This is a genomic window from Arenibacter lacus, from assembly GCF_008711145.1.
In the GTDB taxonomy this organism is placed as follows: domain Bacteria; phylum Bacteroidota; class Bacteroidia; order Flavobacteriales; family Flavobacteriaceae; genus Arenibacter; species Arenibacter amylolyticus.
This window is the reverse complement of sequence record NZ_VVIN01000003.1, coordinates 57,672-115,342: the sequence shown is the minus strand read 5'-3', so window position 1 is coordinate 115,342 and position 57,671 is coordinate 57,672. Positions and strand designations below refer to the sequence as shown.

Below are 57,671 nucleotides of genomic sequence, written 5' to 3'. Positions count from 1 at the left end.
ATGCAGAAGAATGAAGGCCACCTCATCCACAATATGAATCTTACCTGGGATGAAATTGCCTATATTCAGGTAGGCGATAATCCTGGCCGAAAAGAGCCTACCACTGGGGAAATCAATTATAAAAATGTCTTTAAATACTTATATGATAAAGGATTTAAAGGAGTGGTTGGTATGGAACACGGCAACTCCAGACCCAACAAGGAAGGGGACCTAGCCGTAATCAATGCGTATAAAGAGGTAGACAACTTCTTATAAACCTGCAACCATACTGTTAACTAAGGTTTTTTAGAAAGGACTCCCTGAATGGCGATAATATGCTAGCAGCTGTGCCACATGAAGCGACGAAGAAAACAAAGGACATGGAATACAGCAATTGTATTCCATGTCCTTTGTTATCACACTATATGAGATTGTTTTTAAATGCTCCTAGGAGGGACTGTCCATACCGTTCAGGTGAGCTTGCCCGAACTTGTCTAGGCGGGCTTGCCCGAACTGAATAGGCGGGCTTGCCCTGAGGTAATTGACTTTAGGAGCCCTAAAAAGTTAAGTCCCTATTTTAATAATACGCCAAAACGTACGACCCAATTAATGCAAAGTAGTTATGAATTACCAGCATGGTTTTTCCTTGCGTTAGGTAGTTCCCCCGAAACCCATTCACAAGAAAAATTCCAATACCGACGGGTTAGTCGTGATTATCAATCCTACTAAACATTGGCGGTAGTGTAGAAACTACAACCTGTTCAAAATTCAATGAACAGACCCCGAATTGGATCGCACTTTATTTGGCTGTATTAAGTCTTATTTAAATAGTTAAATTCCGTAGCTTATTTACGTTTTTCTATAGCTGAATGCCCCAGAAACCACCCTTATCTTTTCCAGTCCTCCTCATTCGTTCTAAGTTCAGCCAAATCCGCCGGACTCTCCATTTCACTATGTGTGGCAATCTGTTCCTCCGAACTCATAGTTTCCTCGTCCGCTGCAACGGCAATAAATAGTGCTAACAGCAATCCAATAAAAAAAAACACACATTTTCTCATCAACCTAAAATTTTAAATACCTAGGTTACACATTAAAGATTTAAAGGGGATTGGGGAACATCAAATTTATAGGAAACATCCAGTTAAAATCTAACATATTGTATAGTTGGTATAGTATCCTGTATGAATGGTAAGAGCGTTTAAAAAACTCCCGAAATGCCTATGATGGCTATACTAATAGAGATCGGCAATGTATTAGAATCCTTCCCAATCTTACCCCTTTTCTTGCCATTTACACTCGAAACAAATCCATTGATACAAAACTTGCTTATCAAGTAGACAATGGATTATAATTTAACTATCTTACCTTGGTTATGTTAGAAGCGGTATTAGTAGACGACGAAATTAAAGCACTCCAAAGTCTTTCTTGGGAGCTCACCAATTTCAGCAATGATATTAAGGTGATAGCCTCCTTTACAGATCCTTTTGAGGCACTGGAGTATTTACAGCATTATACTCCAGACTGCTTGTTTTTGGATATTGAGATGCCCACTATGGACGGATTTCAATTTATCCAAAAACTTCAAAACAGGGATTTCCCTGTGGTCATTACCACCGCCTACAACCAATACGCCATTAAGGCCCTTAAACACGAGGCAATAGACTACTTACTAAAGCCTATTGATACGGACGATTTAAACTTGACCATAGCCAAGATCAGAAAGTTTAACGACAAAAATGATACCTATTCCAAATTGGAAAAAGTATTGTTGAAATTTAATTCAGATTCGCAGCACAGGAAAATAACCATCAACACAGATGGGAAATTATTATTTTTAGAAAGCGATGAAATTCTCTACGCAGAATCAGATGGGAATTACAGCACCCTATTTTTAAGTGACGGCCAGAAAATTCTGTTGACAAAAAAACTGAAAGAGGTAAATGAACTTTTGCCGAAGGATACTTTTTTTAGGATTCACAATTCGTTCATCATCAATATGCACAAGATAAAAGAATTCATAAAAACCGACGGCTATGTTATTCTTCAATCCAATCACAAAATTCCAGTATCAAGACAAAAAAAGTCGGATTTTCTGGATTTAATTTAGTTTAACCACAAAAATCCAATTTTTTGAAGTTGGCCATTTCCCATAAATACGCACCGTTAACTATTAAGTCACGCTTATTTTGGGCACTGCTTGTGTGTTTAACTCCTCTTACATCCTTCTCCCAAGAGGTGCCAGAATCCTTTAAAAAACGTAGCGATAGCCTAATCCAAGCAGCACCAACCACCTACCAACAGTTAGATAAGGTACTGAGACCCTATAGGACCGACACCATTTACATGCGCTATTTCAGTAAGGCCGCTGCCCATAAGCAATATTATGATGGTGAAGCCTACGCCCTTAATCAATTGGGACGAAAATACAGGGAAATTGCCCTTTTCCCCAAGGCCATTGCCCTCCACACACAAGCCCTGCAGGCGGCAGTAAAGGCAGATAACTTGGAGTTTAGGGTCTACAGCCTAAACATGCTGGGGGTAATTTACCGGAAAAGCGATGCCATAAAAATTGCCCTAGATTACCACCAAGAGGCCTTGGACCTGGCATACACTGCTCAAAATCCCTCCATGGGCATTAAAAGAAGCATCAATGTTTCCTTAAACAGCATTGGCAATCTTTACCAAACCTTAAGACAGTACGATATAGCCATCGCGCAGTACAAAAAATCCATGGCCCTAGAAAGGGAGCTAAACAATAAGTTGGGCTTGGCTATAAACTATCAAAACATTGGGGATTGCCTAGAAGAACAAGGGCAACTAGCAGACGCCCTTCACCACTATAGAACCTCCTTGGAATACAATAACGAAATTAACAATGATAAGGGATTAATTATTTGCAAAAACAGCATCGCCCAAGTATATATAAAACAAAACAAACCCGAGGACGCCCTTTCCATTCTAGAGCCCAATCTATTGGCAGCGGAGGAAATTGGAAATAGGTTTATTGCCACCTCCATCAACCTTAATATAGGATGGGCACTTTTAAAACTTAAGCAGTACGCAAAAGCCCAGGAATACCTTAACAAAGGTCTGGAAATGGCCCAAACCCATCACCTACCCAGCTTTATCTCCAAGGCTTTTACCCTATTATCGGAATTAGCCACCCATAAAGCAAATTATAAAGATGCCCTGGTATATTATCAAAAGGCAGAAAGCCTAAATGTTGCCATCAATAGTGAGGTGAACCGTAAATATATTTACGATCTCATCATAAAGTATGAAACGGAGAAAAAGAATAATGAAATATTGAATTTAGCGAGCGAAAATCTCGAAATAAACCACCGACTAAGGAGAAACAAAAACATGCTCCTCATAGGTTCCTTGGGAATGGCCCTATTCACCTTTCTTTTATACATCCTTTACCGCCAGAAGGAACTGAAAAGTGAAAAAAAGATCCTTACCCTGGAGCAAAGCATGCTACGCAGCCAGATGAATCCTCACTTTTTGTTCAACTCCCTAAACTCCATCAAGTTATATATTATTAACAACGAGAAGAAAAATGCCGTTCACTACCTAAATAAGTTTTCCAAATTGGTGCGTAAAATCCTAGAAGCCTCTTCGGTAAAGGAAATCTCACTTTTTGATGAGCTAGAGACCATAGAGCTCTATATGAACATTGAAAACATCCGTTTTTCCAATGAAATAAATTTCTCCATCACCATAGAAGACCCCATCGACCCGCATACCGTGAAAATTCCATCTTTAATATTGCAACCCTTTCTGGAAAATGCGATATGGCACGGGCTCTCTACCAAAGAAGGCGAAAAAAACATAGATCTAAGAGTAAGTAGGGAAGACAACCACTACATACAAATAACCATTACAGATAACGGCGTAGGTCGTAAAGCTTCCGAAAGACTAAAGAAAAATAAGGTTCTGAAAGGAAAATCCGTGGGAATAGACATTACCAAAGAGCGCTTGGCAAACTTTTCCAAAGATTTTGAACACAATTTTCAGGTAGAAATCATAGATCTATACAACGCCAACAAGGAGGCCTTGGGCACCCAAGTAGTGCTCCACATCCCTACGACTTAGTATGCTCCTTGGCTACTTCCTCCAATTCTGCATACCATTTTTCGCCAAATTTCCTGATTAGCCCGTCCTTTACAAACTTGTAAATGGGCACTTGCAATTCGCTTCCCAATGAACAGGCCGCATCACAAATTTCCCATCTGTGGTAGTTTATGGCCGTAATTTCGGAATATTCCATTACCCGTATGGGGTATAAATGGCAAGAAACCGGCTTTTTAAACTTCGTTGCACCTTCTTCATACGCCTTTTCAATACCACATTTTGCAGTACCGTTTTCCGTAAATATAGCATAGGCACACTCACTTCCATTTACCAACGGAGTCTCCCAGTCCCCATCCTCTCCCTTAATAAAGGCACCTTGCTTTTCAATTTCGGCGATCCCTTCGGGTCTTAGAAATGGTTTAATATCCTGATAGATATCTACCAGCACTTCGGTCTCCCCCTCCTCCAAGGGCGCCCCCGCTTCTCCATCAACACAGCAGGCTCCCTTGCAAGCTGCAAGATTGCACACAAAATCATTCTCTATGATCTCTTCCGATACTATTGTTTTCCCCAGTTGGAACATACCTCAAAATTAAACCACAAATATACCCCTTTACATGGATAATTTCGTTTGAATTAAACGTAGATTTGCAGCTGCAAACCAAAAAGGGTTTTGTACAACAATTAGCATGCTGTTTTAAATGAGCTTACATTTTAATTTTAGGGAAATCCTTACAGCCAGTATGGTCCTTTTTGCGGTTATAGATATCGTAGGAAGCATACCTATTATTATCAACTTACGAAATAAGGTAGGTCATATACAATCTGGAAAAGCCAGTTTGGTCTCTGCCCTGATTATGATTGCCTTTTTATTTGTGGGTGAAGAAATTTTGAAATTAATTGGCATTGACATCAATTCCTTTGCCGTAGCAGGTTCCTTTGTAATTTTCTTTTTGGCCCTGGAGATGGTTTTGGGAATCACCCTCTATAGAGACGATCACCCAGAAAGCGCCTCCATTGTCCCCATTGCCTTCCCCTTAATCGCTGGGGCTGGAACGGTTACCACCTTACTATCGCTGCGGGCGGAATACTATGTAGAGAATATCATTGTAGCCATTATAATAAATGTTATTTTTGTTTACATTGTATTAAGATCCTCTCAAAGAATAGAGAGGATATTAGGTAAAAATGGACTTAATGTTATCCGTAAAATATTTGGTGTGATTTTATTGGCCATCGCCGTAAAGCTCTTTACAGCAAACATTAACCAATTATTTTAGGGAGCGTTAGAAAATTGATCTGATGAACAAAATATTATTAGGAGTACTTATCGTATTGGGCTTGGCCCTTATTATCTTTAATATAACCATGGTAGATTTTGACGCACCTTTGGAAGGTGACAGCATAATTGCCTTGATCGGTATTGTGGCATCGCTATGCGCCATCGCATTATTGGTTATTTATTCGATCTCCAAAAAGATTGAAAAGAAAATGAAGGAGTAACACACTCCTTCGTTTTAGAGTCCGAGGCAGCACAGCCGGTAAGCACTACTACTGAGGCTTTTTTTTATACCATAGGAACCAATTTATTCCTTATTCTACCTCTAGGTTTTTTTCCGTAAGAACCGTGGTGTTTTGACCGCTCCCATCGCTGTTTGCCCCATCCAGCTCCAGCACCTTAAGCACCATATCATCGGTACCGCTGAGTATTTTGGCATGGGCATTCGCATCGAAAAGCTGAGCTGCCAAGGCGGCCTTTAAGTATGTTTTAATACTTTCCTCGTGGGCATAAAAGTCTATATTGATGCTTTTGGAAAAATAGGTGACAAAATTTTCAAAGAAGATATCGTCTACCACATACTCTTCTATAAAGGATTCTTTATTGAAGCGATCAAAATATTCCCGGTGTTCATCGAGATAGGTAAATACGAAAAACGGGATAAACTGGAAATTCATACTGGCAATCGCCTCCGACTCATTGGAGCCAATGGGCACAAAAACATCTGGAATTATTCCCCCGCCACCATAAACCACTTTCCCCTTTGGGGTTTTAAACTTTAGGGAATCGGCCACCTTAATACTATCTACGGAAAGCAACTCACCGTTATGGTAGCGGTCCATAAATTTTTGGTAGTAATCCCGATTTCCATTTTCGTAGGATTTCTGTATAGAACGCCCAGTAGGGGTGTAGTATCTGGATACTGTTAATCGTACGACCGACCCATCACCCAGATCCATTTCGCGCTGTACCAGTCCTTTGCCAAACGACCGGCGACCTACTATGGTCCCAATATCATTATCCTGTAGGGAACCTGCAATAATTTCACTCGCCGATGCAGACTTCTCATTAATCAGCACATAGACCGGTTTATTTTTAAAATGCCCCTTACCAGTAGCAAATACACTGTCTATTTTCCCCCTTTTGTTCTTGGTAAATAAAATCAGCTTGCCTTCGGACAAAAATTCATCAGCCATTTTCTCGGCAATCCCTAAATAACCACCCGGATTATCCCTGAGGTCTAGGGTTAGTTTTTTAGCTCCCATGGCCTCCAGTTGGCGCAGGGCTTTCTTAAACTCTCTATAGGTAGACTCTGCAAATCTATTTACTTTTAAATACCCCATATCTGGAGTAAGCATAAAATAAGACTCAACGCTTTTAATGGGTACCACGTCTCGCTCTACAACTACCTTAAAGAGTTTATCCTCTTTTTTTCTATACACTTGTAATTCTACCGGACTCCCCTTTTTCCCTTTCAGTTTTTTTACCACCTCGTCATTAGGGACTCCCAAACCAAACAAGGTATCCCCATCGGCCATAAGGATGCGGTCTCCCTGCTGAATACCTTTTAGATAACTAGGACCATCCTCTACCGGTCGGATTACCGAAATAGTATCTTTGTACATATAAAAATTAACCCCGATCCCCACAAAATCGCCCTTCATATTCTCGGAAACCTTCGTCATATCCCTTTTGGGAATATAAACGGAATGCGGATCCAATTTTTCAAGGATATTATTGACGGTTACATCTACAATACTATCGGTATTTACCTCGTCTACATACTCATAATCTATAAAGTCTATCAGCCTATTGAGCTTGTCTTTATTGGAGTTTTTGGTAAAAAGCTTTTTAGAAGAATCATTAAAGTGCAGTTTTCCACCAATAAAAATACCAATGGCCAATGCCAAGGCAATGATGGTGGGCCATATAAAGGTATTTCTGCGCTTCATTTCTTAAAATCTTATAGGGTATTTACGATTTCTGGCATCTGAATAAGCTCTACCCCCGCCTTTTTCAAAAACTGTATACCAGCATCATCTTTGTACGCCTTTTGATATACTACACGTTTTATGCCAGATTGGTGAATTAATTTACTGCATTCCTTACATGGCGAGAGGGTAATATACAGGGTGGCCCCTTCGCAAGATTGCGTAGAGGCGGCTACTTTAGAAATAGCATTTGCCTCGGCGTGCAATACATACCATTTGGTATATCCTTCTTCGTCCTCACAAATATTCTCAAATCCGGTAGGGGTGCCGTTATAACCATCCGAGATGATCATCCTATCCTTTACAATTATTGCCCCCACCTGTTTTCGCTCGCAATAGGAGAGTTTCCCCCACTCGCTCGCCATACGCAAATACGCTCTATCGTATTTTTCTTGCTTGCGTTCCTTCATTGTACTTATATCCACTTAAATTATCTTCCTTATAACCAAGACTCCTGCAGACTACTTCAATTTATTTTGCAGTTGCCATGAACCCATAAAGGAAAAGTTGATTTACTGGGTGGAAAATCCTTCCCACACTCAAAATTAATGCATTTTATGAATTAATGGTTTTAATTACCGTTAAGGTTTATAAAATTCCTGTCAACCGAAGATAGTAGCATCCATAGACACTGGATCAATTACCTCCATACTGAAGAATATTTGATTAAAAAGAACCTGTTTAAACTTTATTGTTTTCTGAAACACTTCTACTAACAACAAAAGGTAATTCTTCGCTAAAAATGCCACGTTCAGGCCGGGAAAACTGGAAATACCTAAGTGCTCCCAAACCCTATAAAGGATCTAATCCAAACTGGGGAAACTACGCATCCTCCTTCGCTCCAAAAAATCAAATCAGGGCTTAAAACTCCATCCTTTTATTGACTGAAAATCGCGTTTTCACCTTTTTATAGGCACCACTACGGGGATCCCCAATTGGGTAATTTACTCATAACCAGCCCCTCTAAATTTATTATTTATAATTATTCTAAATAATTTTAAAATAAAAAACAGCCGCTTTATATTTGCCACCTAATTTAAATTAAGTCTAAATAAAATGTACAATAAATCATTGCTCCTACTCGCCGCATTTTGCCTTCAATGGGGATTTGCGCAAGAAGGAAAAATAAGCGGAAAAGTATTAAACTCGGACCAGGATGCTATTTCCTATGCCTCGGTAATATTGGAGCCGGCTTCCATTGGAACGGCAGCAGATGAAAACGGGAATTTTTCCATAAACCATCTAAATCCAGGGCAGCACACCCTTAAAATAAGCTCTGTTGGCTATCAACCACTATTAAAAACAATAACCCTTGGAGAAAACGAAACCGTGGAACTAGTAGTTAGTCTCAGGGACGGCATGGAATTAGACCAGGTAGAAGTATTTGGGAACCGCTATGAGCATCCAGACAAAATAGAGGCCCTTACCAGACTACCCCTAGCCCCATACGAACAAATACAAAGTATCTCTATAATCTCCCAAAAACTGATAGAACAACAAGGGAATCTCACCATCTCCGATGCTACCAAAAACGTTCCAGGGGTATATACCTTTGCAACCTACGGCAACAAAAGGGAAAGCATGTCCTCTAGAGGTTTTAGAGGGATCCCCATACTTAAAAATGGGGTTCGGGTACATTCCGATTTTAGAGGGGTAGGGATTTTAACCGATATGCAAGGTGTAGACAATATTCAGGTGCTAAAAGGCGCTACTGCCATCACCCAGGGTGTTGCCACCGATTTGGGAAGCCCTGGAGGGGTTATCAACATCGTAACCAAAACCCCTATATATCAGTTTGGAGGTAATACTTCCTTACGCTTAGGCAGCTTTGGACAAGCAAGAACCACCTTTGATGTTTACGGCCCCTTAAACGAGAAGAAGGATCTAGCCTTTAGAATAAACGGGGCCCTTGAGCGCTCCGATAGCTTTAGAAAAGGTGTGGGCTCGGAAAGATTCTACATCAACCCATCCCTAGAATGGCGTATAGACGACAACACCACCCTTAGCATGGAAATGGATTATATGGATGATAGCAGAACCCCGGATGTAGGTACGGTAAACTTAAATGAAAATGATATCAATGCCATTTACAATATGCCATACCACCGGTTTCTGGGGTATAAGAACGACAAATCCATCACTCAAAACTCTACCTACGCCCTTAGATTTAAGCGCAACCTCAGCGAAAAACTAAGCCTACAGGCCGCCTATTACAAATCCAGTTTGGATCTGGATGATAAGGGAGCAAGTTTGGGCAATGTGGTAGCCGATGACAACGGAACCCCCCAATACGAATTGCGAAAAAGGGGATATTCCGTTTCAACCAGAAAAGACAACAACAGCGTTTTACAATTTGATCTGGTGGGAAACAAATTAAAGACTGGAGGCATTAGCCACACTTTTCAGGTCGGATTTGATTACAGGACCACTTCCTTTAATACGTTTAACCAAAGCGTTGCAACCGTAGATACCATCAATGTATTTACAGGGATAAGCAATACTTTGCCAGGGGCGTTGGCTTTCGGAGCCGCCAATGAAGCTGGGTCTTCCTCTAGATCTATTGGATTTGTTGCCCAGGATGTTATCACCTTAAACTCCTGGTTAAAAACATTTTTAGGGGTACGCTATAGTACCACACAAAGCAGTACTGCAACTGAAACTACCAATAGCAATGCCTTTAATCCGCTATTTGGACTTGTTTTACAACCCGTAAACAACCTGAATGTTTTTGCCTCCTATACCAATAGCTCCTACCCAAGAACCGCAACCCGTTTAGACGCGGAAGGAAAGGAATTAGGAAATGAGCGTTTTGACCAATTGGAAGCGGGTATAAAAACGAATTGGTTGGATAACAGACTAAGATTCAATTTCACCTTCTTTAAAATTAACAACAAGAATATTAACCTTGCCGTTTACGATGAAAACTGGGTTGCCACAGGTTTCTATGAAAAAGGCGGGAACGACGAGCGAAAAGGGATAGAAGTAGAACTTACCGGAAGGATCCTAGATAGGCTAGAGGTTATTACAGGCTACTCGTATATCGATGCACAGTACAAAGAACACAATGCCTATGTTTTTGGTTCTTCTCCGCTAAACACTCCTAAACACACCTTTAACGCTTATGCCAATTATGGTTTTAAAGGAAGGTTAAACGGCCTATTTCTAGGTGCGGGAGCCTACTATACCGGGGAAAGACCTATTAACGATTGGAGCTCGGGAGCCATCACCCATGAAGGGATAGTTCCTAACCAAAAACCTTTTGATGTAGCGGCCTATACTATGGTAAATGCCCAGGTATCGTATCAATTGGACCAACATTGGAACTTTAGGTTCCTAGTGAACAATGTATTGGATGAAATTGGGTACAATGCCTACCGCACCAGGTACATCAACCAAACCGATCCTAGAAATTTTGCAGGGGTAATTACGTATTCCTTCTAAGCGATCAACCAATTGTTTATTATTTACTAGAGGTGCGAGGTGTTACCCCGCAACTTTTTCCCTAAAATGGTGTTTCAATGACAAAAAAGAAATCGGCCAACCTAAGAAAGTTTATCAACGACATTCATTTGTGGTTAGGCCTTTTCAGCGGGATTATTCTATTTATTATTTGCGCTACAGGAACCATCCTTACCTATGAAAAGGAAATTAAAGCCCTTTTTGCACAAGACCCCCAAGTGAAGGCCATTGGCAAAAAACATTCCTTGGATGAGTTGGTGGTGATTTTAAAGGCCCACACCAAGGGGCTGGTCAGCAGGGTTAGTATTGAAGAACACCCAGAGGCCCCCTATGCATTTGTTGTTAAAAAAGATCCTAAGGAAAAAAGGGGAAGCACCTATTTTATGGATCCCTATACCGGAGAAATTTTACATAACAAACAAAATCCGGCAGATGGCTTTATGCTGACCATATTTAAAATGCACCGTTGGCTGCTTTTGGATATTCCCTATGGAAGACCTATCGTTGGAATTGCTACCATCATTTTTATTATCCTAAGCATTAGCGGTCTAATACTATGGTTTCCTAAAAGACTAAGGTGGAAAAATTTAAAAACGGGGTTCAAAATAAAAACCTCCGCCAATTGGAAACGTATTAACCACGATCTTCACAATACCCTAGGATTTTACGCCTGTGCTTTTTTATTGATCATGGGCATTACCGGCCTATGCTGGTCTTTTGAAGGTTACCGCGAAGGCTTGGGCAAGCTGCTTGGCACCCCCATTTTTGGGAGGAACAATAGTAAGTTACAGCACCATCACCCTAAGAAAGAAGTCCCTGCCATCAATTATGAAGATGCCCTCATCCTGCTAAATGAGAAACTGCCCTACAACGGAAAAGTCACTATGTATTTTCCAACCGAAAAAACCCCCTATTACACCCTTAGCAAATACGATGAAACTAGCTGGATGCCCTCCGCCTCAGATACCTATCTGATAGATCGCTATGGGAACACCCTTCAGGAAGATCTTTTCAGCAACAAACCGTTTAATGTTAAGCTTGCCAGCCTGATTAAACCCTTGCATACGGGAGAGATCTTTGGAGGCTTCTCCAAGTTCATCTACTTTTTGGCTTGTCTTATCGGTACCAGCCTGCCCATTACAGGGACACTCATTTGGTTTAATAAGTTAAAAAAGAAAAAGGGTTCAAAAAGGTGCTAGACCCTAAATCAGAAATTAAGAATTGTACTAAAACGCCATTGTAATGGTAAAAACAAAAGGCAATAGCGAGGATTTACCGGATACTACTATGAATTGCTACCCAACTTAGTTGGACAGGAGATTCAAAAAAAAATGGTATTGATTTTAGCCCCCTTAAATGTATAAGCTACTTCAACTGCAAGCCTAGCCTACCAAATAATTGCACCTCATATTCAACCAGGAACGCTTCTACCTACACCCCTTATGCAATCCCAAACCATAAGGGATTTAAGGGGCAGGTACCTACTACAAGCCTCTTTCCTGCTGAATGGTCTCGTAAGCCTTCTGAACTTCCTTAAACTTCTCTTCGGCTCCTTTTTTAATGGCTTCGTTTTGGGTATTTACCCTATCTGGGTGGTATTTTTTAGCCATGGCTCTATAGGCTTTTTTAACCTCCTCGTCCGTGGCCGATTTATTTATCTCTAGAATTTTATAGGCGGTATCGGCCGATTTTATAAACATGGCCTTAATACTTTCAAAATCGCCCATACTCACTCTAAAATACCCGGCAATTTCCCTGATTTTATCAATTTCGGCCTGCCGAACCGTTCCATCTGCTTGGGCAATTCCAAAAAGGAAATGCAATAATTGCAATCGCACCTCATACCGGGTACGCTGATTTAAAAACGTACAGATTTTTTCTGCCGAAACCTCCCTCTTCTTAACCACCTCGTTAAAGGTCCTAAAAATGGCATTGGCCTTGTCTTTTCCATAGGCACCAACAAAGTACTGACGCACATAATCCATTTCGCGCTGACTCACCACTCCGTCTGCTTTAATCACTATAGAGCAGAGCGACAATAGGTGAAGCTCAAAATCTTCCGGACTTACAGATTGCCTAGTGAAGTCTTGAAATACGGATCGCCCCCCCGAACTGCCCTTATTATTAACGCCGTCTATAAAACTACCAATAAAATATCCTAATATGGCTCCGGGAAACCTAAACAAATAAAACCCCAATATGGCGGCAATCCATTTTATCATCTTCACGTAAATTTGGGCAAAGATATAATTTTACCATAGAACGGAAGGTTTAATGAAAAGTTAAGGTATTCTAATGGAGTGCACTAAAATGGTTATCTTTGAGGCACTTATTAATAATCATACAAAAATAACATATATGTATCCTGCAGAATTAGTAAAACCGATGAGAGAAGACTTAGCATCAGCTGGGTTTGAAGAACTATATACCGCGGAGGCAGTGGAAAAGGCCATCAATAAAGAGGGAACCATTTTAGTGGTGGTAAACTCCGTATGTGGTTGTGCCGCAGCTAATGCCAGACCGGCCGCAAAAATGAGCCTTCAAAATGCAAAAAAACCTACCCAATTGGCTACGGTATTTGCTGGAGTAGACAAGGAAGCAGTAGATGCTGCTAGGAATCTAATGGTTCCCTTCCCCCCATCTTCTCCAAGTATGGCTTTGTTTAAAGATGGAGAGTTAGTCCATATGATAGAGCGCCATCATATTGAAGGTAGACCTGCAGAAGTTATCGCAGAGAACCTAATGGAGGCTTACAATGAATTTTGCTAACCCCATGGCTCTAAAATAAGCACTCAGAAAAATTTAATTCAAAAACCGCTTTGTAATAGGGCGGTTTTTTATTTTTGTAAGATGCAAAAAATAATCGCATACCCCCTATCCCTACTATACCTGATCCTATTTGGAGCAACCCTGCTCCTGTTTCACCCTATACAATGGATCTGTTTTAATTGGTTTGGCTATGAGGCCCATCGAAAAAGTGTGGCCCTTCTAAACCTTTGCCTAATACGTTGCACCCATGTACTGGGCACCACCTACTCCTTTAACAATCCCCAAACCATCCCCACGGATAGACCCACTATTTTGGTTTTAAATCACCAGAGTATGCACGACATATCCCCCATTGTTTGGTTTATGAGAAAGCATCACCCCAAATTTGTCAGTAAGATAGAACTGGGAAAAGGCATTCCCAGTGTATCCTATAACTTAAGACATGGAGGTTCTGTACTAATCAATAGAAAAGATAGCAGGCAATCCCTTGCCCAAATTGCCAAACTGGGCAAATACATAGAAAAGCACAAGCGGGCTGCCGTCATATTCCCCGAGGGTACCCGAAGTAAAACTGGCGAACCTAAGAAATTTCATACCACTGGTCTAAAAGTGCTTATCAAAAAAGCACCCTCTGCCTTAATAGTACCCATTAGTATTAACAACTCCTGGAAGATGTTGAAATACGGCAAATTCCCCTACGGTCTTGGGAACCACCTGCGCTTTGAGGTACACCCACCCATGGAAATTACGGATAATATAGACGAACTTCTCGCGGAAGTAGAGCAGACCATTACCCAACATATAAAAAACTAATAATGACCCGTACAGAAATTGTTGAGGAAACCATCAACTTTGTTAAGGAAGCGATGCAGGGAGCCGAAGGCGGACACGACTGGTTTCATATTCAGCGTGTTTTTAAAAATTCCCTCCTAATCGCCAAGGATGAGAAAGTGGATGTTTTGGTCGTGAGTCTGGCGGCTTTGTTGCACGATATTGCCGATTCAAAATTCCATGAGGGGGACGAATCCATTGGTCCCAAGATGGCGAAGGCATTTCTACAAACCTTACCCCTAAAGGAAGAGACCATTGAGCATGTTATAAAAATTGTAGAAAACGCTTCCTTTTCCGCTAGCCTAAATCCCAACCAGGTTTTTACCTCCAAGGAATTGGAGGTGGTACAGGATGCAGACCGTTTAGATGCCATTGGCGCCATTGGCATTGCCCGTGCATTTAATTATGGCGGATTTAAAAACAGGGAAATGTATAATCCTGAAATTGCCCCCAACCTAAAAATGACCAAGGCGGAATATAAAAAATCCAACGCCCCGACCATCAATCATTTTTACGAAAAATTACTGCTCTTAAAGGAAAAGATGAATACGGACACCGGAAAACGATTGGCTGAAGAGCGACATCAGTTTATGCTTCAATATTTGGAGCAGTTTTATAAGGAATGGAACGGCAAGGCATAAGCCAATCAACCACCTTACTTCCTATTTATTAGAGTTTCTAGGCTATTTTTTTTGTATCTTATACTGTATTTACCCTAAAACGGACATGAGATGCAACGAAGAAAGTTTATGAAAAACGTAGCGGCCACCTCAGCCGCATTTACCATTGTCCCCAGTTTTGTTTTGGGGAAACAACACATTCCCCCAAGCGATACCCTTTACATGGCCGCTTTTGGAGTAGGCGGTAGGGGAGTAGAAGTACTAAAGGGACTCCATAACACCAATAAAGTAAAGTTTGTTGCCCTCTGTGATGTAGATGATAGATTGGCTGCTGATTCCTATAAAAAATACCCCAAGGCGAAACGATTTAAGGATTTTAGAAAGGTTTACGACACGCAGCTCAGTCAAGTAGATGCCATTATGGTGGCTACGCCAGACCATATGCACGCCCGCATTGCCTTGCCTTTTATGAAGGCTAAAAAGCATGCCTATATAGAAAAGCCACTTACCCATAATATAAAGGAAGCACGACTCTTAACACGGGTGGCTAAAGAGAATTCCCTGGTGACCCAAATGGGAAATCAAGGTGCCTCCAGCGATGGAAGCAGGGAAGCCAGGGAATGGGTAGATGCCGGGGTTATAGGGAAGGTAACCCAGGTAGACTGTTGGACCAACCGCCCTGTTTGGCCCCAGGGAATCCCCGCACCCACGGAAAAGCATAAAATTCCAAAAGGTGTGGATTGGGATCTTTGGCTAGGGGTGGCCGCCATGCGTCCCTATAATCATGCCTATTTACCTTTTAAATGGCGCGGTTGGTGGGATTTTGGTACAGGAGCCCTAGGGGATATGGGATGCCACATTATGGAAACTCCCTTTAGTGTGTTGGAGCTGGGCTACCCTACAGAGGCCGAAGCCAGTTGTACCACCAATTGGGTGGACGATTTTGTGGAGGCCGATTATAGCGCTTCCTGCCCCTCATCTTCCATAGTGCGACTCAAATTTAACACCCAAAAGCATGGGGAGCTTAGGTTAAACTGGTATGATGGCGGACTCTTGCCCGACCTGCCCGACAGCTTAAAAGACGGGGAACCCATTGGCGATGCCGGAGGTGGCTCCATTTTTTATGCAACCCGTGGCATTTTAATATGCGACACCTATTCTAGAAATGCCCGAATACTCCCCTCTAGCACAATGAAGATATTTCAACCGCCAAAACCCTATTTAAACAGAATAACGAACGGTATAAACGGACACCAGCGCAATTTTGTGGAGGCCTGTCTGAACGGCACCCCAACCTCTTCCGATTTTAATCGTGCCGGCCCCCTTACCGAGGCTGTCCTTATGGGCAACCTGGCCATTAGGGCCTTTCAATACAAAAACTATAAACCTGGTAAAAAAGCGGGCGATTGGGATCCGTTTGACTATCCCGGCCGAAGAAAAATACATTGGGACGGAGAAAATATGCGGGTAACCAACTTCGAAAAAGCCAATGATTGGGTACAGGGCAGTTACCGGGAGGGTTGGGAGCTGACATAAAATAGCCTATTTTCGTACTCCTAATTAAGCATCCACAACAATATGCAGCCAGAAGCGTATTTAAGCAATCTGATAGGGCCCTATATGCTTGGAGTCCTTGTGAGTTTGGCGATTGGACTAATCCTAGGGTTAGAGCGGGAGTACGACAAACTGAAGGGCGTTACAGGCTTTGCCGGTATTAGGACCTTTCCCCTTGTTACCATTCTGGGATTTACCTTGGGAAATTTAACGGATTCCTTTTCCCATTGGTTGCCCATTGTAGGATTTGGAACATTGATTCTATTTCTAGGTATTGGCCAAATCATAAAATCTAGGATGGAAATTAGCTTGGGGGTCACTACCAACCTTGCTTTGATTGTTGCCTTTGTATTGGGCTTAATGGTTTCTGAGGAATGGTATAGAGACTCCGTGGCTACAGCTGTTATTTTGGTAACCCTGCTCTCCCTAAAGACCACTTTTAGATCCATTATTAAAAACATTACGCATCAGGAGCTTTTTGCTTTTATAAAGTTTGTTATTCTGGCTCTTTTGATATTGCCCTTCTTACCCAACAGGGATTATGGAGCCAATAATTTGTTGAATCCGTTCGAAATCGGGTCCATTGTAGTAATTGTATCCTTCCTAAATTTTATAGGCTACTTTCTGGTAAAATTTGTGGGATCTAGGAAAGGGATTTTATTGACCGCTATTTTAGGCGGACTCATTTCCAGTACGGCAGTGACATGGAATTATGCTGCCAAGAGTAAGTCTAACCCAGAATTATCCAGGGAATACAGTGCGGGCATCATCATTGCATCGGCTATTATGTTTCCACGTTTGGCCCTGCTAGCAACCATCTTTAATTCGGATATGTTACACTATTTGGCAATCCCCCTTACCCTATTAACCTTAATCTGCCTTATTCCTAGCGTACTGTTGATAAAAAAAGGTTCGGGCAAGGCCGCTACCGAAATAGATTTGGGCAACCCCCTCAATATTGTGAATGCACTTGGATTTGCGGTGATGTATGTGATAATCCTTTATGCCGTACACTTTGGGAATGCTTACTTTGGTGAAAGCGGATTGTATTATTCTGCCCTCATCGCAGGTTTGGCAGATACCACCGCCATCACTATTAGCATGGCCAACTTTGGCTTGGAGGCTGCTTACCTTAAACTATCCTCCCTCGTTATTATTGCCGCTACCCTTAGTAACACCTTGGTAAAACTAGGGATTGCCTATTCTAGGGGATCTAGGGCCACAGGAAAGTGGGTGGGGTATATTTTTGGTGCCGTTATCTTGGTGGGTACCCTTTATATAGCACTTCTAGGGTAATAGATTGCCATCTACACCCCTAAATACTAGGGGCCATGGAATTAAAATTTTCCATAAAAAAATCTCCTTCCCATGATCATGGAAAGGAGATGGATATGTTACGTACCGCAGGGCAAGTTCATGACCCAGCAGATGTGGAAACTGCCCGTTTGCATTTCTACACCCACCTCAACGGGCAGGTAAGCTTGCAAGCCTTAATTCCCACTTATTTGAAGAGTAACAGGAATTATAATTAATTACACTCTCCGTCTACACTACAGCTACCATCGGATTTTACCTCCAAGGCCTCCTCTTGCTGATTTTCATATGCCTTCTCCAAGGCTTCCAAAAATACTTCGGAAGGTTGCGCTCCAGAAATCCCAAACTTATTGTTTACCACAAAATAAGGGACGCCGCCAATTCCCAAGTTGCGGGCCTCCATTTGGTCTTGCCTTACCTCATAAGTAAAATCATCCGATTCTAACATGGCACGTACTTCCGCTCCATCCAATCCCTTAGATTTGGCAAGGCTTACCAAGTAGCCTATATCGTCTATGTTTTCCCCTTTTACCAAATGTGCCTCCAAAAGGGCCTCCTTTAAATTATCTACCTCAATTTTACCCTTAGCAAAATGCAAGAGTCGGTGCGCTTTCAAGGAATTTGCAGGTACGGACTGGGCAAGATCAAAGTTAATACCTACCGCTTTAGCCATTTGTACTGCCCCGTTAAACATTTGCATTGCCTGCTCTCGCTCTACACCCTTGGATTCACAGAAATGATCAATGGCACTAATATCTGTACGGGTCTGCATAGTGGGATCCAATTCAAAACTCTTCCACTCTAGCTTCACTTTATCCTTATACTTAAATTTATCCAGCGCCGATTCAAAATTCCTTTTTCCAATATAACAAAAGGGACACCGTATGTCCGACCAAATACTTATTTCCATATGCTTACTTTATTAAATTTATAAACCAATTGGTATGTTTGGTGCTAACACCTATGTACCAAACAATAGGTTCGTTTAAACGGTAAAACCTTACAAAGATTCCCTCGAAAATGTGGTACATCGCTTGGACCAAGCAAAGGGCTATCCAATGAATCCCAACCCAGCCCCTACTCCGTTTGGGAAACCAGGAGTTTTGAAGCAACAGCCTGACTAAGTACTACGTTCTTGTGCTTGCCATAAGATACGGTGACACTTCGATCGAATGCCTCAATTTGATTTATGGTAATTTCCAGGCCCAAACTTATTTCCTTCTTGTTTAAAAACATTAAAAATTCCTTACCGCTGCTTCGCAAGGCATTCAAGACCACCGTTTGGCCTTCTTCCATTTGGGAAAGCATTTGATAATTATTATCTAAAAAATTTCCTTCCCTATCCGGAATAGGAGAGCCATGGGGATCCTTGGTGGGAAAATCCAACAACTCATCCATCCTATCAAAGAAGGCGTCCGACTTTAAATGCTCTATCTGTTCGGCTATCTGATGTACTTCTTCCCAACCAAACCCCATAATTTCGGTAAGGAACATCTCGGACAAACGGTGCTTTCTAATAACCTTGGCAGCCTCCCTCTCCCCATCTTCGGTAAGGGTTATGGGCTTGTACCTTACATAGGTTACCCAACCCTGCTTCTCCATTTTCTTGATCATTTCGTTCACCGTAGGCTTACTAACCTCCAAGCGCTGCCCCAATTCCGTTAAGGAAATCTCAGGATTTTTTAAGTGTAGGTGGTACAGGGCCTTTAAATAATTCTCCGTTGTTTGTGAAGGCATTTCAATAGTTTACCGTAAAGATAGAAATATTTAAAATTAATTCTTGTTAGGTGCTCCTAACTTTATATATTTGCATGTCTAACTAAATTATAGGTCAATGCTAAAATCCAGTTTTAAAGTCTTAAGCGTGATCCTAATAGGATTGATCGTGCTTTCATGTGAAGACATTCTTCCCTCAGCACCCATGGAATCCGAGTTGTTGGATGGCCCCATGGAAGGATTAACCCATGCGCAAAGCGCACAATTTATTCGCGGCGATGTTGCTTTTAACGACGAGCTTTTCCATTCCGGAAATGGACTTGGCCCCCTATTCGTAGCCACTAGCTGTGTTAGTTGCCATGCGGGGGATGGGAAGGGCCTGCCTTCTACCTCCCTAACTCGTTTTGGACAAATAGACGCTACCGGCAATAAGTTTTTACATTTGGGCGGACCCCAATTACAAAATCGTGCCCTACCTGGTTACACGCCAGAAACTATACCAGAAGGAGCCACCTTTTCTGTGCTAACACCGCCAGCGGTTACCGGACTTGGATTTCTTCAATATGTAACGGACGAAGACCTCCTTGCGCTAGCCGACCCCGATGATCTGGACGACGATGGTATTTCCGGGGTGCCCAATTGGGATTACATCAGGGATTTTACCATCCCCCGTCCCGATGCCATCACCAGGGACGGAAAGTATATTCACCGTTTTGGAAAAAAAGCTTCGGTATACGATCTCTTAGAGCAAACCGTTGACGCCTACAACCAAGACATGGGAATCAACTCGATCTTTGACCCCATTGACACTTTTTCTGGTTTATCCATAGATCCAGAAATTTCCCAACAAACCATTAGAGACGTCGTTTTTTACCTAGAGACCTTAAAAGCACCCATTCCCAGAGATCAGGATGATCCACAGGTGCAGCAGGGGAAAGCAATTTTCTCACAAATACAGTGTGCCTCTTGCCATTTACCGGAAATGAAAACAGGATACTCCCCCATAGAGGCATTGTCCCATAAAACCTTCCACCCCTATACCGATTTATTACTACATGATATGGGACCAGAACTGGACGATGGTTACACCGAAGGAAGTGCACTTACCTCAGAATGGCGTACTGCCCCTTTATGGGGGTTGGGACTATCCAAGAATTCTCAAGGGGGACATTACTTTTTAATGCACGACGGCAGGGCCAGAAGTATAGAAGAGGCCATTCTACTCCATGGGGGAGAGGCTGAGAACAGTAAAAATCTTTACGTTGGCCTGGACCAATCTGAAAAAGAAGACCTAATTAAATTTTTGGAAAGCTTATGACAATGCATAGAAAGGATTTTATAAAAACCTGCGGACTAGCTTGCTTAGGGGCTACTTCTGTAGGTATGTTATTGCAAAGCTGCGTGGCTACCAAAAACATTACAGCTCCCATAGATGGAGATCAATTAGTGATTTCTAAGGCCGACTTTGCAAAAAATAAGGGCCATTACAATTATATAGTGGTTAGCAATACCAGACTACAATACCCTATTGCTCTATTTCGCTTCTCAGAGGAGAATTATACCGCCCTGTACCTCCAATGTACCCACCAAGGGAATGAGTTAAATGCCTATGGAGACAAACTGGTTTGTTCTGCCCACGGGAGTGAATTTGACAATAAGGGCAAGGTGACCAATGGTCCTGCCACGGAAGCACTGAGATCCTTTCCTGTAAAGGTTTTACAGGAAAATATCCATGTATCCTTAAGCGCGGCATAAACAAGATCGAGATAAAACATACCATAAAATTGACCGGTCCCACGAATTCTTCAAAGGATTTCGTTAAAGTAGGAACCACCATAAATCGCAACAGATGAAACAATTAATTACCCTATTACTTTTATTAATAGCAGGGATGGCCCAGGCCCAAATAGATACCACTCTTTTACAAATCAATAAAACGGACAGCACCCAACAGGGATTGAATATGGATGCCGTTTACGATAGGCCTTTTCTAAACTTAGGTAAATTGCCCGTCTCCGTGGGCGGGTATATGGAAGCCAACTGGCAATATATGGGTACCGAAGGCATTACGGAAGGACACGAATTTCAAATGAGGAGAATGACCCTCTTTGTGTCGTCTACCATCGGGAAAAAATTAAAATTTATGAGTGAGATCGAATTTGAGGAAGGCGGAAACCATATTGCGATTGAATTCGCTTCCTTGGATGTAGAATTCCACCCCTTGTTCAATCTCCGCGGAGGAATCATTATGAATCCGATTGGGGCTTTTAACCAAAATCACGACGGCCCCAAATGGGAGTTTACCGATAGGCCCATTTCCGCTACCCAAATGCTTCCTTCTACCTGGAGCAATGCTGGTTTTGGACTCTTTGGTAAAACCTATAAAGGGGATTGGATGTTAGGCTATGAAGCCTACCTAAGCGGAGGGTTTGACCATACTATTATAGACAACGACCAAAACAGGACCTATTTGCCCGCCTCCAAAGCCAATTTTGCTAGATTTGAAGAAAGTGCTAGCGGTACCCCCTTAACCACAGGGAAAGTGGCAGTACGTCACAATAATTTTGGAGAGCTAGGTTTGTCCTATATGGGCGGTATTTACAACACCTTTGAAGACGATGGAGCAGCAGTAGACGAAAAGAGAAGACTTCAGGTGTTCGCCATAGATTATAACCACACCCTTCCCAAATGGAACACTTTTATCACCGGCGAATGGGCATGGATAAACGTAGATATTCCTAACAACTATACCCAGTTCTACGGGAACAAACAGCAGGGAGGGTTTGTAGACGTAGTACAACCATTGATCAGTAAAAAAATGTTGGGGTGGGAAAAGGCATCCCTCAACTTGGCCTGTAGATTGGAATATGTGGATTGGAATGTAGGCACCTTCCAAGAAACCGGCTATACTATTGGGGACCACTTGTGGAGCGTAATGCCCGCCATTAGCTTTAGACCTTCCCAACAAACCGTATTCCGCCTTAATTATCGCATACAGCAGCAAGTTGATGTACATAATAACCCTGCAGAAAAAACAGCAGGAATTAGTTTGGGACTTTCCACTTATTTCTAGGTAGACCTTAGAAAGAAAGTCCTTAAAACCTGGACATGGGATCCTAATTCCCATGATTTTAATGAATCGGTATTAGCTGCTACAAATTAAGAGGTTAGACATCCTTCCTTTTTAAGGCTATCTTTGGGCAGAGGGAAGAATAGCTACCCGTAACTGAGAAATATTCCCTACAGTATAAAAAACCAATTAGGAGCCCATGAAAATTTTAATTATAGAGGACGACCATACCCTTAGCCAGAATATAGGCGAGGCCCTGAAAGCAGAGTCCATGGTGGTCCAAGTGGTCTATGACGGACTCTTGGCAGAACGCATGCTTAAGAAGGAATCCTTTGATTGCGTGGTGATGGATATAAACCTCCCTGGACGCAACGGCTTTGACCTATGCAGTAGGTTTCGGAAGTACAATACCCAAACCCCGGTTCTAATGCTCACCGCCTTTAGCGAACTGGAAGATAAGGTACAAGGTTTTGATTGTGGTGCCGATGATTACCTCACCAAACCCTTTTTTATGCGGGAATTGGTCCTAAGAATTCAGTCCCTAGTAAAACGCAGTGGAAATAATGACGCCCAACAACACAGTACCGTCTTAACTGCAGGCGATATTACCTTGAACACTGCACAGAAAAAGGTCTTTAGGCTAGGGACGGAAATTTCCCTGACTCCCAGGGAATACCAAATTCTCTATCGCTTAATGGAAAATGCAGGGGAGGTTGTTTCCAAATCGGACCTCATTGAAAGAATATGGGGAAGCTCCTTTCAGGCTAACACCAATACCATAGAGGTATATATGAATTTTTTAAGAAACAAGCTAGATAAGCCATTTGGGAAAAACACTATAAAAACCAGAATTGGCTATGGCTATTATGTGGATGTAAATGAAAATTAAGAATCAGATACACATCTATATTTCCGCCACTGTAATAACACTTACAGTCCTTTTCTCTGTTATAATATACGTGCTCTTTGCAGAGCATAGAGAAGAGGAATTTCAACAGCGACAAAACGAAAAAATCCACTATACCCTAGGGCTCATTGCCGAATACAAAGAACTCAGTGAAAGTTTGGCAACCATCATGGACCGGCATAGCATACACGATTTCTTTGATGAGAAAATGCTTATCTATGATCGCAACAAACAACTGATTTTTAGAAGTATCGATGATCTCCCCATCCACAATGCCCAAAATATCCTAAACTCCCTTTCCCCCGCCAACCAATGGATAGAGACCAAAGAGGACGATTATGACCTGATTGGGATATATGTAGAAAGGGAAGACGCCACCTTTTACGCCATCAGCAAGGCCTATGACGCCTTTGGCTATACCAAGCTAAATTTCCTGCAAAATATACTGATCATTATTTCCTTGGCCATTACCGTTATTGTGCTACTCATTAGTCATTACTTATCGGCCAAAATTTCTAAACCCATTACCAGTTTGGCCGAAAAACTGAGCGACATCGACTTTAACGAGCAAAAATTTAAGGGGATCTCAGTGGCCACCAATTCCTATGAAATAAACTACCTCACCGGAAAATTTAATGCACTGGTCAATAGAACCAAGGATGTTTTTTCATTTCAAAAACACGCTGTACAGCATATTTCCCACGAGCTTAAAACCCCCATTGCCATTTTGGTATCGGAATTGGAAAGAGCCAAGGCACAGGACAATCTTTCCCAAAAAAACAAGATTATTGAAAGTCAGATCTTAAATGCCAACTCCTTGGCCGATATCATTACGGTATTGTTGGAGGTTTCCAAAATTGAATCGGGGCGGGCCTTGGCCGTTACGCCCTTGCGCGTAGATGAGATAATATTTACCGCCATTGAGGAATTGGGCATTCTCTACCCCAAGTTTCGCTTCGAAATTGAGTTTCAACCAGAAGTATTTAAGGAATCGCAGTTAGAGCTTAAGGCCAACGAATTATTGCTAAAGCAGGCTTTTCTTAATGTGATGAATAATTGCATTGCCTATAGTTCGGAGCCCCTTGCCAAAATCCGTTTTATTTTTAGCGATCCCCTCTACCTCAAAATAGCCTTTATCAATAGTGGCAATCCCATTAAAAAGGAGGAGGAGAAATACCTCTTCCATCATTTCTTCAAGGGGACCAATAGTCAAGACCCCACAGGATTTGGTCTTGGCTTGGTATTAACCCATAAAATTGTGCAATTACACCATGGGGATATCACCTATTCTAACCCCTCCCCTAACAAAAACATTTTTGAATTAAGCTTCCCCTTAAGCTAAAATTTATCCATTTTAAGGTCTTTTTAAGGTAGTCCTGGCCAGCTTTGTTGCTCATTTAAGATGCAGCCCCTATGACTATTGGTACCCGTATATTTTATTGTATACTTCTTTTCCTATTTTATAATGCAAGTGAGGCCCAGGAACTCCTATCCCTAAACAGGGAAGAGGCTGAGGCCATTTTTTTGGAACAAAACCTGTCCCTGATGGCAGAAAAACTGGAAATTCCCAAAGCGGAAGCCTTGGTGCTCCAGGCCAAGGTTTGGCCCAACCCCTCCCTATCCATAGAGGAGGTAAACCTCTGGGCCACCCAGAGCCAGAGGGAACCGCACGGCGAAGAGCTGCCTCCATTGTTTGGGAATAAGGGTCGCTATCAACAGTTTAGCGTGGGATTGGAACAACTTATTTTAACTGCCGGGAAACGAAAAAAGCTACTGGCTTTAGAACAGGTAGGAGCAGATAAGGCCCAGCAGTACTTTGAAGATCTATTGCGAAGTCTAAAAATTGAATTCCGCCATCAGCTTACCCAAATGCAATATCTGCAACTAAATCTGCAGGTGTACCAGCAGCAACTCCAAGCCCTTAATTATTTGGTTGAATCGTATAAAAATCAAGTGAAACAGGGACATATTGCAAAAGGGGAATACATCCGCTTAAAGGCCTTGGAGATGGAGTTTAACAAGGAAAGTAATGATCTTAAACGCGAACTGCACGGGGTAGAAAAAGAATTAAAGCTACTTATGAGGCTCCCTGCCACTACTCAATTGACCATAACCGAGGCAGGATTTAAACCCCCTTTGCACCAGAACGGCCTTAGTCCCCTCTCCCAGCTGCTAAAACTGGCCGCGAGCTCCCGTCCAGATCTAAAACTGGCCCAGCTTAACCAAGAGGAATACCACCGCCTTTATACTTATGAACGGGCAAAGCGCGTACCCGATGTTACTTTAAAAGCGGGTTATGACCGTGGCGGTAGCATCCTTTACAATTTTATAGGCTTTGGTCTAGAAATAGACTTACCCATTTTTGATAGGAATAAGGGAAATATACAAGCCGCCGCTTTGGGAAGGGAGCAATCCCAAATAATGTTGGACCAGAAATCCCTTGCCGTGGAAAATGAGATTGCCCTTGCTTATCAAAATCTTGAAGACGCCCTAAGCTTTCTACAGGGCATTGATCCGGAGTACGAAACCACCTTGGAACAGTTACTGGAGAACTACAACAAGAACTTCGCCGCGAAGCATATTGGCCTCTTGGAGTATATAGATTTTTTGGATGCCTATCTAGAAAATAAAAAGATCATTCTTGAAGCCGGCAAGGAATTACTCCTAAGAAAAGAGGAATTGAATTATGCCGTTGGACAAGACATTATTAAATAACCTGAAACAATACACATGAACAATAACACATTATTCCCATCCATCTTCATCTGTTTAATTGCTGGGCTACTACTCGGTAGCTGTGCAGAAACGGTGCCACCTCCAAAACCAAGTAAGGATGCTTCCTACTGCATGGATGATAATTTTAAGAACAAAATTGCTATTACGAGCCCTATTAGAAAAATGGTTACGGAAGACATACACCTTACGGGGGCCGTAGAACCCAATCCCGATAAGGTGGTTCATTTTATGAGCTTGGTAGATGGTATTATCTCCAAAACCTATTTTTCTTTGGGTGATGAGGTGAAGAAAGGCCAGATATTGGCCGAAATGCAAAGTGTAGATCTTTCCAAACTCTATGCCCAGTCACAGACCATTGACTCACAGATACAGGTGGCCGAAGAAGCTTTAAAGGCCACCCAATCCATGTATGACGACGGAATTTCTTCCCAAAAGAATTTATTACGGGTACAGAGCGATCTCGCTATTTTAAAAGCCGAGAAAGAAAAAATAAATGCCAATCTACGATTGTACAGTGCCAGTCCAGAAAAAGGGGTCTTCAAAATAAAAGCACCGCATTCTGGCATCATCACGGCCAAGGCAATTGCCACTGGCACCCCTATTACGGCCGGAGGGGAAACCCTTTTCACTATCTCCGATCTAAATGAAGTATGGGTCACCATTAACGTGTACGCCACTAATGTGCAGGACATTACCCCTGGGATGCCGGTAAGTATTCAATCGCTTTCCTATCCGGACGAAACCTTTGAAGGAAGCATTGCTGCCATCTCCCAAGTATTGGATGCGGAGGCCAAAGTCTTAAAAGCGCGGGTGGTACTGCCTAATTCGGATTTAAAGTTAAAACCTGGCATGTTGGTAGATGTTTTCGCCCTTAAAGAAAGTAACAGGGAAGCCCTGAGTATCCCTACCGATACTATGGTCTTTGACAACAATCAGAACTACGTGGTTGTCTATAAGGACGATTGCAATCTAGAAATTAGAAAAATATCCATCCTCACCAGGAGCAATGGAAACACCTTTATTGCTAAGGGCCTGGAAGAAGGGGAAAACATTATAACCCGGAATCAGCTTCTAATCCACGAACAAATCAAAAATTTCCAGAACTAATTCACCTTGAAAGGAGCATAACCGAAAATTGGTCGCCAGCCCGAAAGATTCATTCCGGCGGGCAAATACCGAATCAAGATTTGCAAATCGCACCCACCAGAACGACCTAGTCGGGCTGGTATGACCGTTAAAAAACAATAGATATCTACATATGAAAAAATTTATCCAAGGAATAGTAGGCTTTTCCTTAAGGAATTCTATTATCGTATTCTTCCTTACCGCCTTGCTGTTCATTGCAGGCATAGTTAGTTATTTAAACACCCCTATTGAAGCCTTCCCGGATGTGACCAACACCAGGGCCAGAATTATTACCCAATGGCCTGGTAGAAGTGCGGAGGAAGTAGAAAAATTTGTTACCCTACCTATAAGCACTGCGGTAAATACCATTCCCAAAAAATCGCAGGTGAGGTCCATCTCCCTATTTGGGCTTTCCGTGGTAACCGTCATCTTTGACGATGAGGTAGACGATTTCTTTGCCCAACAATACACGGCCAATCGTTTGCAGGGGGCCGACCTCCCAGAGGGTGCAGATGCTAGGATAGAACCACCCTATGGGGCCACCGGGGAAATTTTTAGGTATGTTCTAAAAAGCGACCTTCCCATAAAGGAACTTACCGCCATCCACGATTGGGTAATAGAACGGGAACTGGTATCGGTACCTGGGGTAGCCGATGTAGTGAGTTTTGGAGGCGAGGAAAAAATCTATGAGATAAAAATTAACCCTACGGAACTGGCCAATTACGACCTATCGCCCCTGGAGGTGTTCGAGGCGGTGAGGAAAACCAACATCAATGTAGGGGGAGATATTATTGAAAGAGGGAGTCAGGCCTATGTAGTACGTGGTATAGGTCTGTTGGAAGGAGTAGCAGATATAGAGAATATTCTGATAGAGGTGAAAGGTACCACCCCTATCCTTGTGAAGCATGTGGCCGAGGTAAAGGTTACGGCCAAGCCAAGACTGGGATCGGTTGGACTCCAGGATGAGGAAGACCTGGTACAGGGGATTGTAGTGATGCTAAGAGGGCAAAATCCGGATGAAGTAATTGCCAATGTAAAGGAAAAAATTGCTGAACTCAATGACCGTATCCTCCCTAGTGATGTTTTAATAGAACCTATTATAGATAGGACTACCTTGGTAGATGCTACGGTGAGTACGGTTAGTAAAAACCTAGTGGAAGGCATTCTCCTGGTTTCTATAATTGTGTTTGTATTCCTATTTAACTGGCGAACAACCGTAATAGTTGCCTCCGTTATTCCCTTATCCTTCCTATTTGCACTCATTATGCTGAGGATCCAGGGATTACCTGCCAATTTAATTTCTATGGGAGCCATAGATTTTGGCTTGTTGCTAAAAGGGACCCTAGTAATTGTGGAAACCGTCTTTGTTGCAATGAACAAGAGAGCGAGCCAAATGGGAATGGAGAAATTCAATAAAATGAGTAAGCTGGGCCTGATCAAAAAAAGTGCGGGCAGCGTAGCTACCTACATTGTTTTTGCGCAGATTATCCTTATAGTGGCCTTATTACCCATTTTTTCCTTCCAAAAGGTGGAAGGAAAAATGTTTAAACCCCTGGCTTTTACTTTAGGATACGCACTAACCGGATCCTTGATACTGAGTATCACCTACGTTCCGGCAATGATTAAGCTACTCTTAAAAAAGAATATAGTGGAAAAGGAGAATATGGTTTCCAGATTTTTCCAACAAAACCTCTTCAAGCTATTCCTATGGACCAACAAGAGAAGAAAAGCTACTTTGTACGGATTTGGCGCGCTTTTAATGACATGTGGGGTAAGCTTCCTGTTCTACGGGTCCGAGTTTATTCCCAGCCTAAACGAAGGAGCACTTTACGTGCGTGCCACCTTGCCCAATAGCGTAAATATTGGGGAGGCCAACAGACTTGCCAAAGAGTTAAAAGGAGAACTTAGACAGTTTGAGGAAGTGAAGTTTGTACTTAACCAGGTAGGCCGACCCAATGACGGAACGGATCCCACCGGTTTCTTTAATATTGAGTTTCACATAGAATTGCATCCCGAAAAAGAATGGCAACGAAAGATAGGAAAGCCAGCGCTTGTTGAGGAAATGCGAGAGGTATTACAAAATTACCCCGGCATTGTATTCGGATTTAGTCAGCCTATCCAAGACAATGTGGAGGAATATGTGGCCGGGGTAAAAAGTTCCTTGGTTGTAAAAATTTTTGGGGACGACCTCTTTGAATTGGAAAAATATGCAGACCAAGTAGCCAATAGTATTAGAGATGTGGAGGGAATCGAAGATTTAAATGTATACCGCAATATTGGCCTACCAGAACTGCGTATTCAGATCCACGATAGCAAGCTGGCCCGTTACGCGGTTGATATGGCCGATGCGCAAGCCGTGGTAGAGATGGCCATCGGGGGCCGGGCGGCCACCACCTTTTATGAGAACGAACGGATGTTTGACGTGCGGGTGCGCTTTGCCGAGGAATATAGGGACACCGATGAAAAGATTGGGGAAATACTAATCCCCGCCATGGATGGAAAGAAGATCCCCCTACGAGAAATAGCCACCATTAGTTATATAACAGGCCCCACCTTTATCTACCGCGAAGGCAGTAGTAGGTATATTGCGGTTGGATTTAGTGTAGAAGGCAGGGATTTGGGGAGTACCATAGCTGAAGCAAAACAAAAAGTAGCAGAGAACGTACACTTACCCAAGGCCAATAAAATGGAATGGGCAGGGGAATTTGAGAGCAAGGAGCGCGCCAGTAAGCAATTGGCACGCATTGTTCCTGCTGTTTTGTTGCTGATTCTCTTTCTTTTATACTTTAACTTTGGCACCATAAAAGATACTTTGATTGCGGCAGCTACCATTCCCTTTGCCTTTATAGGCGGATTTATATCGCTGTGGGTCACAGACACTATTTTTGGAATATCGGCCGGAATCGGATTTATAATTCTCTTTGGTGTAAATACTATTAATGCCATTATTTTGATTGCGGTGATGAAAGAAAACATGCGCAAAAAAGGGCTGAATGAAGCTATTTCCAATGGGGTTCACAGTAGAATAAGACCTATTGTAATGATCGCCCTAATGGGCTCCATGGGATTGCTTCCTGCTGCCATGTCTACAGGAATGGGTTCCGAAATTCAAAAACCCTTGGCCATTATGATTGTAGGGGGACTCTTAATCTGTATGATATTGTCTTTAACCGTACTGCCACAACTGTTTTACTGGGCGTATAGGAAGTCGCACCGAAAATAAACCCATTATTATTTTCCTGAATGTAGGATGATTATAAATTCCCCGCGAGTATTCACGGGGAATTTTTTTTTGCATTAGGTTCATTGATAAACCGTAGCTAGATTATGATTATCGGTAGTCTACCCTATTTTCTACGGCCTAAAGCGCCGTGGCTATTGAAAAATAAAGGTCCAGACTGTCCGCCAGAACGCTTCTTTCGGCCTGGCGCTCTACCGGACAAACATGGACTACGTTTATCCAAACATATACGCGTCTTCCTAGAAAAGTCGCAATTGCCCGTCCTTATATTGCTCGTGAAGGGTAGTATTCAGCGGGGGAACAGGAGCATCCTTAAAATACTTCCTTCTGGCCAAATGGATCATTTCATGGATCTGTTGGGCTATTTTACCTTCTCCGCGACTTCGGACACCGAACCTACTGTCGTTTAGTGTGCCCCCATGGCAATCCTTAATCTGGTTTAGCACCTTATCTGCCTTGTTGGGCAGGGTCTTTCGTATCCAATCCTCAAACAGTACCCCAATGGCTCCGTTGAGCCTTACTACGGTATAGCCAAAGGATAAGGCACCATTATCTGCCACTGCTTTGGCCAGCCCAAGAATTTCATGACTGTTTATCCCTGGAATTATGGGTGCCAGCATGGCTTTCACGGGAATCTGATGCTCGGAAAGCTGCCTTATGGTCTCTAGCCGTTTTTTAATGGAGGCCGTTCTAGGCTCCAAGATTCTCCTAGTGGCTTCGGAAAGGGAAGTTACGGACACATTTACACCAATTAGATGGTCCTTTGCCAATTGGGTTAAGATGTCCAAATCCCGTAGCACTAGGCTATTTTTCGTAATAATCCCTACGGGATGCTTATATTTTAGGAATACTTCCAAGCAGGCCCTTGTAAGTTCAAATTCACGTTCTGCCGGTTGGTAACAGTCCGTATTGCCCGAAAGTACAATGGTGGCTGCCTTCCAACGCTTGCTTTTCAGCTTTTCTTCTAACAAGCTTGGGGCATCCTTTTTTATCAGAATTTTTCTTTCAAAATCCAACCCGGCACTATACCCCCAATACTCATGGGAGTTACGGGCGTAACAGTAAATGCACCCATGTTCACATCCTTGGTAGGGATTTAGGGAATAGGCCATCCCTACATCGGGACTATTCACTTTATTTACGATGGTTTTAGGATAAATAGGAAGGTACTGGGTTTTATTGGAAGCGACCTCCTCTCCCTCCAGTCGGCAAAACTCCAGAAAATCGTCTCGCAGCTCATTGGAGAACTCGGAAAAACGATTGTTTGAATTTTGTTGGGCTCCACGCCCTTTAATAACTGGATTCACTTTCATAATGATGGATTTACTCCAAAATTATGGAATAAATCCAATTGCAAAAAAGTAAATATGTTAATTTATGTTTGATTAATTATTGAAAAACCAACTAATGGTCCAAGGGAAGCTAGCGAATGTTTCAGGGACGGCTCGTGGTAAGAGCGGAAAATACCCGACTTAGATGCTTGGGGCTACCATCGGAAAAAGGCAAAGATGCTTATTGTGCCACCACCCTAATCACACGCGATACATCTTTAGGAAAGAACTCTCACTTTTAAGGCAAGGCTTGGGGCCCCAACTTCACTTTTACCAATTGTTTTCTAGATCCCCTTTTGGCGTAATACAGCATACTTTTATCTACATCGTCTATCAAAGGTTTGGAAACCATTAGGGGGAGTCGGGCTTCATGATTATCAATCACCTTTTCATAGCTAATCTTCCCATCCTTGTCCAACATAATCATAAACACGTTCTTATTCCTACCCAATCCCTGCTTAAAAAAGAGTCGCTCCCCTGGTAGGAGTTGCGGATTTTCCGCTCCTGTACTAATCAGGTAATAGGTATTATCCCCTTTTGTGAGGGAACTATAAGACGTATAAGCTCCGTCCCCTTGGGTTACCTCGGCCTTATTTATGTTTCTTGCCCAAAGCATATCGCCATCAATACTCAGTTTGGCGCTTACAATATCGTTATAATGGTATCGGTTAATCTTTAGCCTAGATCCTGTAGGATCGGACTGAAGGCTGGAGGTCACAAAATACTCCTCGGCATTAAAAAGAATATTATTTTCCGGAGTGAGACAGAGGTTTTTAAAGACCAGATTTTTCACCACATTATCTTCCCCCCTCCCAAACTTATCGGCCATAAACTGCGGAGAGAAGGGATTGTATTTTTTTTCACGAATGGCTAGGGTCTTGAGATCTAGGTTAAAATAGGCCAGACCATTATATCTATTGTCTTTTCTATCAGCATAAAAACCCACACAAACCAACCTATCTTGGACTAGCATGGGCTTTAAAGACTCGGAATACCGACCGGTATCATCAAAGGTTTGGAGGGTGCCTCCGTCCGTACTGATCCTTAATAATTCGTACTGAAACTTTCGGTCTGTTGCTGCAAAGCGGCGTTTTTTAAAGTAGGCTTTCCCCACTAAATACACCGCATCCAAATTCTTGGATGTCACCATATTCTCGAACGCATAGTTTTTCTCTTCCAAGTCCCCGGAAAAATCGTATTCCAACAATTTATTCAGGGAGCTATTGAAGAGATACAACATATGAGTATTTACTTTCCCCCGTTTAAAATGCGTACTTATCACAAAAGCGGATTCGTCCGGATTAAAAAACGCGGTGGTAGTAAACCCTCTCGAAAAATTTCTATTGTAGTAATTGTGCGCTAGGGGATTGCTTACCTCCTGGGAGGGAACAGACAAAATGGGGTGTGCCGTAAAACCGTAGGTACTAATGGGACTCCTATGAACCACGTAGTCATAAGTTCCTTTTAGCATATTGTATTCTAAAAGCAACATGTTTAACTGACCATTTTTTACAAAGGCGTTAATGAAATGTCGACCTTTTAAGCGGTAATTATATTCTGCGATCAGCTCTAGGTTCTTATTGTAGTGTTCAATATAATAACCCTTGGGTTTAAGGACAATCCCGGTATAATAGGAGCGCACCAGTATGGAGCCCCCCATGCCATCGTCGGAAATATCCAAGAGCTTTGAGTATTTATACCGATCGTGATAACGCTCTCCAAAATGGTACTCCACTGGTATTTCCTGTGCTTTGGAAAAAGCGAAAAGAACACAAAATAAAAGGGTGAGGCAATACTTTAGTGGAGCCATGCGGTGGTTTATTGGTTATTACATATCGGAGAAATCGGGTTTTCTCTTTTCCAAGAATGCGGTGGTTCCCTCTTTAAAATCGGAGGTACCGAAACATTTCCCAAAAGCCTCAATCTCAATTTCATACCCGTTTGCGTTATGATTAAAACCAGCATTTATGGCTTTTATTGCATTCTTAATGGCATTGGGCGAATTTCTACAAATTTTGGCGGCTATCTTTAGGGTAAGGTCCATTAGGTGTTCTTGTTCTACTACATGATTTACCAAACCAAATTCTAATGCCCTAGCCGCATCGATCATTTCGCCACCAAGGATCATTTCCATGGCGCGACCCTTCCCTATTAATTGTGGTAGGCGTTGTGTACCCCCATACCCAGGAATAACACCTAGAGAGACCTCTGGCAGCCCCATACGCGCATTATGGCTGGCAATCCTAAAGTGACATGCCATGGCTAGTTCTAGCCCACCTCCCAGAGCATATCCATTGACCGCTGCAATTACGGGCGTTCCCAAATTCTCTATAAAGGAAAATAACTGCTTATGTCCGGTAGCTGACAATTTCCCCCCTTCCTTGGTGGAGAAATCGGCAAATTCAGCAATATCGGCTCCTGCCACAAAGGATTTTTCCCCACTCCCAGTCAAAATAATAACTCTAATGGTTTTATCCTTGTCCAGCGCTTTAATGGCATGGTGAAGCTCCCCAATAGTAGCCTTGTTCAACGCATTCATTTTGGAAGGCCTATTTAGGGTTACCGTGGATATGGCACCCTTCTTACTTATCAAAATGTTCTCGTATTTCATTTCCTAACTTATTTTAAATAAAGTATTTCTAGCTAATTAAAATAGATTATATAAACCAATTGCCAAAATATAATGGCTCATCTACCACAAACCACTTCTATAAAAATAGTTTTAGTGGGGTTCTATTGGGAACTTTACCGTAAAAATGGTTCCTTTTTCTGGTTTAGACTCAAAGTCAATGGTTCCCTTAAAGGTCTCCACAATATTCTTTACCATGCCCAAGCCTAACCCCATGCCACTACTCTTGGTGGTAAATTTTGGTTCAAAGATGCGATCCTTTACTTCGGGTCGGATGCCGATGCCATTATCCGATATCTGGATACTTACCCAACCATTATCTCTAGCCACGGTGACCAGTACCCGTGGTTCCTCTTCCAAACTAACCGCCTGGATGGCATTTTTAACTAGATTGGTCACAACCCTAATTAGCTGGGTACGGTCTAGTACGCTAATAATCTCCTCTTCCTCCGAGGAAAATTCAATGTAGTTCTCGTTAAAAATATCTACCGCCAGCTTAACGATCTTAACCACATTTAGGGTTTCATTCTGTTGGGCCGGCATTTGGGCAAAGTTGGAGAAAGCCGATGCAATATTGCTCAAGGTATCTATTTGTTGAATAAGTGTCTTGGAATATTCGGCCACTTTCTCGGAGATATCCGGATCCTTAGGGTCAAATTTTCTTTCAAAGCTCTGCACCCCAAGCCGCATTGGGGTTAATGGATTTTTAATCTCATGGGCCACCTGTTTGGCCATTTCGCGCCAAGCCTGTTCTCTTTCCCCTTTGGCCAATTTGGCTGCACTTACTTCCAGCTCATCAATCATGGCATTATAAGAGGCAATCAATTTCCCAATTTCCTCACTAGGATTCTTTATGATGATCTTTTCGTTCCGCTTGGCAATATTGGTCTGGTTTAATCTATACGATATGGTCTGCAAGGGCCTAGTTATATAGAGGGAAATAAAATAGGCCATTACAATTGCCAGCAATAAAACAAGCATATAAGCCCAAGTAAGTCGCATTAAGATCTCCTTTAACTCCCTATCATTAAAAGAGCTGTCCTCAAAATAGGGCAGGTTTAATATACCGATAGGTTTAAACTTATTATCGGTTATAAAAGTATAAGAAGCTTGATATTTAAAACCTGCCGCTGTTTTTTGCTCCACAATTCGCTTGGACGGATTGGAGCCCAGCTCGTTTAAAATTTCTGCCTCTATACACCTAGAGATGGAGTCTACCTCAAACTTGGGTCGGGAGCTTTTTAACAACTGACCTTCCAGATCATAGATGTTAAAGTTGATGTTCTGCACCAGGGCAATTTCATAGATTTCGTCCTTAAATATATAGGGAAGATTTTCCGTGGTAACCGGGTAGGTTGTTTTTTGCAGGGTAAGGTCTATACTTTGTTTAATCTGTTCCTCCTTACGTTCCATACGTTCCGCATGGTATTCCCTGTTTTGCTCGCTATACTGATAAATGGTCACGACGGCAATCAGGATAAAGGCGATGACCACCAAAAATATCATGGCGATAATAATACGACTTCGCAGGGAAATGGTTTTGAGCAAGGGAAATCTATTTTTTAGTATTTAAATATAGCAATTATCACACCAAACCCAATAGGGAAATTGGAAGGCAACCTATGCTTCGGGATTTTTATCCCGAATCCGCTTATAAAGTCGGATACCCAGCATCAAGAGGATACCCAATACGATGATCCCTACCACTCCAAAAATCCAATTGAAGGCATTTTTTAGAATTACCAAAAAGACAATGGCAAAGAGGATTAAGGTGGCACCTTCGTTCCAGATGCGCATAAATTTGGAGGTGTATTTTATCTCATCGCGTTGCAACTGACCAAACATCTGATGGTTTTTTAAATGATAGGCGATCAGCAGTACCACAAAGCCCAATTTAACATGCATCCAAGGTTGTTGTAACCAAGCGGGGAACAACAGCAATAACCAAAGGGCAAAGATAGTAGCCAGAATTGCGGAGGGCCAAGTAATGATGAACCACAAGCGCTTGGTCATCAATTTAAACTGTTTAGTAAGAATCTCCCTTTCTGGAGAGGACTTCCCATCCGCCTCTATATGATATATAAAAAGGCGCGGAATATAGAACAAGCCTGCAAACCAGGTAATCACAAAAATGAGGTGCAAGGCTTTAATATAGTTGTAATATTCGGACATAGATTCTCAATTACAGGGTAAAGATAATAGACCCTTTATTATAATGCTAATGTTATTGGAGGCCAGCGGTCAATTTATGATGGGTCCTTAACAGCTATTTCACTTCCAGGAATTAATTTATTCTTTACTTCCCTTCGCAAAAAGTAGCCGGTAACCACTGTTGCCAACACATCGGATATAGGGAAGGAAATCCATACCCCCAACTCTCCCAGATAATTGGGCAAAATTAAAATGAGCGGTATAAAAAAGAAACCCTGCCTGGATAGGGTAAGCAATAGGGCGGGCACTGCCTTCCCAATTGCCTGAAAATAGGCGGCCCCAATCAGCTGAAGTGCAATTATTGGCGTGGCGGCAAACACCCATCTCATGGCTGCCGGGGTATGCTCTAACACAAAAGCATTCATCGCTAATTCCTTGGCGGAAAGGTCGGGCCTAGAGCTCAAAAAGAGTCCGGCAATTTCTGCTGGAAATATCATAAGCCCTATAAACACTGCTGTAGCTAATATGGCCGCGTACTTAATAGCCGTATTGATGGATTCCCGTACCCTTTGGTATTTTTTAGCCCCGTAATTAAAGCCAGCTATGGGCAAGAAGCCTTGTGTAACCCCAAACACAGGGAAGAGTGCAAACATAAGCATGCGTCCAATAATCGCATACACGGCCACCATGGCCTCCCCTCCCAAATTAAAGAGGATGTTGTTCATTAAAAGGTAAATTACACTTACCACTGCTTGTCTAGATAAGGTAACAAAACCAAGGGCTCCAATTTCCTTCAGAATCCCCGTACTGAATCCCAAATGGGACCAATTAATCTTTAGTTCGGAGTTTTTGGAAAGGAAAAAGTAGAGAATATAGGCAAAACACAGCACGTACCCAATGGTAGTAGCCCAAGCCGCACCGGTCATCCCCCAATCCAACACATAGATAAAAATGTAGTCTAACACCAGGTTACCTACCGAGGGGATAATCATGGCGTTCATGGCAAACTTGGGTTTGCCCTCTGCCCGGATTACGGTGTTTCCCATCATACAGAGCGCCAAAAAAGGGACTCCGTACAGCACAATGGTATAATAGATTTTAGCGGTCTCAAATAGGTCGCCCTTCCCTCCAAAAGCAGGAATAAGACTATCGGTATAATACAAGCCTAGGATTACCATTACGACCGTTACCAATAGGGTAAGGGCAATCTGGTTCCCAAAGGTTTTCAACGCTTTCTCTTGTTTGTTGGCCCCTAGGGCACGGGAGATAATACTAGCGCCCCCAATACCGATCGCCATTCCCAAGGCCCCTATAAAAAAAGACACGGGCAGCACTACGTTTATGGCGGCTATAGCAATAGAACCAATCCAATTCCCAACAAAAATGGAATCGACCAGCACATTGAGCGACATCACCAAAATCCCGATAGCAGCAGGTACCGCCTGTTTTACCAGGAGTTTCCCGATGGGCTGATTCCCAAGCTGATCTGCCGAAGCCCTAGACATATTAAGCGGGGAGCGTTTCTTTAAGCTGCCAGTCGCTTATCCAGTTAACCATAAGCTCTACCCACTCTTGGTCATCATTTAAACAGGGAATATACTTATAGTCTTCACCACCGGCGTCCTTAAATTGTTCTTCACCTTCCATGGCAATTTCCTCCAGTGTTTCCAAGCAATCTGCAACAAAGGCAGGGGTAATAACGGCCAAACGTTTAACCCCTTCTTTTCCAAGACGTTCAAATTCGAAATCGGTATATGGTTTTAACCAAGGGTCATTGAGTAACCTAGATTGAAAGGAGATGGTTACCTTCTCATCGGGAAGGCCCAATTCTTTTTTAATCTTTTCCGTCATGTCAAAACATTGATGCCTATAACAGGTAGTATGGGCCACCGAATTGGTGCTACAACACTTATCATCCAATTTACAATGAAATTGAGTGGGATCCTTCTTATAAATCTGTCGTTCTGGGATTCCATGGTATGAAAATAAAAGGTGATCAAAGTCAAAGTCTTTTAAGCCTTTGGTAATACTATTACTCACCAATTTTACATAGTCCGGATTTCCGTAAAACGCAGGCAAGGTGGTAATTTTCATTTCCGGAAAATGGGCTTCCTTCTCTTCCATAGCTTTCACTACTACGGTTTCATAGGAAGACATGGCGTAATGCGGATACAAGGGCACCAACAAAACGTCTGTAACTCCCTGCTCTTTCAATTCCTGAAGTCCATTTTTAATGCTCATACTCCCGTAACGCATTCCCAAGGCAACGGGAATTTCAGAGAGTTTCTTCACCTTGTCCGTAAACCTTTCCGAAATAACTACCAAGGGCGACCCCTCTTCCCACCAGATTTTCTGATAGGCTTCGGCCGACTTCTTAGGTCTGGTTCTCAAAATGATGCCGCGCACAAGTATCGTTCGCCACCATAAAGGCACATCAATTACCCGCTCATCCATTAAAAACTCGTCCAAATATGGCTTTACATCTTTCGGGGTGGGACTATCGGGAGATCCCAGGTTTACCAACAAAACTCCTTTCATTATAAAACTGCTAATTATTTAATGTTGCACAAAAATAACACTTGTAAAGGAACTAAAATTTAAAACACCCAAATACTTCTCGATCCTACTATAGAGGAAGTCGATTCTACCCCCTGTAAGCGCGCCCACTAAAGATTCTTGCTCCCTCTCCCCCTCCAAACTGCTACCCAACCCGCCCCTTATAATTCCAAAACCATTCAGTATAAAATTTTTAAATCCCAGAAACCGGCTTTCACTACACCCCTCCCTAAAAACAAGAAGTCTTCTCAATTGATAAGTAGAAACAACTGCAAATTGGTGTAGTTATAAAGTAAAAAGACTATACCAAACTTCAAGCAAAAACAGCAAAACAACCCCTACCACCCTGTCAATAAGCTACTTACCCACACAACATACCGTTAAGTATTTACAATCAAGCTCCTTTAAGCGAGAATCACGACTTTAATCAAAATCCCGCCACCTTAGCTTTAGGCAGTTTGGTGTTTGGAGGGTGCACCTATCTTTATCCCTTGAAAAAGCACCTAGAAGCCATTACATTTTGTATTTTTGAAGGGATGCTTTAGGCAGCACAAGTGGCACGGGTTTTGTTCCTAAAACCAACAAACAAAGCATCCAAAAGAATATTTACACCCAGCTATGAACTTATTAGGTTTTAAATTTTTTGGCCCCACGAGTCGCATTTTGGCATTGCTAGTCCTATCAGTGGTTACCTCAGTTGGGAATGCCCAGGACATTATTTGCTCCCTACAGGATCGAAAAGCTTTTGAAGCTAAAATAACTGAAATCTCAAATTTAAATTCTACTAACCTAGGGGAAACCATGGTAGCTGTGGGAAAAACATTTATAGGCATTCCCTACGTGGCAAAAACTTTGGAAATTGGAGATAAAGAATCCCTGGTGGTGAATTTACAAGGCTTGGATTGCACCACTTTTGTAGAGAATGTACTGGCTTTTAGCCGCATGCTGGCAATGAATCAGTCCGATTTTAATTCCTATACGGAGCACTTAGAGACCATTCGGTATAGAGATGGTACCCTAGATGGCTACCCCTCTAGACTTCACTACTTTTCGGAATGGTTTGCCAACAATGAAAAGAAAGGACTTATAAAGGATTTAACTGCCAGTATGGGCGGGGTGGAAAGTAGCAAGGAGATTAATTTTATGAGTACACACAGAAACCTGTACCCATTTTTAAAAGAGGTTGAAAACTACAAAAAGATCAAAGAATCCGAACAGTTTTTAAAAGACCAGTCCATCTTTATCCTTCCTCAGGACAAAATTGCCGAGATGGAATATTTGATACAGAGCGGGGATATTATCGCCATGACCACCTCTATAGAAGGACTAGACATCACCCATACGGGAATAGCGACCAGAGAAGCAGATGGCAGAATCCATTTATTGCACGCTTCCACAGGCTCCATGGAAGTAGAAATTACCACCCTTCCCTTGGCAGACTACTTAAAAGAAGTGAAGAATAATACGGGAATTATGGTAGCTAGGGTAATTACCCCCTCTTTAAGCTTCCGCCGATTCTAATAGCCCTGAAAAATACCTATCAGTATACCACTCTGCTCTCCTGCTTTCACCAACTCCCTAGCAGCCCCTTGTGTATGTACGATGGCACCTAGCTAGAATTCCAGTCTAGAGAATTAAAAGGTATTTGAGAAAAAAACAAGCACCAACCTCAGGGCTGATGCTTGTAAATTGGTAAGTGTTTAACTTTAGAGCCTACACCTTATATCTAATTTTGGTTTTCCTTAATCCACAGAAATAAGATGTACGTCAAATATAAGTACGGACCCCCCAGGGATGGAACTATAGTCCTGACTGCCATAACCTAAATGAGAAGGCACCAACAACATCCCGCTACCGCCTTCCTTAAAATATTGAATACCCTCTGTCCAGCCGCGAATAACCCGCTGCAGCGGAAAGGAAATTCCTTCCGACGGACTCTGATCGAACACCTGTCCGTTGGTGAAGTACCCTTTATAGGCCACCGTAACCTCGGAAGTTGCGGTAGGTTGCACCCCATCCCCTTCCTCGTTAATTACATAATAAAGTCCGCTAGCACTTTTTTCTGCCTGTAGGTTATTTGCCTCTAGATAAGCAACAATTTCAGAGTCGTTCTTGGCCCTAAAATCGGTTTCCCCATTTTTCCCACAGGAAACCACAAGGGTAAGTGTTAAAACAAAAAGCAATTTTTTCATAAACTATATTTTTTTCAGGAACAAATATAATACAAAATGGCGCTAACCATCAGCCTAATATACTGGTGGTTCCACAAAAAAAACACCTAGTACCGCTATCCAATTTATAGCGAAAAAGGTGTTCTTGTCTGAATAGAATTTCACTAATTACACCACAAACCCATCCCTATAGGTCCTAGTAACAAACTGATTGGCCGCTTCCAAATTGGTGATTCGCATATTCTCCCCATCCCACAATAACTTTTTACGGGCAAAGAAGTCCATTTTCCCTTCCTCGTTTTCCCTTTGCAGCAGATAACTTCTTATAGCCAGATTCCCCATCAATACGGTTTCTGTCATTGGTCCCGCATAATCAAAGGAAGATGTTAGCCCCAGGTGCTCTGTACTGCCAAAACCAGCTTTACAGGCATCTACCCACTTCCTGTGATGTCCGTACTCGGGCTCATCACTTACTTCTACCTCGGGACCAAATTCCGTAGTCCCATCATTCAGGTATAATTTTGGCATCAAGGGAGAGCTATCATTAATATTGGTAGAAATAATCCCGTTTTCACCTATAATCAATACCCCATTCCTACTTCCATCTCCTCCAATATCATGATCAGCAGGAATAATCTCTGGATGGGAGGGTCTAATACCTCCATCGCTCCATGTCAATTCTATAGGGGAGCCACTTTTCTCGGTAGCATCAAAATGCAGGGTTATAAAGGAAGAAGCAGGACACCCTTCTGGATGGTATTCCGGAGTCCACATTTTTGTATATACGGCCCCCACACTACATTCGGCATCTGTAGGATATTTAAGTCCCAGGGTACGGAAGGGAATGTCTATCAAATGACAGCCCACATCCCCCAAGGCACCGGTACCATAATCCCACCACCCTCGCCATCCAAAGGGATGCATATTTGGTGTATAAGGCTTTAAGGGCGCCGGTCCTAGCCATAGGTCCCAATTAAGGTCCTTTGGTTTGGAGCCGGGATCTGGTTGAGGCATGGCACCCCCCTGTGGCCATACTGGCCGATTGGTCCACACCTGCACCTTGGAGATAGCTCCTAATTGACCAGAGTCTACCCACTTTTGCACCATTCCCAAGAGGGGGTTAGACCCCCCTTGATTTCCCATTTGAGTGACAATTTTCTTTTCCCTTGCCATCTCGGTAAGCCTTCTGGCCTCCCTAATATTATGGGTCATGGGCTTTTGCACATAAACATGTACTCCACGTTCCATTGCGTAGGCTGCTGCCGGGGCATGAACATGGTCTGGGGTAGAGATGGTCACGGCATCTATCCCCTTTTCTTTATCCAGCATTTCCCTATAATCCGCATAAACCTTTGCCTTTGGGAACTGCGCGAGGGATTTAGCGGCCGATCCGGAAAAATCCACATCGCACAGGGCAACTACTTTTTCCCTGCCCCCTACTGAAGCATGGCGGATGTCACTGGCTCCCTTACCCCCAGCACCAATGGCTGCCAGATTTAATCGGTCGCTCGGGGCGGTATAACCTACCCCGCCCAGCACAAATCTGGGTACAATAAAAATGGAGGAGGCCATAGCCCCTTTTCTAATAAAGGAACGACGGGAAGTATCCGCCTTGGTCGGTTTTTTATTTTCCATAATCACATAATTTTAAAGTCGGTATATAAATCCATTCTCGTTATGGGAGGTCCATTCCATTATTGGGCTGGTCTGCCTCAGCTCCTATTACAAAAAATGAAAGCAGCCATTGGCAGCAGTGCGTACTAAGCTACTAAAGGACGCAGTGCGATAAAAAAGATAAAAGCAATATAATCAGGATAATAGGGAATAACCAACGGTATTTTATCGAATTCCGATCAAAATTTGTCATGAGGACAGAAAAAGACCCAAGAAACCACGACCTCAGTAATTCTTGGCCATAAAAAAAGCCATCGCCTTTAGAAACCCTTTGCGATGGCTTTAATCTATAGTTTTATGGATGCGAAAAATGGTCCTAGTTTGTCTTTAAAACATAAAGGCCACTATCTTTTTGTTTAAAACCTAGACTCTTATATAGACTGATAGCTGCCTTCCGCTTATCATTACTAAAAAGTAAAATTTCGGAAAGGCCATCTTTCTTGCCCTCATCTACCAGCTTCTCCATCAACTTACGTCCTAATCCCTGTCCTCTATAGGCTTTGTCTACCACCACATCCTCTACCCAGCCCTTATAACCGGAAATCACAGTATAGGTACACATTAAGGCAATCCCCACCATTTTATCCTTGTCCATACAATAGGCGAAGGTAATAGCGTTTTCTGGCTTAAAAACTTCGTCAAGATTCACCTGCTCTATGGTGTCGTTCAACTGGGAAAATAAATCCTTTACTTGTTGTGCAAAGTCATCGTTTACGTCCGATGGTTGTAAAATGGCAATCTTCATGGTATTTCCTTTAATTTGCTAGCTCCTAATCTGAGGTTCACCTAAACCAATGCTCCTTGGAAGCTAGGAATTGTTAAAAATGAATTCCCAAAGATAGGAAAGGTTTTAACATCCATAACCTTAGCAACCAGAGAAAGGGCTTTATACCAAGAATCACCCATTATATTAAAATATAGAAGGTTCCTGTACACTCCTATAACAGCACCATAGGTCAGCCCACGGTTCAAGAGAAACCTTTTATAAAACTGGAAAAAAGCAAGGTAGATTTCGGAGTTTGCGATCTATAGATCGCGCCCCAAACAGTAAACGATACCTCCTACCAAATGCTGTCTAAACAGGGGATCATCATAGGCCGCCTCCGTATGGCCAAGCCCGGTATAAAAAGCCCTCCCCCCATCAAATTCGTGATACCAAGCTATTGGGTGATAGTCCCCATTCTCGCCTCCCTCGTAACTACTTTCGTCTAGCTGCATCACTACCTGGATATCGGGATTGATATTTCTAAAATTATACCATTCATCAAAATGGGTCCACGTATCTTCCAAATGCTCAGTTGCAGGGTGATCGCGATCTACCACTTCCAAAAGTGCCTCCTGTTGTTTGGGGTGACTTTTAAAGTAAGCCCCTACCAACTTCCCATACCAGGGCCACTCATATTCCGTATCTGCTGCAGCATGTATTCCCATAAAGCTTCCCCCACCACGGATATACTCCTCAAAGGCTCGCTGCTCCGCATCCCCTAACACATCCATGGTGGTATTTAGGAATACCACCAGTTGGTAATTTTTAAGATTAGCTGAACTAAATTGTAAAGAGTCTGAGGTTTGAGTTACCGCAAAGTTATTGGTCATTCCCAACTGAACCAAGGTAGTCACTCCTTTTTCTATGGAGCTATGCCTAAAACCATTGGTCTTTGTAAACACCAACACCTGATCCTTGCTTTTCATAGTTGCCGGCACCAAACGCTGGGGTACGGTTACTGGATGGGTGTGCAAATGGGGATTTAGGATAACCTCTTCCTCAATTTTGGCGCTACCGCATCCGGCAATCACCACTAGGGCGATAAACGCCAGTACTGTTTTAAGTTGTTTCATTATAGTGCTTTAACTTTGGTTCTTGACCTTAAATATCGCTATTTTAATTGGAACCTAAGGCACGGAACAACATGAATTCCCGACAAGTAGCCCTAACTAAATCACAAGGCAGCTACCGCCCTATACGTAGTTTACAAGTAATCATTTTTTATATCAGCCAAAGCATCAATTATCCGTTGGCCATGGACATAAGATATTTTTTTGGGGTAGTCCCGTATCTTTTCTTAAAGGCAGAAATAAAATGGCTGGCCGTACTATAACCTACCTTAAGTCCCACCTCGTTTACATTAAACCTTCCGGTTTCCAGCATTTTGCGAGCATACTCCATTTTATAATCGAAAAGAAAACTAAAAACAGTATCCCCGTAAATTTGTTTAAATCCGTCTTTTAACTTCTTAAGGCTCAACCCAATCTCCTCGGACAGCTCTACCAGGGTAGGTGGCTCTGCCATTCTGGAAATAATGATTTCCTTGGCTTTTCTAATTCGCCTCACATTGTCCTCATCCACTAAAAACGGACACTGTTCCATATCCGTATCCCCAGTCTTATTAAAATAGAGAGAGATCAGTTCATAAACCTTTCCCTTAACATATAGCTCCTTGATGGACGGATGCAGGTTGTAATTCATTATCTGGCTAAGCACAACCGCAATGGCGGGCGATACCGGATCCTGGGAATAATACTTCTTGTCTTTATTCTCTGCGCTTAAAAAAGGAATATAATTTGCTTCCTTGGAAAATAGGGAATGGAATTTTCGAATGGTCATCACCACAGAAACCATCCAAGAATTAGGACTCAATACCAAGTTTAGAGGTAAATCTACCTGGGTATTATAAAGCAGCAAGGAGTTCTCCTCGGACACCTCCAAGGAATAACGCCCTTCGTTAAAGACAAAGGTTGCCCCGCCTTTTAAACAGAAGTGAAATTGAATATACGTACTGTCTATCTCCCTGGTAACCGACTGACTATCAATACTATCATTCTGAATCTTCAATAAATAAAAGCCGTCTTCCACAAATACCTCCTCGAAGGAACCTTGAGCGATGTTTTTCTCTTTCATAAGCTGCAATTTAAGGCGTTTCTATTTAGATGCATTCTAAATAAAATAGATGCAAAATGCCTACACACCCGCTAAATTAGCGCATTAAGGCCTTATTAATACTAAATATTAGTTAAAATCCTACAATCGATACTAATTGTTCTTCTAGCGTTATTTTAATACCTTTGTTGCAGTTAATTTTGCGGCACTCTTAAGAGTTCTTATGAAAGATTATAATATTTCTAAACACAGTTCATTTTATGCGATTGGCCTCAATTACAAAAAGGCTGACGCTGTTATACGGGGTAAATTCAGCTTAAGCGAAGATGCGATAAGCCAATTGCTAGAGCAGGCAAAGAAGAATGACCTGGAGGACCTCTTGGTCACCTCCACGTGTAACCGTACCGAGTTATACGGATTCGCCAAACATCCATTTCAATTAATCAAATTGTTATGCGATAATACCCAAGGCACCTTGGAGGAGTTTCAAGAAGTAGCCTATGTATATAAAAACTACGATGCCATAAACCATCTGTTTAGGATGGGAACCGGATTGGATAGTCAGATTTTGGGCGATTTTGAGATTATCAGTCAGTTGCGCCAGAGCTTTAATCGGTCCAAAAAGCACAAAATGGCCCAACCCTTCATGGAGCGCCTGTGCAATTCCGTAATCCAAGCAAGTAGAAGGATTAAGAATGAGACCGAGATTTCTTCGGGGGCTACCTCAGTAGCTTTTGCCTCGGTTCATTACATCATCAACAATGTACCGAATATTTCAGAAAAGAACATTCTACTTTTCGGAACTGGAAAAATAGGAAGGAACACCTGTGAAAACCTTATTAAGCACACAAAAAACTCACATATCACCCTCATAAACCGCACCAAGGGTAAGGCAGAGAAAATTGCCGGCAAATTTAACCTGATTGTTAAGGATTATGGGGATCTACAAACGGAAATTCGCAACACGGATGTCCTCATTGTTGCCACTGGTGCACATACGCCCACCATTTCCAAGGAGCTGATCCACACTAAAAAACCCTTATTGATCTTGGATCTTTCCATTCCAAAGAACGTATCGGAAAATGTTACGGACTTAGAGAACGTTACCGTGGTACATTTGGATCATTTATCTCAAATGACGGATGAAACCCTGGAAAACAGAAAGAAATATGTTCCCCAGGCCGAAGCGATTATTAAGGAGGTAAAGGGAGATTTCCTCAAATGGCTAGAAACCAGAAAATTTGCCCCGGTAATTAAGGCTTTAAAAGAAAAGCTGAGCACCATGAAGGAGGAAGAATTGGATTTCCAGAGCAAAAAGCTCACCAATTTCAACTCCGAACAGGCAGATATTGTAACCGAACGTATCATACAAAAAATCACCACCCAATTTGCCAATCACCTCCGAGAGAAGGAAAGTGATTCCGATAGCAGCTTGGAACTTATACAACGGGTTTTTCAACTAGAATTGGAATCAAAATGAAAACGATAAGAATTGGCACACGCGATAGTCAACTTGCACTATGGCAAGCCCATACCGTACAATCAGAATTAGAAGCACAGGGATATAAAACCGAAATCGTGGCTGTAAAATCTACGGGCGATTTGGTACTTAACAAACCCCTGTACGAACTGGGCATCGTTGGGGTGTTCACCAAAACATTGGATGCAGCCATGATCAATGGCCAGGTAGATATTGCCGTGCACTCCATGAAGGACGTTCCTACACGGCTCCCCAAAGGGATTATACAATCTGCCGTATTACCAAGAGCTCATTCCCAAGACATACTCGTCTATAAGGAACTCGATTTCCTTAATGGGGAAGGCACCGTAGCCACTGGCAGCTTAAGGAGGCAGGCACAATGGCTTAACAAATATCCAAACCACAAGGTCAGTGATATTCGTGGGAACGTTATTACCCGACTCCAAAAGTTGGAAGACAATCCATGGAACGCAGCCGTTTTTGCCAAGGCAGGCCTAGAGCGAATTGAGGTATTACCAGAAAACCATATCGACCTGGACTGGATGATTCCTGCCCCAGCGCAAGGGGCCATGGTAGTGGTTACCATGGAGAACGATTCTTTCTCTACGGAAGCAGTCAGCAAACTTAACCATACACCTACCGCTATGTGCACCCATGTAGAACGCCAATTCCTTCAGGTATTGGAAGGCGGTTGTTCCGCACCTATTGGCGCGTTGGCCACCCTAGAAAATGACCAGTTGCATTTTAAGGGCGTGCTACTTTCATTGGATGGCAAGGAGAAAATGGAGATTAAAAAATCTATTCCCAGCAAGGAGTACGCAGACTTCGGAAAGGCCTGCGCTTTAGAGATCTTAGGGAATGGCGGAAAGGAAATAATGGAAAACATAAAAGAAGCATTGGCATAATCCAAGCTCGGACCTAACACTATATATCCATGAGCATACGCCTGCTATCTACCAAAATTCTCAGTCCCTCGCAATCGGCCCTACTATCAAAGGGACCTTTTAACATTGAGGCGTACGATTCTTTAAAAATAGAACTGCTCTATCAGGAGATAGACACCTCCTACAGGCACGTCATATTCACCAGTCAAAATACGGTAAAGTCCTATTTAAAGAATCTAGAGGAAGCGGCCAACCTCAACCATATAAAGAATTCCAAAGATCTTTCCTCCCAGATCACTGCCTATTGTGTAGGAGAAAAAACAAAGGCGTTATTGGAGGAAAACGGGATTAAAGTGGTAGCAGTGACCCATTACGGAGCAGATTTGGCAAAAATATTAGTCTCAGAATACTCACAACATTCCTTCTTGTTCCTATGTGGCAATAAAAGAAGGTTCGAGATCCCGACCAGTCTAAAAGAAAACAACATTCATTTTAAGGAACAGGTGGTCTATAAAAATAGCCCCAACCCCAAAGGCTTTAGCACCGCTTTTGATGGGATCCTCTTTTTTAGTCCAACCGGTATAGAAAGCTATCAGATGAAAAACACCCTATCGGACAGTATCGCTTTCTGCATTGGGACCACCACGGCAGAAGAAGCAAAAAAATACACCTCCAATATCGTAGTCGCCAAAAAACCAACGGTAGAAAGCGTCTTGGAAAAGGTAGTTGAACATTATAAATCAAAATAAATTAATAGTCGTCCCCTCCGCAATCCGATCCGTAAAGGCAAGCGAAAAACGCCTAGAGTTTAGAAAATGGCGGGACGGAAATTAAACCTTATACTATGAGCATAAAGAATGATTTATTCCTAAGAGCGTTAAAAGGAGAAACAGTAGAGCGACCACCCGTATGGATGATGCGCCAAGCAGGAAGGTATTTGCCAGAGTTTATGGCAATCCGTGACAAATACGATTTCTTCACCCGCTGTAGAACGCCAGAATTGGCAAGTGAAATTACCGTACAGCCCATCCGCAGGTACGGAATGGATGCCGCTATCTTGTTCAGCGACATTTTGGTGATTCCACAAGCCATGAATATAGAGGTGGAAATGAAGCCTAATTTCGGACCCTATTTACCCAATCCGGTGAGGGATCAAAAAGGCGTAGACAATGTAATCATTCCAGATGTTAACGTGGAATTAGATTATGTAATGCAGGCAATAAAAGCCACCAAAGAATTACTGAACGACGAGATACCCCTAATCGGTTTCGCAGGTTCTCCATGGACCATTTTGTGCTATGTAGTACAAGGCCAGGGGAGTAAAACCTTTGACAAGGCCAAGGAGTTCTGCTTTACCAATCCGGTTGCAGCACATCAATTGTTACAGAAAATTACAGACACCACCATTGCCTATTTAAAGGCCAAGGTAAAGGCCGGCGTTAATGCCGTTCAGGTGTTCGATTCTTGGGGAGGAATGCTCTCTCCGGTAGACTACCAAGAGTTCTCCTTCCAGTACATTCAGCAAATAATTGATGCATTAAAGGACGAAACTCCTGTTATTGTATTTGGAAAAGGATGTTGGTTTGCCTTGGGTGATATGGCAAAATCCGGTGCTTCTGCCCTAGGGGTAGACTGGACCTGCTCCCCAAAGAATGCTAGGTACCTTTCTGGAGGCAATATAACCCTGCAAGGGAATTTTGATCCGCACAGATTGTTGTCGCCCCCAGCAGAAATCAAGAAAATGGTCACCCAAATGATTGACGAGTTTGGAAAGGACAAATATGTGGTAAACTTAGGCCACGGTATACTCCCACACATTCCATTGGACCATGCCAAAGCCTTTATAGACGCAGTAAAAGAATACGGAAATTAATTAATGGGGCGTGTCCCTTTTTTGTAGAAAAGCAAAAAAGGGTCGCGCTTTCCGTTATATCTTTTATTTTTATACCAGCATCCCCAAGGTCGACCTAGCTTCCACCAAAAGGGACACCCCCAAAGCAATGGTGGGGAAAAATAAAAGGATGCCACGTCAATCGCTCACGCAAAACACTGCCCATGATCAAAAATATACTAAAAGGTATTACAGCCTATTCAGGTACTTTTAAGATCATTTCCCGCCTTGGGCTATGGAAGTACTTTTGGATTCCCATTCTTATTAGCCTTCTTACGGCAACTCTTATTATTACTACCGCCTACGGCTTTTCAGACAATATAGGGGGCTTCCTCTCCCAAGCATGGATATGGGAATGGGGAAAGCAGACCGTCCTAACGATCACTGAAGTGCTTGGAGGAATAGTCATTCTAGTCTTAGGTTTTATACTGTACAAACATTTAGTAATGGCGCTTTCCGCACCCTTTATGAGTCCGGTATCAGAAAAAATAGAGGCCCACATCCTGGGAACCAAACCCCATAGCAAAAGAGCTACTAGTTTTTTCCAGCAACTCTGGCGCGGACTCCGCATTAACCTGCGGAACCTGGGGATGGAACTGCTATGGACAATTCCTATTTTATTATTTGGCCTAATTCCCGTAATTGGAGTGGTATCGGCCTTTTTATTATTGCTGGTACAGGCCTACTATGCCGGTTTTGGGAATATGGACTATACCCTAGAGCGGCATTTTAACTATCGGGAAAGTATTCTGTTTGTAAAACAAAACAAAGGATTGGCCATAGGAAACGGCCTGGTGTTTATGCTGTTTCTCTTTATTCCGGTCATTGGGGTGATCCTAGTATTGCCCTTGTCCGTAACAGCGGCTACCACTAGGACGGTTGCCCTGTTAAATACGAAGAATGATTTACCAAGAAAATAAACCTACAAGGTCTCAAAGTCCTTGCAGGTTGAGACCGACCTGCACCTAGGTCTATCAAAAAAAATGAAAAAATGAAAAATAAATTTTACAACTATATCGTACAGCTTCAAGATACCATCACCGCCAAATTGGAGGAAGTAGATGGTACGGCTGTTTTTAAAGAAGACCTTTGGGAACGCCCAGAAGGCGGAGGAGGTCGTACCAGAGTTATAGAAAACGGGGCCGTTTTTGAAAAGGGAGGAGTAAACATCTCCGCCGTACACGGGGCCCTACCAGAGAGCATGCAAAAGTATTTTGGGGTTGAGAACGCCGATTTTTTCGCCTGCGGACTAAGCCTGGTCCTTCACCCAAAAAATCCGATGGTGCCCACCGTGCATGCCAATTGGCGCTATTTTGAAATGTACGACCAAGAAGGGAATATCGTAGACCAATGGTTTGGAGGCGGACAAGATCTTACCCCCTACTACCTATTTGATGAGGACGCCAAACACTTCCATACAGTTTGCAAAAATGCCTGTGACAAACACCACCCCAGCTTTTATGCTAAATACAAGGAACGGTGCGATCAGTATTTCTGGAATACCCATAGGAACGAGGCCAGGGGCGTAGGCGGACTTTTCTATGACTATTGCAAAGCGACCGACGGGATGAGCATGGAAGACTGGTATAATTTTGAAACCGAAGTGGGCAACAGCTTTTTAGAAGCCTATATTCCCATTGTAGAAAGAAGAAAGGACCTGCCGTACACCGAAGAGCAGCGGACCTGGCAAGAAATAAGACGTGGCAGGTATGTAGAATTTAACCTTGTACACGATAAAGGCACCCTCTTTGGACTAAAGACCAATGGCAGAATAGAGAGTATTTTAATGAGTTTGCCCCCACATGTACAATGGCGTTATGACCACCATCCGGAAGAAGGAAGTGAGGAAGAGCGACTAATAAAAGTGCTGACAAAGCCAAAAGAATGGGTATAACCCCAAAGGAAAGCGTATGGGAAAGTCTGGAAAAGAAAAAAACACCCTGGCCAAGGCAAAGCACAGTAAACTGGTAAATAGAAAGAAGAATAAAATTAAAAAAGACCAGGAAACAAGGAAAGAGCGCTTAAAAGCAATCCTTGCACAACATTCTAATCAGCAGAAAAAAGAGGCCAAGTAGGATCCCGAAAACACCCATAGCATTATCAGTAAGTGAAAACCACCAACGAAAACACCATGAACTGCCCTTGTGGAAGCCTTAAACCCTATCCCGATTGCTGCCAGGTGGCGCACCTCAACCTCTCCATGGTAACCACCGCAGAGCAGTTGATGCGGTCCAGATACACGGCTTTTGTAATGGCCAATGGAGATTACCTCATGGCGAGTCATCACAAGAGTACTAGGCCGCTTAAGGAAAAAGCCTCCATTGTAGCCTGGGCCAAATCCGTTAGTTGGATCCGCCTAGAAGTTTTGGAAACCACCAAGGGTAAAAAGAACGACACTAAGGGCACCGTTACTTTTAACGCCTATTTCTATGAAAATGGACAGGTAGCGGTAATCCATGAGAAATCACTTTTCAGAAAGGAACAGGGCATTTGGCAGTATGTGGGCATCTCCCAATAAACCAATGCCAAGCCATACGGATTAGGCATAGTTCCCTTATCTTTGTTTAATAATAAAAAACGTAGCAATGCATCCATTAATAAGAAATAGAAGACTTCGTTCTAATGAAGCCATTCGCTCCCTAGTTAGGGAAACCATTCTAACACCAAACGATTTTTTAGTGCCCCTTTTCGTAGTAGAAGGAAAGGGAGTTAAGCAAGAGATTCCCTCCATGCCTAACTACTATCGTTTAAGTTTGGACCTTCTAGAAAAAGAAGTTAAGGAACTATGGGCCATGGGATTGAAATCCGTTTTAATATTTGCCATGGTTCCAGAAAATTTGAAGGACAATAAGGGCAAGGAGGCAACAAACCCAAAAGGGCTAATGCAACGTGCCGTAAAAACAATTAAAAATGCCTGTCCGGAAATGCTTGTAATGACCGATGTGGCCTTTGACCCTTACTCCTCTTACGGACACGATGGTATTGTAGAGGACGGAATCATTATAAATGACGACAGCGTAGAGATCCTCACGGAGATGAGTCTGAGCCATGCCGAAGCGGGCGCCGATTTTGTGGCCCCCAGCGATATGATGGACGGAAGGATATTGAGTATCCGCGAGGCCTTGGAAGATGAAGGCTATATCAATACGGGGATCATGGCCTATAGCGCTAAATACGCAAGTGCCTTTTACGGTCCCTTTAGGGATGCCTTAGATTCTGCCCCTGGTTTTGGAGACAAAAAAACCTACCAAATGGATTACGCCAACAGACTGGAAGCCCTCAGGGAAACAGAAATGGATATCGATGAAGGTGCAGACATTGTGATGGTAAAGCCTGGACTCTGTTACCTAGACATCGTCAGGGAAGTTAGAGACCTAGTAGATGTACCCGTAGCAGTCTACCAAGTATCGGGCGAATACGCAATGGTAAAGGCAGCTGCTGAAAAGGGTTGGTTAGATCACGATGCCGTAATGATGGAGCAACTAACCGCCATAAAAAGAGCGGGCGCCAATATCATTGCCAGCTATTTTGCCAAGGATGCCGTAAAATTATTGGGATAAGCACATTTTAGGAGTCCATCCATCGAAACCTACTATTACAAAAAGCCTTGAAGCATCCGCATCAAGGCTTTTTTTCTTCCCTCCTATAGGCGGCAAAGGAGTATAACAGAAATGTATTGTCTGACCCAAGAACCAAATCCAATATATTTTTGCCGCTAATGCAGCATAGCCCTCCAACCTTATTAAATTATTCTTATTTTAGTACTCTATCCGACGTATATGGGCCTACTTTTCTTTTTCGCATTTATATCAATTCTATTTTCATTCCTGTGTTCCATTCTGGAAGCGGTTCTTTTGAGTATACCTCCCACTTTCATCAACCTAAAAAAAAAGGAGGGAAAACCTTATGCGCACGAATTAGAGGTACTTAAAAAAGACGTAGACAAACCCCTTATAGCCATCTTAACCTTCAATACCGTGGCACATACGGTGGGCGCTATCTTGGTTGGGGTACAGGCAAAAGTGGTCTATTCCGAACTTTACGAAGACACCAGCAGAACCTTTTTAGGGCTCAACTTTACCGAAGGGGCTATGGTAGGTTTGGTATCTACCATCATGACCATTCTTATTCTGATTGCCTCAGAAATTATTCCCAAGACCATTGGTGCCACCTATTGGAAGCAACTGGTAAACTTTACTACCAAAACGCTCAAGATTATGGTATGGGCACTACGCTATACGGGCTTGTTATGGGCGCTACAACTCTTTACCAAACTTATTAGCAGCAAAGGCATGGAAGGAAGCGTATTGAGCAGAGAAGATTTTTCTGCCATGACCGATATTGCCCACGAGGAAGGAGTGTTCCAGGAATCGGAATCCAACATAATCCGCAACCTATTAACCTTTAACAAGGTGCTGGTAAAGGATATTATGACCCCTAGGGCCGTCGTTAAAATTGCTTCCGAAGAGACCAGTATAAAAGAGTTTTATAATGCCAATGCACAAATGCCCTTTTCTAGGATCCCTGTTTACCACAAGAAAATGGACAATATCACTGGGTTTGTCCTTAAAGATGAGGTATTGGAAGAAATCATCCGTGAAAATGGAGAGGCACCACTATCCACAATAAAGCGGGATATTTTAGTAAGCAACCGAAAAACCCCCATTCCAGAGCTTTTTGAGACCTTTATTACCAAACGGGAGCATATTGCTCTGGTGGTAGATGAATACGGCTCCGTTAGCGGCGTGGTAAGTATGGAGGATATTTTGGAAACCTTGTTGGGTATGGAGATTGTGGATGAAAGCGATAGTGTGGCCGACTTACAGCATTTGGCACGGAAAAACTGGAGGGAGCGCGCTAAAAAGCTTGGGATAACCGGGGAAGAAAAGCAGCAGGAATGATGGAGACGGCCTATGTAGAAACTCCCCTGGGAGTTGCCAAATTAATAGGGGATGAAACAGGCTTGTCTTACCTCAGCTTATTGGATGAATCCCAAAAACTTACTGACGTAATTCCCGAGGTATTGGAGGATGCCGTTTATCAATTAAACGAATATTTTGCGGGCAAGAGAACCGAGTTCAGTTTGCAATTGAATCCAGAAGGAACGCCGTTTCAACAAAAGGTGTGGCAAGCGCTACAGGAAATTCCCTATGGACAGACCGTCACTTATGGGGAATTATCCAAATCCTTGGGCGACCCAAAGGCCATAAGGGCCGTTGCATCCGCCAATGGTAAAAATCCACTATGGATTGTAATTCCATGCCATAGGGTCATTGGAAGTGACGGATCACTTACAGGATATGCAGGGGGATTAGAGCGAAAAAAATGGCTTTTGGAGCACGAAAGTCCGGCTAAGCAACTCTCCTTCTTCTAAAAATTACAAACCACCTGGTCGGAACCCATAAAAATAACCGGCTTATAGGGCGGTAAAAGCGCATTAGAACGATGATAATTACCGTTTAAAGATAAATCAGGAAAAACCTCTGCTAAATTATAGGCCCTCACCAACCTAGGGGTCGGTTACCCACTTTTTTCTTAAGAATAGCCTCTTGGCAAGTACTTGTGGTATAATCAAGCAACATATCCTTTGACGTAGGTTCTGCTAAATCTGTTTATGATTCCAACGAAGGCTATCTTTTCACTTGGAAAGCTTTGGAAAAGATACTACAATTCCCACCCAATATCCAAACATAATTACCCCCAATTTAACATACCTACTTTCCGATAAGAAACCCCATTTCCATTTTTGTATCTTTCCTAAAGAAAGTATATTGGAATAAAAATATCCCTCCCCAATGATACACACTATTAATTTGGAAGACATCCTTTTTTTGGACATAGAAACCGTTCCAGAACAAGCGCACTTTAATTTATTGGACGAAACCCAAAAAAAGCTTTGGGAGCAGAAATCCAAATACCAGCGCAAAGACGAATTTACTGCGGAGGAGTTTTATGAGCGTGCCGGAATTTGGGCCGAGTTTGGAAAGATCATCACTATATCGGTAGGCTATTTTAATATAGGCGGGGATCAACGAAACTTCAGGGTTACCTCCTTCCATGGCGAGGAATCCAAACTATTAAATGATTTTAAAAACCTTCTAGACACCCATTTTAATAGTCCCAAACACCTTTTATGTGGCCACAACGGCAAGGAATTCGATTTTCCCTATATCGCCAGACGGATGATTATCCACGGCATAGCCATCCCAGAGAAATTGAATCTTTTTGGGAAGAAACCATGGGAAATTCCACATTTAGATACTATGGAGCTATGGAAGTTTGGCGACTACAAGCATTTTACCTCCCTAAAACTTTTGGCCAATGTACTGGGAATTGCTTCCCCTAAAGAAGATTTGGATGGCAGCATGGTAAAAGAGGTTTATTACCAGGAGAAAAACATGAAGCGTATCATAAATTATTGCGAGCTAGATGTTATCACTACGGCTCAGGTATTTTTAAGGTTTCGTGGAGACAGCCTCTTAGAGGAAGAGGAAATCAAGCGGATTTAGGCTGCTCTTAGCTATCTAACATTAGCTGCACATATACGGGAAAGTGATCACTGTATCCGCCCTTATACCCACCCCCTCTGTAGGTTCTAAATGGCGTCCCTTTGTATTTCCCCTTAGCTTCCTTAAGAAAGGCCTCGTCAAATATATTGGCCCCTATATACCTATGCCCCCCATTCCTATCTGTAAGAAATCCTTTGGAAAGCATAATTTGATCAAATAGATTCCAAGACCCCCTATAGCGGACGCTTCCCCGACTACGGGAATATAGGTCTTGCATAGGGTTATAGAACTTATCGGTATCCATAAGGGCTTGTACACTCTCTGCGGTGGGTCCGTCGTTAAAATCGCCCATAACCACATAGCTAGGCTCTTTAAACTCCGCCTCAATGCCATCCATAAAAGAAATAATGGTTTTGGCAGCTAGGAGGCGTTTATAATCGCTCTCCAGGTTTCCCGTTCTTCGGGAGGGCCAATGGTTTACAAAAATATGAAGTACCTGCCCATTTAATTCCCCCTGCACATATAAGATATCCCTTGTGGCTTCCGGCTCCCCATTTGAAGCTTGTAATAACAAGGGGATGGGTTGCGATTTCAGTACCTTAAAATGATCCCGGCTGTATATTAGTGCGGTATCCATTCCCCTATCGTCGGGTGAATTATAATGTACATAGCCATAGTTATATCCATTCAATGGCGGGGTATCCAATAATTGCTGTACCACGGCCCCATTTTCCACTTCGGCAACCCCAAGGAGCACAGGAGGCTTCCCCGATTCTTCCAAACCAATCGTTCCAATGACGCTTGCCAATCGCTCCAATTTTCGTTGGTAACGCCTAGGAGTCCATTTCCTAG

Annotated in this window: 54 protein-coding genes (2 of these 54 cut by a window edge); 34 read left to right on the top strand and 20 right to left on the bottom strand. The window is 42.7% G+C overall.

The features are described from left to right. On the top strand, positions 1–255 hold the 3' end of the coding sequence (locus tag F1E73_RS02470) for a hydroxypyruvate isomerase family protein (protein WP_086476405.1). It extends 663 nt beyond the left edge of the window; 255 of the gene's 918 nt are visible here — the last part of the coding sequence; its start codon lies beyond the left edge, outside the window; the stop codon is at positions 253–255. Between the two features lie 611 nt (positions 256–866). Here F1E73_RS02470 and F1E73_RS17555 read toward each other — a convergent pair. Then, positions 867–1,037, bottom strand: a complete 171-nt coding sequence (locus F1E73_RS17555; protein ID WP_176328458.1) for a hypothetical protein — start codon at positions 1,035–1,037, stop codon at positions 867–869. A gap of 314 nt (positions 1,038–1,351) precedes the next feature. Between F1E73_RS17555 and F1E73_RS02465 the strand changes: the two genes are divergently transcribed. Together F1E73_RS02465 and F1E73_RS02460 are read left to right on the top strand one after the other, a co-directional pair. Then, on the top strand, positions 1,352–2,086 hold the full coding sequence (locus tag F1E73_RS02465) for a LytR/AlgR family response regulator transcription factor (RefSeq protein ID WP_086476406.1): 735 nt from the start codon (positions 1,352–1,354) through the stop codon (positions 2,084–2,086). Between the two features lie 23 nt (positions 2,087–2,109). Next, positions 2,110–4,074 carry a tetratricopeptide repeat protein gene (locus F1E73_RS02460; RefSeq protein WP_223883338.1) on the top strand — a complete coding sequence of 655 codons (1,965 nt, stop codon included), beginning with the start codon at positions 2,110–2,112 and terminating at the stop codon, positions 4,072–4,074. On the opposite strand, the gene F1E73_RS02455 is transcribed toward F1E73_RS02460, so the two are convergent. Beyond that, complete coding sequence (locus tag F1E73_RS02455; protein WP_150451021.1) at positions 4,064–4,636, bottom strand: DUF3109 family protein; 573 nt, start codon at positions 4,634–4,636, stop codon at positions 4,064–4,066. The two genes, F1E73_RS02460 and F1E73_RS02455, sit on opposite strands and share 11 nt — an antisense overlap. 118 nt (positions 4,637–4,754) lie before the next feature. On the opposite strand from F1E73_RS02455, the gene F1E73_RS02450 reads away from it, so the two are divergent. Further along, positions 4,755–5,333 (top strand): MarC family protein, encoded by a 579-nt coding sequence (locus F1E73_RS02450; protein ID WP_086476408.1) that lies wholly within the window; start codon positions 4,755–4,757, stop codon positions 5,331–5,333. Positions 5,334–5,355: 22 nt separating this feature from the next. Continuing rightward, the gene (locus tag F1E73_RS02445) at positions 5,356–5,556 is read left to right on the top strand and encodes a hypothetical protein (RefSeq protein ID WP_086476409.1); all 201 of its coding nucleotides are present in this window, start codon (positions 5,356–5,358) and stop codon (positions 5,554–5,556) included. Between the two features lie 90 nt (positions 5,557–5,646). On the opposite strand, the gene F1E73_RS02440 is transcribed toward F1E73_RS02445, so the two are convergent. Then, positions 5,647–7,284 carry a S41 family peptidase gene (locus tag F1E73_RS02440; protein ID WP_150451020.1) on the bottom strand — a complete coding sequence of 546 codons (1,638 nt, stop codon included), beginning with the start codon at positions 7,282–7,284 and terminating at the stop codon, positions 5,647–5,649. A gap of 11 nt (positions 7,285–7,295) precedes the next feature. Next, a complete protein-coding gene (locus F1E73_RS02435; protein ID WP_086476411.1) occupies positions 7,296–7,733 on the bottom strand; it encodes a deoxycytidylate deaminase in 438 nt (145 codons plus the stop codon). A gap of 646 nt (positions 7,734–8,379) precedes the next feature. Here F1E73_RS02435 and F1E73_RS02430 point away from each other — a divergent pair. Further along, a complete protein-coding gene (locus tag F1E73_RS02430) occupies positions 8,380–10,764 on the top strand; it encodes a TonB-dependent receptor (protein ID WP_150451019.1) in 2,385 nt (794 codons plus the stop codon). Positions 10,765–10,841: 77 nt separating this feature from the next. Then, on the top strand, positions 10,842–11,981 hold the full coding sequence (locus F1E73_RS02425) for a PepSY-associated TM helix domain-containing protein (protein WP_150451018.1): 1,140 nt from the start codon (positions 10,842–10,844) through the stop codon (positions 11,979–11,981). A 285-nt stretch (positions 11,982–12,266) separates the two neighbouring features. Here the strand turns inward: F1E73_RS02425 and F1E73_RS02420 are convergent, their stop codons facing one another. After that, positions 12,267–13,004 (bottom strand): TerB family tellurite resistance protein, encoded by a 738-nt coding sequence (locus tag F1E73_RS02420; RefSeq protein ID WP_086476414.1) that lies wholly within the window; start codon positions 13,002–13,004, stop codon positions 12,267–12,269. A 136-nt stretch (positions 13,005–13,140) separates the two neighbouring features. Between F1E73_RS02420 and F1E73_RS02415 the strand changes: the two genes are divergently transcribed. From F1E73_RS02415 to F1E73_RS02390, 6 genes are all read left to right on the top strand, one after another. Beyond that, complete coding sequence (locus tag F1E73_RS02415) at positions 13,141–13,551, top strand: BrxA/BrxB family bacilliredoxin (RefSeq protein ID WP_086476415.1); 411 nt, start codon at positions 13,141–13,143, stop codon at positions 13,549–13,551. Between the two features lie 81 nt (positions 13,552–13,632). Beyond that, positions 13,633–14,364, top strand: coding sequence for a lysophospholipid acyltransferase family protein (locus tag F1E73_RS02410; protein ID WP_086476416.1), 732 nt, complete (start codon positions 13,633–13,635; stop codon positions 14,362–14,364). 2 nt (positions 14,365–14,366) lie between these two features. Further along, complete coding sequence (locus F1E73_RS02405; protein WP_150451017.1) at positions 14,367–15,023, top strand: HD domain-containing protein; 657 nt, start codon at positions 14,367–14,369, stop codon at positions 15,021–15,023. Positions 15,024–15,113: 90 nt separating this feature from the next. Continuing rightward, positions 15,114–16,538 carry a Gfo/Idh/MocA family protein gene (locus F1E73_RS02400; RefSeq protein WP_150451016.1) on the top strand — a complete coding sequence of 475 codons (1,425 nt, stop codon included), beginning with the start codon at positions 15,114–15,116 and terminating at the stop codon, positions 16,536–16,538. 42 nt (positions 16,539–16,580) lie between these two features. Further along, positions 16,581–17,852, top strand: coding sequence for an MgtC/SapB family protein (locus F1E73_RS02395; RefSeq protein WP_150451015.1), 1,272 nt, complete (start codon positions 16,581–16,583; stop codon positions 17,850–17,852). 35 nt (positions 17,853–17,887) lie between these two features. Further along, positions 17,888–18,088 (top strand): hypothetical protein, encoded by a 201-nt coding sequence (locus tag F1E73_RS02390; protein WP_150451014.1) that lies wholly within the window; start codon positions 17,888–17,890, stop codon positions 18,086–18,088. Here F1E73_RS02390 and F1E73_RS02385 read toward each other — a convergent pair. Together F1E73_RS02385 and F1E73_RS02380 are read right to left on the bottom strand one after the other, a co-directional pair. After that, positions 18,085–18,780: a DsbA family oxidoreductase gene (locus F1E73_RS02385; protein WP_150451013.1), complete on the bottom strand. Its 696-nt coding sequence runs from the start codon at positions 18,778–18,780 to the stop codon at positions 18,085–18,087. The genes F1E73_RS02390 and F1E73_RS02385 overlap by 4 nt on opposite strands. A 167-nt stretch (positions 18,781–18,947) precedes the next feature. Next, on the bottom strand, positions 18,948–19,607 hold the full coding sequence (locus tag F1E73_RS02380; RefSeq protein ID WP_150451012.1) for a metal-dependent transcriptional regulator: 660 nt from the start codon (positions 19,605–19,607) through the stop codon (positions 18,948–18,950). Positions 19,608–19,704: 97 nt separating this feature from the next. Here F1E73_RS02380 and F1E73_RS02375 point away from each other — a divergent pair, with 97 nt between their 5' ends. From F1E73_RS02375 to F1E73_RS02340, 8 genes are all read left to right on the top strand, one after another. Then, entirely contained in the window at positions 19,705–20,904 is a 1,200-nt protein-coding gene (locus F1E73_RS02375; protein WP_150451011.1) for a di-heme oxidoredictase family protein, read from the top strand. Next, a complete protein-coding gene (locus F1E73_RS02370; RefSeq protein WP_086476424.1) occupies positions 20,901–21,341 on the top strand; it encodes a QcrA and Rieske domain-containing protein in 441 nt (146 codons plus the stop codon). The genes F1E73_RS02375 and F1E73_RS02370 overlap by 4 nt, the downstream gene beginning before the upstream one ends. 94 nt (positions 21,342–21,435) lie before the next feature. Beyond that, positions 21,436–22,659, top strand: coding sequence for a hypothetical protein (locus F1E73_RS02365; protein WP_086476425.1), 1,224 nt, complete (start codon positions 21,436–21,438; stop codon positions 22,657–22,659). Positions 22,660–22,855: 196 nt separating this feature from the next. Then, positions 22,856–23,545 (top strand): response regulator transcription factor, encoded by a 690-nt coding sequence (locus F1E73_RS02360; RefSeq protein ID WP_086476426.1) that lies wholly within the window; start codon positions 22,856–22,858, stop codon positions 23,543–23,545. Next, positions 23,535–24,905 (top strand): sensor histidine kinase, encoded by a 1,371-nt coding sequence (locus F1E73_RS02355; protein ID WP_150451010.1) that lies wholly within the window; start codon positions 23,535–23,537, stop codon positions 24,903–24,905. The genes F1E73_RS02360 and F1E73_RS02355 overlap by 11 nt, the downstream gene beginning before the upstream one ends. A gap of 71 nt (positions 24,906–24,976) precedes the next feature. Continuing rightward, on the top strand, positions 24,977–26,278 hold the full coding sequence (locus F1E73_RS02350; RefSeq protein ID WP_150451009.1) for a TolC family protein: 1,302 nt from the start codon (positions 24,977–24,979) through the stop codon (positions 26,276–26,278). Between the two features lie 15 nt (positions 26,279–26,293). Further along, on the top strand, positions 26,294–27,406 hold the full coding sequence (locus tag F1E73_RS02345) for an efflux RND transporter periplasmic adaptor subunit (protein ID WP_150451008.1): 1,113 nt from the start codon (positions 26,294–26,296) through the stop codon (positions 27,404–27,406). Between the two features lie 151 nt (positions 27,407–27,557). Next, positions 27,558–30,647 carry an efflux RND transporter permease subunit gene (locus F1E73_RS02340; RefSeq protein WP_150451007.1) on the top strand — a complete coding sequence of 1,030 codons (3,090 nt, stop codon included), beginning with the start codon at positions 27,558–27,560 and terminating at the stop codon, positions 30,645–30,647. A gap of 257 nt (positions 30,648–30,904) precedes the next feature. Here F1E73_RS02340 and F1E73_RS02335 read toward each other — a convergent pair whose 3' ends face one another. The 7 genes from F1E73_RS02335 to hemH all read right to left on the bottom strand — a co-directional run bounded on the left by F1E73_RS02335 (position 30,905) and on the right by hemH (position 39,314). Continuing rightward, positions 30,905–31,978, bottom strand: a complete 1,074-nt coding sequence (locus F1E73_RS02335) for a PA0069 family radical SAM protein (RefSeq protein ID WP_150451006.1) — start codon at positions 31,976–31,978, stop codon at positions 30,905–30,907. 256 nt (positions 31,979–32,234) lie between these two features. After that, positions 32,235–33,806, bottom strand: coding sequence for a hypothetical protein (locus F1E73_RS02330; protein ID WP_150451005.1), 1,572 nt, complete (start codon positions 33,804–33,806; stop codon positions 32,235–32,237). Between the two features lie 18 nt (positions 33,807–33,824). After that, a complete protein-coding gene (locus F1E73_RS02325) occupies positions 33,825–34,607 on the bottom strand; it encodes an enoyl-CoA hydratase/isomerase family protein (RefSeq protein ID WP_086476433.1) in 783 nt (260 codons plus the stop codon). Positions 34,608–34,718: 111 nt separating this feature from the next. Then, positions 34,719–36,131: a sensor histidine kinase gene (locus tag F1E73_RS02320; protein ID WP_086476434.1), complete on the bottom strand. Its 1,413-nt coding sequence runs from the start codon at positions 36,129–36,131 to the stop codon at positions 34,719–34,721. Positions 36,132–36,245: 114 nt separating this feature from the next. Next, entirely contained in the window at positions 36,246–36,797 is a 552-nt protein-coding gene (locus F1E73_RS02315; protein ID WP_086476435.1) for a CopD family protein, read from the bottom strand. A gap of 74 nt (positions 36,798–36,871) precedes the next feature. Further along, complete coding sequence (locus F1E73_RS02310) at positions 36,872–38,281, bottom strand: MATE family efflux transporter (RefSeq protein WP_150451004.1); 1,410 nt, start codon at positions 38,279–38,281, stop codon at positions 36,872–36,874. Position 38,282: 1 nt separating this feature from the next. After that, complete coding sequence (hemH, locus tag F1E73_RS02305) at positions 38,283–39,314, bottom strand: ferrochelatase (protein WP_086476437.1); 1,032 nt, start codon at positions 39,312–39,314, stop codon at positions 38,283–38,285. A 636-nt stretch (positions 39,315–39,950) separates the two neighbouring features. Here hemH and F1E73_RS02300 point away from each other — a divergent pair. Further along, positions 39,951–40,853, top strand: coding sequence for an N-acetylmuramoyl-L-alanine amidase-like domain-containing protein (locus F1E73_RS02300; RefSeq protein ID WP_150451003.1), 903 nt, complete (start codon positions 39,951–39,953; stop codon positions 40,851–40,853). A gap of 221 nt (positions 40,854–41,074) precedes the next feature. On the opposite strand, the gene F1E73_RS02295 is transcribed toward F1E73_RS02300, so the two are convergent. The 5 genes from F1E73_RS02295 to F1E73_RS02275 all read right to left on the bottom strand — a co-directional run bounded on the left by F1E73_RS02295 (position 41,075) and on the right by F1E73_RS02275 (position 46,076). Continuing rightward, the gene (locus tag F1E73_RS02295; protein ID WP_086476440.1) at positions 41,075–41,524 is read right to left on the bottom strand and encodes an FKBP-type peptidyl-prolyl cis-trans isomerase; all 450 of its coding nucleotides are present in this window, start codon (positions 41,522–41,524) and stop codon (positions 41,075–41,077) included. 147 nt (positions 41,525–41,671) lie between these two features. Continuing rightward, entirely contained in the window at positions 41,672–43,138 is a 1,467-nt protein-coding gene (locus F1E73_RS02290) for a Gfo/Idh/MocA family protein (protein ID WP_150451002.1), read from the bottom strand. Between the two features lie 355 nt (positions 43,139–43,493). Continuing rightward, positions 43,494–43,922, bottom strand: coding sequence for a GNAT family N-acetyltransferase (locus tag F1E73_RS02285; RefSeq protein ID WP_086476442.1), 429 nt, complete (start codon positions 43,920–43,922; stop codon positions 43,494–43,496). Between the two features lie 281 nt (positions 43,923–44,203). After that, positions 44,204–45,016: a ThuA domain-containing protein gene (locus F1E73_RS02280; RefSeq protein ID WP_150451001.1), complete on the bottom strand. Its 813-nt coding sequence runs from the start codon at positions 45,014–45,016 to the stop codon at positions 44,204–44,206. Between the two features lie 169 nt (positions 45,017–45,185). Continuing rightward, positions 45,186–46,076 (bottom strand): AraC family transcriptional regulator, encoded by an 891-nt coding sequence (locus tag F1E73_RS02275; protein WP_086476444.1) that lies wholly within the window; start codon positions 46,074–46,076, stop codon positions 45,186–45,188. Between the two features lie 202 nt (positions 46,077–46,278). Here F1E73_RS02275 and hemA point away from each other — a divergent pair, with 202 nt between their 5' ends. The 12 genes from hemA to F1E73_RS02220 all read left to right on the top strand — a co-directional run bounded on the left by hemA (position 46,279) and on the right by F1E73_RS02220 (position 56,819). Further along, entirely contained in the window at positions 46,279–47,535 is a 1,257-nt protein-coding gene (gene hemA / locus F1E73_RS02270) for a glutamyl-tRNA reductase (RefSeq protein ID WP_086476445.1), read from the top strand. Further along, the gene (hemC, locus tag F1E73_RS02265; protein WP_086476446.1) at positions 47,526–48,440 is read left to right on the top strand and encodes a hydroxymethylbilane synthase; all 915 of its coding nucleotides are present in this window, start codon (positions 47,526–47,528) and stop codon (positions 48,438–48,440) included. The genes hemA and hemC overlap by 10 nt, the downstream gene beginning before the upstream one ends. A gap of 29 nt (positions 48,441–48,469) precedes the next feature. After that, positions 48,470–49,168 carry a uroporphyrinogen-III synthase gene (locus tag F1E73_RS02260; protein ID WP_086476447.1) on the top strand — a complete coding sequence of 233 codons (699 nt, stop codon included), beginning with the start codon at positions 48,470–48,472 and terminating at the stop codon, positions 49,166–49,168. Positions 49,169–49,263: 95 nt separating this feature from the next. After that, positions 49,264–50,292, top strand: a complete 1,029-nt coding sequence (gene hemE / locus F1E73_RS02255; RefSeq protein ID WP_150451000.1) for a uroporphyrinogen decarboxylase — start codon at positions 49,264–49,266, stop codon at positions 50,290–50,292. A gap of 182 nt (positions 50,293–50,474) precedes the next feature. Continuing rightward, entirely contained in the window at positions 50,475–51,230 is a 756-nt protein-coding gene (locus F1E73_RS02250) for an EI24 domain-containing protein (protein WP_086476476.1), read from the top strand. Positions 51,231–51,301: 71 nt separating this feature from the next. Beyond that, positions 51,302–52,204, top strand: coding sequence for an oxygen-dependent coproporphyrinogen oxidase (hemF, locus tag F1E73_RS02245; RefSeq protein ID WP_150450999.1), 903 nt, complete (start codon positions 51,302–51,304; stop codon positions 52,202–52,204). Between the two features lie 16 nt (positions 52,205–52,220). After that, the gene (locus F1E73_RS17550; RefSeq protein WP_191088975.1) at positions 52,221–52,385 is read left to right on the top strand and encodes a hypothetical protein; all 165 of its coding nucleotides are present in this window, start codon (positions 52,221–52,223) and stop codon (positions 52,383–52,385) included. 32 nt (positions 52,386–52,417) lie between these two features. After that, the gene (locus F1E73_RS02240; protein WP_317045166.1) at positions 52,418–52,828 is read left to right on the top strand and encodes a YchJ family protein; all 411 of its coding nucleotides are present in this window, start codon (positions 52,418–52,420) and stop codon (positions 52,826–52,828) included. A 67-nt stretch (positions 52,829–52,895) separates the two neighbouring features. Then, positions 52,896–53,870 carry a porphobilinogen synthase gene (hemB, locus tag F1E73_RS02235; protein ID WP_086476450.1) on the top strand — a complete coding sequence of 325 codons (975 nt, stop codon included), beginning with the start codon at positions 52,896–52,898 and terminating at the stop codon, positions 53,868–53,870. Positions 53,871–54,089: 219 nt separating this feature from the next. Then, positions 54,090–55,211 (top strand): CNNM domain-containing protein, encoded by a 1,122-nt coding sequence (locus tag F1E73_RS02230; RefSeq protein ID WP_086476452.1) that lies wholly within the window; start codon positions 54,090–54,092, stop codon positions 55,209–55,211. Then, positions 55,211–55,684: a methylated-DNA--[protein]-cysteine S-methyltransferase gene (locus F1E73_RS02225; RefSeq protein WP_150451032.1), complete on the top strand. Its 474-nt coding sequence runs from the start codon at positions 55,211–55,213 to the stop codon at positions 55,682–55,684. The genes F1E73_RS02230 and F1E73_RS02225 overlap by 1 nt, the downstream gene beginning before the upstream one ends. A gap of 421 nt (positions 55,685–56,105) precedes the next feature. Beyond that, positions 56,106–56,819, top strand: a complete 714-nt coding sequence (locus tag F1E73_RS02220) for a 3'-5' exonuclease (RefSeq protein WP_150450998.1) — start codon at positions 56,106–56,108, stop codon at positions 56,817–56,819. Positions 56,820–56,826: 7 nt separating this feature from the next. Here F1E73_RS02220 and F1E73_RS02215 read toward each other — a convergent pair whose 3' ends face one another. Continuing rightward, a protein-coding gene (locus F1E73_RS02215; RefSeq protein ID WP_150450997.1) for an endonuclease/exonuclease/phosphatase family protein crosses the window boundary here: on the bottom strand, positions 56,827–57,671 show its 3' portion. Its footprint extends 130 nt past the window's final position; 845 of the gene's 975 nt are visible here — the last part of the coding sequence; its start codon lies beyond the right edge, outside the window — the gene reads right to left on this strand; it ends in the stop codon at positions 56,827–56,829.

Excerpts from the sequence above, each read along its gene's own strand:
- F1E73_RS17555 (WP_176328458.1), bottom strand. The coding sequence starts at position 1,037 with ATGAGAAAATGTGTGTTTTTTTTTATTGGATTGCTGTTAGCACTATTT.
- F1E73_RS02465 (WP_086476406.1), top strand. The coding sequence starts at position 1,352 with ATGTTAGAAGCGGTATTAGTAGACGACGAAATTAAAGCACTCCAAAGT.
- F1E73_RS02455 (WP_150451021.1), bottom strand. The coding sequence starts at position 4,636 with ATGTTCCAACTGGGGAAAACAATAGTATCGGAAGAGATCATAGAGAAT.
- F1E73_RS02450 (WP_086476408.1), top strand. The coding sequence starts at position 4,755 with ATGAGCTTACATTTTAATTTTAGGGAAATCCTTACAGCCAGTATGGTC.
- F1E73_RS02445 (WP_086476409.1), top strand. The coding sequence starts at position 5,356 with ATGAACAAAATATTATTAGGAGTACTTATCGTATTGGGCTTGGCCCTT.
- F1E73_RS02440 (WP_150451020.1), bottom strand. The coding sequence starts at position 7,284 with ATGAAGCGCAGAAATACCTTTATATGGCCCACCATCATTGCCTTGGCA.
- F1E73_RS02435 (WP_086476411.1), bottom strand. The coding sequence starts at position 7,733 with ATGAAGGAACGCAAGCAAGAAAAATACGATAGAGCGTATTTGCGTATG.
- F1E73_RS02430 (WP_150451019.1), top strand. The coding sequence starts at position 8,380 with ATGTACAATAAATCATTGCTCCTACTCGCCGCATTTTGCCTTCAATGG.
- F1E73_RS02425 (WP_150451018.1), top strand. The coding sequence starts at position 10,842 with ATGACAAAAAAGAAATCGGCCAACCTAAGAAAGTTTATCAACGACATT.
- F1E73_RS02420 (WP_086476414.1), bottom strand. The coding sequence starts at position 13,004 with ATGATAAAATGGATTGCCGCCATATTGGGGTTTTATTTGTTTAGGTTT.
- F1E73_RS02415 (WP_086476415.1), top strand. The coding sequence starts at position 13,141 with ATGTATCCTGCAGAATTAGTAAAACCGATGAGAGAAGACTTAGCATCA.
- F1E73_RS02410 (WP_086476416.1), top strand. The coding sequence starts at position 13,633 with ATGCAAAAAATAATCGCATACCCCCTATCCCTACTATACCTGATCCTA.
- F1E73_RS02405 (WP_150451017.1), top strand. The coding sequence starts at position 14,367 with ATGACCCGTACAGAAATTGTTGAGGAAACCATCAACTTTGTTAAGGAA.
- F1E73_RS02400 (WP_150451016.1), top strand. The coding sequence starts at position 15,114 with ATGCAACGAAGAAAGTTTATGAAAAACGTAGCGGCCACCTCAGCCGCA.
- F1E73_RS02395 (WP_150451015.1), top strand. The coding sequence starts at position 16,581 with ATGCAGCCAGAAGCGTATTTAAGCAATCTGATAGGGCCCTATATGCTT.
- F1E73_RS02390 (WP_150451014.1), top strand. The coding sequence starts at position 17,888 with ATGGAATTAAAATTTTCCATAAAAAAATCTCCTTCCCATGATCATGGA.
- F1E73_RS02385 (WP_150451013.1), bottom strand. The coding sequence starts at position 18,780 with ATGGAAATAAGTATTTGGTCGGACATACGGTGTCCCTTTTGTTATATT.
- F1E73_RS02380 (WP_150451012.1), bottom strand. The coding sequence starts at position 19,607 with ATGCCTTCACAAACAACGGAGAATTATTTAAAGGCCCTGTACCACCTA.
- F1E73_RS02375 (WP_150451011.1), top strand. The coding sequence starts at position 19,705 with ATGCTAAAATCCAGTTTTAAAGTCTTAAGCGTGATCCTAATAGGATTG.
- F1E73_RS02370 (WP_086476424.1), top strand. The coding sequence starts at position 20,901 with ATGACAATGCATAGAAAGGATTTTATAAAAACCTGCGGACTAGCTTGC.
- F1E73_RS02365 (WP_086476425.1), top strand. The coding sequence starts at position 21,436 with ATGAAACAATTAATTACCCTATTACTTTTATTAATAGCAGGGATGGCC.
- F1E73_RS02360 (WP_086476426.1), top strand. The coding sequence starts at position 22,856 with ATGAAAATTTTAATTATAGAGGACGACCATACCCTTAGCCAGAATATA.
- F1E73_RS02355 (WP_150451010.1), top strand. The coding sequence starts at position 23,535 with ATGAAAATTAAGAATCAGATACACATCTATATTTCCGCCACTGTAATA.
- F1E73_RS02350 (WP_150451009.1), top strand. The coding sequence starts at position 24,977 with ATGACTATTGGTACCCGTATATTTTATTGTATACTTCTTTTCCTATTT.
- F1E73_RS02345 (WP_150451008.1), top strand. The coding sequence starts at position 26,294 with ATGAACAATAACACATTATTCCCATCCATCTTCATCTGTTTAATTGCT.
- F1E73_RS02340 (WP_150451007.1), top strand. The coding sequence starts at position 27,558 with ATGAAAAAATTTATCCAAGGAATAGTAGGCTTTTCCTTAAGGAATTCT.
- F1E73_RS02335 (WP_150451006.1), bottom strand. The coding sequence starts at position 31,978 with ATGAAAGTGAATCCAGTTATTAAAGGGCGTGGAGCCCAACAAAATTCA.
- F1E73_RS02330 (WP_150451005.1), bottom strand. The coding sequence starts at position 33,806 with ATGGCTCCACTAAAGTATTGCCTCACCCTTTTATTTTGTGTTCTTTTC.
- F1E73_RS02325 (WP_086476433.1), bottom strand. The coding sequence starts at position 34,607 with ATGAAATACGAGAACATTTTGATAAGTAAGAAGGGTGCCATATCCACG.
- F1E73_RS02320 (WP_086476434.1), bottom strand. The coding sequence starts at position 36,131 with ATGATATTTTTGGTGGTCATCGCCTTTATCCTGATTGCCGTCGTGACC.
- F1E73_RS02315 (WP_086476435.1), bottom strand. The coding sequence starts at position 36,797 with ATGTCCGAATATTACAACTATATTAAAGCCTTGCACCTCATTTTTGTG.
- F1E73_RS02310 (WP_150451004.1), bottom strand. The coding sequence starts at position 38,281 with ATGTCTAGGGCTTCGGCAGATCAGCTTGGGAATCAGCCCATCGGGAAA.
- hemH (WP_086476437.1), bottom strand. The coding sequence starts at position 39,314 with ATGAAAGGAGTTTTGTTGGTAAACCTGGGATCTCCCGATAGTCCCACC.
- F1E73_RS02300 (WP_150451003.1), top strand. The coding sequence starts at position 39,951 with ATGAACTTATTAGGTTTTAAATTTTTTGGCCCCACGAGTCGCATTTTG.
- F1E73_RS02295 (WP_086476440.1), bottom strand. The coding sequence starts at position 41,524 with ATGAAAAAATTGCTTTTTGTTTTAACACTTACCCTTGTGGTTTCCTGT.
- F1E73_RS02290 (WP_150451002.1), bottom strand. The coding sequence starts at position 43,138 with ATGGAAAATAAAAAACCGACCAAGGCGGATACTTCCCGTCGTTCCTTT.
- F1E73_RS02285 (WP_086476442.1), bottom strand. The coding sequence starts at position 43,922 with ATGAAGATTGCCATTTTACAACCATCGGACGTAAACGATGACTTTGCA.
- F1E73_RS02280 (WP_150451001.1), bottom strand. The coding sequence starts at position 45,016 with ATGAAACAACTTAAAACAGTACTGGCGTTTATCGCCCTAGTGGTGATT.
- F1E73_RS02275 (WP_086476444.1), bottom strand. The coding sequence starts at position 46,076 with ATGAAAGAGAAAAACATCGCTCAAGGTTCCTTCGAGGAGGTATTTGTG.
- hemA (WP_086476445.1), top strand. The coding sequence starts at position 46,279 with ATGAAAGATTATAATATTTCTAAACACAGTTCATTTTATGCGATTGGC.
- F1E73_RS02260 (WP_086476447.1), top strand. The coding sequence starts at position 48,470 with ATGAGCATACGCCTGCTATCTACCAAAATTCTCAGTCCCTCGCAATCG.
- hemE (WP_150451000.1), top strand. The coding sequence starts at position 49,264 with ATGAGCATAAAGAATGATTTATTCCTAAGAGCGTTAAAAGGAGAAACA.
- F1E73_RS02250 (WP_086476476.1), top strand. The coding sequence starts at position 50,475 with ATGATCAAAAATATACTAAAAGGTATTACAGCCTATTCAGGTACTTTT.
- hemF (WP_150450999.1), top strand. The coding sequence starts at position 51,302 with ATGAAAAATAAATTTTACAACTATATCGTACAGCTTCAAGATACCATC.
- F1E73_RS17550 (WP_191088975.1), top strand. The coding sequence starts at position 52,221 with ATGGGAAAGTCTGGAAAAGAAAAAAACACCCTGGCCAAGGCAAAGCAC.
- hemB (WP_086476450.1), top strand. The coding sequence starts at position 52,896 with ATGCATCCATTAATAAGAAATAGAAGACTTCGTTCTAATGAAGCCATT.
- F1E73_RS02230 (WP_086476452.1), top strand. The coding sequence starts at position 54,090 with ATGGGCCTACTTTTCTTTTTCGCATTTATATCAATTCTATTTTCATTC.
- F1E73_RS02225 (WP_150451032.1), top strand. The coding sequence starts at position 55,211 with ATGGAGACGGCCTATGTAGAAACTCCCCTGGGAGTTGCCAAATTAATA.
- F1E73_RS02220 (WP_150450998.1), top strand. The coding sequence starts at position 56,106 with ATGATACACACTATTAATTTGGAAGACATCCTTTTTTTGGACATAGAA.